Source organism: Paenibacillus sp. J22FR83 (genome assembly GCF_059691955.1).
The window spans coordinates 115,343-173,013 of record NZ_JCAUAM010000015.1 but is presented as its reverse complement, the minus strand read 5'-3'; the positions used below and the strand labels follow the sequence as shown (position 1 = coordinate 173,013).

The 57,671-nt window shown below is 41.6% G+C and carries 42 protein-coding genes and 1 riboswitch (2 of these 43 running past the window's edge); of the genes, 36 read left to right on the top strand and 6 right to left on the bottom strand.

Features of this window, described 5'->3' with window-relative positions; translation table 11 throughout:
• From AC58PV_RS25615 to AC58PV_RS25500, 24 genes are all read left to right on the top strand, one after another.
• Positions 1-743, top strand: the 3' end of a protein-coding gene (locus AC58PV_RS25615; RefSeq protein WP_497435436.1) for a cache domain-containing sensor histidine kinase. It extends 1,093 nt beyond the left edge of the window; the window shows 743 of its 1,836 coding nt (coding positions 1,094-1,836); its start codon lies beyond the left edge, outside the window; the stop codon is at positions 741-743.
• 12 nt (positions 744-755) lie between these two features.
• On the top strand, positions 756-3,044 hold the full coding sequence (locus AC58PV_RS25610) for a glycoside hydrolase family 95 protein (protein ID WP_497435435.1): 2,289 nt from the start codon (positions 756-758) through the stop codon (positions 3,042-3,044).
• Between the two features lie 177 nt (positions 3,045-3,221).
• The gene (locus AC58PV_RS25605) at positions 3,222-5,117 is read left to right on the top strand and encodes a PrkA family serine protein kinase (RefSeq protein WP_497435434.1); all 1,896 of its coding nucleotides are present in this window, start codon (positions 3,222-3,224) and stop codon (positions 5,115-5,117) included.
• Between the two features lie 146 nt (positions 5,118-5,263).
• On the top strand, positions 5,264-5,485 hold the full coding sequence (locus tag AC58PV_RS25600; protein ID WP_497435432.1) for a hypothetical protein: 222 nt from the start codon (positions 5,264-5,266) through the stop codon (positions 5,483-5,485).
• Entirely contained in the window at positions 5,457-5,780 is a 324-nt protein-coding gene (locus AC58PV_RS25595) for a hypothetical protein (RefSeq protein WP_497435431.1), read from the top strand. Before AC58PV_RS25600 ends, AC58PV_RS25595 begins: the two co-directional genes overlap by 29 nt.
• A gap of 443 nt (positions 5,781-6,223) precedes the next feature.
• Positions 6,224-6,994 carry a tyrosine-protein phosphatase gene (locus AC58PV_RS25590; RefSeq protein WP_497435430.1) on the top strand — a complete coding sequence of 257 codons (771 nt, stop codon included), beginning with the start codon at positions 6,224-6,226 and terminating at the stop codon, positions 6,992-6,994.
• Between the two features lie 36 nt (positions 6,995-7,030).
• Positions 7,031-9,445, top strand: coding sequence for an S-layer homology domain-containing protein (locus AC58PV_RS25585; protein ID WP_497435429.1), 2,415 nt, complete (start codon positions 7,031-7,033; stop codon positions 9,443-9,445).
• A gap of 60 nt (positions 9,446-9,505) precedes the next feature.
• Positions 9,506-10,327 (top strand): YveK family protein, encoded by an 822-nt coding sequence (locus AC58PV_RS25580; RefSeq protein ID WP_497435427.1) that lies wholly within the window; start codon positions 9,506-9,508, stop codon positions 10,325-10,327.
• Positions 10,308-10,997 carry a CpsD/CapB family tyrosine-protein kinase gene (locus AC58PV_RS25575; RefSeq protein WP_497435426.1) on the top strand — a complete coding sequence of 230 codons (690 nt, stop codon included), beginning with the start codon at positions 10,308-10,310 and terminating at the stop codon, positions 10,995-10,997. Before AC58PV_RS25580 ends, AC58PV_RS25575 begins: the two co-directional genes overlap by 20 nt.
• A 25-nt stretch (positions 10,998-11,022) precedes the next feature.
• Positions 11,023-12,843, top strand: a complete 1,821-nt coding sequence (locus tag AC58PV_RS25570; protein ID WP_497435425.1) for a polysaccharide biosynthesis protein — start codon at positions 11,023-11,025, stop codon at positions 12,841-12,843.
• Positions 12,844-12,901: 58 nt separating this feature from the next.
• Entirely contained in the window at positions 12,902-13,525 is a 624-nt protein-coding gene (locus AC58PV_RS25565) for a sugar transferase (protein ID WP_497435423.1), read from the top strand.
• 2 nt (positions 13,526-13,527) lie between these two features.
• Complete coding sequence (locus AC58PV_RS25560) at positions 13,528-14,382, top strand: NAD-dependent epimerase/dehydratase family protein (protein WP_497435422.1); 855 nt, start codon at positions 13,528-13,530, stop codon at positions 14,380-14,382.
• Between the two features lie 72 nt (positions 14,383-14,454).
• Complete coding sequence (locus AC58PV_RS25555; RefSeq protein WP_497435421.1) at positions 14,455-15,813, top strand: nucleotide sugar dehydrogenase; 1,359 nt, start codon at positions 14,455-14,457, stop codon at positions 15,811-15,813.
• 59 nt (positions 15,814-15,872) lie between these two features.
• The gene (locus tag AC58PV_RS25550) at positions 15,873-16,649 is read left to right on the top strand and encodes a glycosyltransferase family 2 protein (protein WP_497435419.1); all 777 of its coding nucleotides are present in this window, start codon (positions 15,873-15,875) and stop codon (positions 16,647-16,649) included.
• Between the two features lie 76 nt (positions 16,650-16,725).
• Positions 16,726-17,829 (top strand): hypothetical protein, encoded by a 1,104-nt coding sequence (locus AC58PV_RS25545; protein ID WP_497435418.1) that lies wholly within the window; start codon positions 16,726-16,728, stop codon positions 17,827-17,829.
• A 95-nt stretch (positions 17,830-17,924) separates the two neighbouring features.
• Entirely contained in the window at positions 17,925-18,941 is a 1,017-nt protein-coding gene (locus AC58PV_RS25540) for a glycosyltransferase family 4 protein (RefSeq protein ID WP_497435417.1), read from the top strand.
• Positions 18,942-18,958: 17 nt separating this feature from the next.
• Complete coding sequence (locus tag AC58PV_RS25535) at positions 18,959-19,969, top strand: glycosyltransferase family 2 protein (protein WP_497435416.1); 1,011 nt, start codon at positions 18,959-18,961, stop codon at positions 19,967-19,969.
• 13 nt (positions 19,970-19,982) lie between these two features.
• On the top strand, positions 19,983-21,134 hold the full coding sequence (locus tag AC58PV_RS25530; RefSeq protein WP_497435414.1) for a glycosyltransferase family protein: 1,152 nt from the start codon (positions 19,983-19,985) through the stop codon (positions 21,132-21,134).
• Between the two features lie 142 nt (positions 21,135-21,276).
• Complete coding sequence (locus AC58PV_RS25525) at positions 21,277-22,428, top strand: glycosyltransferase family 2 protein (RefSeq protein WP_497435413.1); 1,152 nt, start codon at positions 21,277-21,279, stop codon at positions 22,426-22,428.
• A 9-nt stretch (positions 22,429-22,437) separates the two neighbouring features.
• The gene (locus AC58PV_RS25520) at positions 22,438-23,859 is read left to right on the top strand and encodes an oligosaccharide flippase family protein (RefSeq protein WP_497435412.1); all 1,422 of its coding nucleotides are present in this window, start codon (positions 22,438-22,440) and stop codon (positions 23,857-23,859) included.
• Positions 23,860-24,125: 266 nt separating this feature from the next.
• A riboswitch (cyclic di-GMP riboswitch) is annotated at positions 24,126-24,213 on the top strand.
• A 689-nt stretch (positions 24,214-24,902) separates the two neighbouring features.
• Positions 24,903-25,604 carry a hypothetical protein gene (locus AC58PV_RS25515; RefSeq protein ID WP_497435411.1) on the top strand — a complete coding sequence of 234 codons (702 nt, stop codon included), beginning with the start codon at positions 24,903-24,905 and terminating at the stop codon, positions 25,602-25,604.
• Positions 25,605-25,641: 37 nt separating this feature from the next.
• A complete protein-coding gene (locus AC58PV_RS25510; RefSeq protein ID WP_497435409.1) occupies positions 25,642-26,205 on the top strand; it encodes a hypothetical protein in 564 nt (187 codons plus the stop codon).
• Between the two features lie 23 nt (positions 26,206-26,228).
• Positions 26,229-27,206: a copper amine oxidase N-terminal domain-containing protein gene (locus tag AC58PV_RS25505; RefSeq protein WP_497435408.1), complete on the top strand. Its 978-nt coding sequence runs from the start codon at positions 26,229-26,231 to the stop codon at positions 27,204-27,206.
• A gap of 101 nt (positions 27,207-27,307) precedes the next feature.
• Positions 27,308-27,724: a hypothetical protein gene (locus AC58PV_RS25500; protein ID WP_497435407.1), complete on the top strand. Its 417-nt coding sequence runs from the start codon at positions 27,308-27,310 to the stop codon at positions 27,722-27,724.
• Positions 27,725-27,787: 63 nt separating this feature from the next.
• Here AC58PV_RS25500 and AC58PV_RS25495 read toward each other — a convergent pair whose 3' ends face one another.
• Positions 27,788-28,570 (bottom strand): CPBP family intramembrane glutamic endopeptidase, encoded by a 783-nt coding sequence (locus AC58PV_RS25495; protein WP_497435406.1) that lies wholly within the window; start codon positions 28,568-28,570, stop codon positions 27,788-27,790.
• 250 nt (positions 28,571-28,820) lie between these two features.
• On the opposite strand from AC58PV_RS25495, the gene AC58PV_RS25490 reads away from it, so the two are divergent.
• On the top strand, positions 28,821-31,172 hold the full coding sequence (locus AC58PV_RS25490) for an AraC family transcriptional regulator (protein ID WP_497435404.1): 2,352 nt from the start codon (positions 28,821-28,823) through the stop codon (positions 31,170-31,172).
• On the opposite strand, the gene AC58PV_RS25485 is transcribed toward AC58PV_RS25490, so the two are convergent.
• The 3 genes from AC58PV_RS25485 to AC58PV_RS25475 are packed head-to-tail and all read right to left on the bottom strand — an operon-like array spanning position 31,164 to position 35,135.
• Complete coding sequence (locus AC58PV_RS25485) at positions 31,164-32,138, bottom strand: ROK family protein (RefSeq protein ID WP_497435403.1); 975 nt, start codon at positions 32,136-32,138, stop codon at positions 31,164-31,166. The two genes, AC58PV_RS25490 and AC58PV_RS25485, sit on opposite strands and share 9 nt — an antisense overlap.
• On the bottom strand, positions 32,138-32,788 hold the full coding sequence (locus tag AC58PV_RS25480; protein WP_497435402.1) for a D-sedoheptulose-7-phosphate isomerase: 651 nt from the start codon (positions 32,786-32,788) through the stop codon (positions 32,138-32,140). Before AC58PV_RS25480 ends, AC58PV_RS25485 begins: the two co-directional genes overlap by 1 nt.
• A gap of 13 nt (positions 32,789-32,801) precedes the next feature.
• Entirely contained in the window at positions 32,802-35,135 is a 2,334-nt protein-coding gene (locus AC58PV_RS25475; RefSeq protein ID WP_497435400.1) for a glycoside hydrolase family 2 protein, read from the bottom strand.
• Between the two features lie 279 nt (positions 35,136-35,414).
• On the opposite strand from AC58PV_RS25475, the gene AC58PV_RS25470 reads away from it, so the two are divergent.
• Positions 35,415-36,422 carry an SGNH/GDSL hydrolase family protein gene (locus tag AC58PV_RS25470; RefSeq protein WP_497435399.1) on the top strand — a complete coding sequence of 336 codons (1,008 nt, stop codon included), beginning with the start codon at positions 35,415-35,417 and terminating at the stop codon, positions 36,420-36,422.
• A 36-nt stretch (positions 36,423-36,458) separates the two neighbouring features.
• On the opposite strand, the gene AC58PV_RS25465 is transcribed toward AC58PV_RS25470, so the two are convergent.
• The gene (locus AC58PV_RS25465) at positions 36,459-37,310 is read right to left on the bottom strand and encodes an AraC family transcriptional regulator (protein WP_497435398.1); all 852 of its coding nucleotides are present in this window, start codon (positions 37,308-37,310) and stop codon (positions 36,459-36,461) included.
• Positions 37,311-37,581: 271 nt separating this feature from the next.
• On the opposite strand from AC58PV_RS25465, the gene AC58PV_RS25460 reads away from it, so the two are divergent.
• The 7 genes from AC58PV_RS25460 (at position 37,582) to AC58PV_RS25430 (ending at position 52,209) form a co-directional block, all read left to right on the top strand.
• Entirely contained in the window at positions 37,582-38,484 is a 903-nt protein-coding gene (locus AC58PV_RS25460; protein ID WP_497435396.1) for an ABC transporter permease, read from the top strand.
• A 12-nt stretch (positions 38,485-38,496) separates the two neighbouring features.
• A complete protein-coding gene (locus tag AC58PV_RS25455; protein ID WP_497435395.1) occupies positions 38,497-39,405 on the top strand; it encodes a carbohydrate ABC transporter permease in 909 nt (302 codons plus the stop codon).
• Positions 39,406-39,477: 72 nt separating this feature from the next.
• Positions 39,478-41,034 carry an ABC transporter substrate-binding protein gene (locus AC58PV_RS25450; RefSeq protein ID WP_497435394.1) on the top strand — a complete coding sequence of 519 codons (1,557 nt, stop codon included), beginning with the start codon at positions 39,478-39,480 and terminating at the stop codon, positions 41,032-41,034.
• Positions 41,035-41,137: 103 nt separating this feature from the next.
• A complete protein-coding gene (locus AC58PV_RS25445) occupies positions 41,138-47,410 on the top strand; it encodes an OmpL47-type beta-barrel domain-containing protein (protein WP_497435392.1) in 6,273 nt (2,090 codons plus the stop codon).
• A gap of 339 nt (positions 47,411-47,749) precedes the next feature.
• Complete coding sequence (locus tag AC58PV_RS25440) at positions 47,750-48,829, top strand: Gfo/Idh/MocA family oxidoreductase (protein ID WP_497435391.1); 1,080 nt, start codon at positions 47,750-47,752, stop codon at positions 48,827-48,829.
• A gap of 10 nt (positions 48,830-48,839) precedes the next feature.
• On the top strand, positions 48,840-51,422 hold the full coding sequence (locus AC58PV_RS25435) for a glycoside hydrolase family 2 protein (protein WP_497435390.1): 2,583 nt from the start codon (positions 48,840-48,842) through the stop codon (positions 51,420-51,422).
• A gap of 16 nt (positions 51,423-51,438) precedes the next feature.
• Positions 51,439-52,209 (top strand): sugar phosphate isomerase/epimerase family protein, encoded by a 771-nt coding sequence (locus AC58PV_RS25430; RefSeq protein WP_497435389.1) that lies wholly within the window; start codon positions 51,439-51,441, stop codon positions 52,207-52,209.
• 97 nt (positions 52,210-52,306) lie between these two features.
• Here the strand turns inward: AC58PV_RS25430 and AC58PV_RS25425 are convergent, their stop codons facing one another.
• Positions 52,307-53,176, bottom strand: coding sequence for an AraC family transcriptional regulator (locus AC58PV_RS25425; RefSeq protein ID WP_497435388.1), 870 nt, complete (start codon positions 53,174-53,176; stop codon positions 52,307-52,309).
• 117 nt (positions 53,177-53,293) lie between these two features.
• Here AC58PV_RS25425 and AC58PV_RS25420 point away from each other — a divergent pair, with 117 nt between their 5' ends.
• The 3 genes from AC58PV_RS25420 to AC58PV_RS25410 all read left to right on the top strand — a co-directional run.
• A complete protein-coding gene (locus AC58PV_RS25420; protein ID WP_497435386.1) occupies positions 53,294-54,820 on the top strand; it encodes a glycoside hydrolase family 31 protein in 1,527 nt (508 codons plus the stop codon).
• Positions 54,821-55,181: 361 nt separating this feature from the next.
• Entirely contained in the window at positions 55,182-56,840 is a 1,659-nt protein-coding gene (locus AC58PV_RS25415) for an ABC transporter substrate-binding protein (RefSeq protein WP_497435385.1), read from the top strand.
• A 32-nt stretch (positions 56,841-56,872) separates the two neighbouring features.
• Positions 56,873-57,671: the 5' portion of an ABC transporter permease gene (locus AC58PV_RS25410; protein ID WP_497435491.1), read on the top strand. The gene runs 116 nt beyond the window's last position; 799 of the gene's 915 nt are visible here — the first part of the coding sequence; the start codon lies at positions 56,873-56,875; the stop codon falls past the right edge of the window.

The following is a 57,671-nucleotide window of genomic DNA, read 5'->3' as shown; positions in this document are numbered from 1 at the left end:
TATCCGAAGCTGTTGACCGTGTAGTTCAGGTGGAAATCAGCAATTCGGAGATCCGCATGGAGCGTCAGCGAGCGGAGTTCCAATCCTTGCAGCTGCAGATCAATCCGCATTTTATGTACAACACGCTAGAGACGATTGTTTGCTATGCGACGATTCAAGAGTCAGAGGAAATATCGGAGATTGTGAAGGCATTGGCTTACATGCTGCGATACTCCGTTCAAACGAATCTCGAAGAGATTACGGTTGCTAACGAATTAAAGCATGTTTTGTATTATATTGTGGTGTTGAAGCACAGAATCGGCCGTGATTTCGAAATTGATGTGGCGATTAAACCGGAGTATCTCCTTCATGTCATGGTTCGTTTGACCCTCCAGCCATTGGTAGAAAATGTGTTTCAACATGCCTTTCCTGACGGGTTGGAAGATTATCACTTCGTTCGTATTGATGGCGGTGTAGCTGACGGGATTTTCTGGGTTAGCGTCGAGGATAATGGTTCAGGGATGACGGAGGCGAAGTTAGCGCAGCTCCAAGAGAAGCTAAGTGCCAACCGGTTAGCAGATACGGAAACCGATGAAGCGGGCAAAAAGGGCGGCATTGGTGTATTGAATGTCCATCGCCGCATCCAAATGGTTTATGGGGAAAGTTATGGCCTGAGGATTGAAAGTGTAGCTGAGCAAGGAACGAAAATGATTATGGTGATGCCAGCATCGCCTACACAGCGCAATAAGCCAAATATGGGATAGGGGGGCGTATTCTTGAATAATCGGGAGAAACTGTGGTATCTGCAACCTGCTAAGGAGTGGGTGGAGGCGCTTCCGATCGGGAACGGTCGATTAGGCGGAATGATTTTCGGCCATGTACAGGAGGAGCGAATTCAGCTCAATGAGGATTCCATCTGGTACGGAGGTCCTAAGGATGGAATTAACCCTGATGGGGCACGCAACTTGAATGAAATTAGGGAAATGTTGTTTGACGGAAAGGTGGAAGAGGCTACGCGCTTAACGCGAATGGCCCTTTTTTCCACGCCGAAATATTATAATCCGTATCAGCCTTTGGGAGACTTGAGGCTTTATTTTCATGGTCAGAAGGGTAACGTTGAAGCGTATCGGCGTGAACTGGATATCACGAATGCTGTAGCTCGGACAAGCTATCGAATAGGTGAGGTCACCTATCGTCGTACCCTGTATGCCAGCAATCCTGATCAAGTCATTGTCATCCGCCTGGAATGCGACCAACCTGGGAAGCTGAGTTTCTCGGCGAACCTCAACCGTCGCCCCTTTGAAGGGGAATCAGGCAGGTTATCGGATGACAGCATCTGGATGAGCGGCGAATGCGGCAAGCAGGGTGTCGAATATGCCTGTGTGTTGAAGGCTCAAGCTGAGGATGGTGTTGTCTCCGTGATTGGGGATTTCCTGTCTGTGGATGGAGCAAGCTCTGTGACGCTCCTCCTTGCCGCTGCGAGCACATTTCGAGAGGAGGATCCTTTAGCTGCTTGTCAGCGGCATATCGCGGCTGCAGAGCAGTATACTGCGGATGCTCTAGTGAGCAGGCATATCCATGATTATCAAGCTTTATACAATCGCGTGAGTCTGCAACTGACCGAGCATGATTCGTTAGACGCCTTGCCAACCGATCAGCGGCTAAAGCAACTGCAAGAGTCACATGCGAATGTGGACGTTGGATTGATGGAGCTGTACTTTCACTACGGACGGTATTTGCTTATCGCGAGCTCCCGTCCCGGCTGCTTGCCGGCGAACCTGCAGGGAATCTGGAATGACAGTTTTACACCGCCTTGGGAATCCAAATATACGATCAATATCAATACACAAATGAATTATTGGCCAGCTGAGGTATGCGGGCTCTCCGAGTGTCATGAGCCTTTATTTGATCATATTGAACGCATGCAAGTGAGTGGTCGGCATACCGCAAGAGAGCTTTATGGGTGCTCTGGCTTCGTCGCCCATCACAATACGAATATTTGGGGAGAAACACGACCGGAGGGCTTATTTCCGACTTGTGTCATTTGGCCAATGGGAGCGGCTTGGTTAAGTTTACATCTGTGGGAGCAGTTTCTGTTTACGGCGGATAAGGATTTCTTACAGAGCAGAGCCTATCCGATCTTGAAGGAAGCGGCAGCTTTCTTCGTAGATTATTTGGTGGAAGCGCCGAATGGACAGCTGGTGACAGGTCCTTCGGTCTCGCCTGAGAACGTATACTTATTGGCGGAAGGAACTCGAGGGGCATTGACGATGGGACCAGCTATGGATTCGCAGATAATCCATGCATTGTTCACGGCATGCATCCAAAGCTGTGAGCAGCTGCACGTGGATGAGGAGTTCCGGGATCAGCTCGCTGCGCTGCTAGCGCGGCTGCCTAAGCCTCAGATCGGCAAACACGGGCAGATTATGGAATGGTTAGAAGACTATGCGGAGGAAGATCCAGGACATCGCCATATTTCACAGTTGTTTGCGCTGCACCCTGGCACACAAATTAGCCCTCATCGCACGCCGGAACTAGCCAAGGCTGCTGCTGCGACCTTGGAGCGCAGATTGGCCAATGGAGGCGGGCATACAGGCTGGAGCAGCGCCTGGATCGTTAACATGTACGCAAGACTCGAGGATGGCGAACAGTCGCATGCGCATTTGAGTCATATGCTGCGCAAGTCCACATATTCTAACCTTTTTGACGCGCATCCTCCTTTTCAAATTGACGGCAATTTCGGAGCTACGGCTGGTATTGCCGAGATGCTGCTGCAGTCACATGCGGATGAGCTAAGTTTACTCCCTGCTCTACCTTCTGCGTGGCCTCATGGGGCTGTGAGCGGCTTGAGAGGGCGTAATGGGTATGTCATTGATCTTAGGTGGTCCGAAGGCCAATTATCGGAAGGAGTTATCCATGCTGGGTGCTCTGGCATATGCAGAGTCCGCACGCGCGAAGCCGTTCAGGTGCGTTGTTGCGGAGAAGACATACAAGTGGACAGAGATCACATGGTTATGGAATTTCGAGTTGAAGCGGGCTCCAAGTATGACATTTTCAGAAAATAGGGAACGTGGACTGGGATTCCTAGTCATTTCCATTTTCATAAATCGATCTGAGAGAATTCCGTGACAATTAAAAATTTCGGGCAAGTTATCCCTCTTGGGTGCATAGGATTGTAGTACACAATTCACCATCACGAGCTGACCTATTGCCATTAAAGGCAGCAGTGAAAGGAGGTACCCATGGACATATTCAAGAGAATTTCAGAGCATCGTACGGAGAAGGATTCATTGAGCTGGACCGGTACGTTCGCGGAGTACATAGAATTGCTTCGCAGTAATCCTGGACTCGCAAGAACTGCGCATTCGAGGGTCTATGACATGATTGCTTCGCAAGGTATCAACGATCAGAGTGGCCACAAATCCTACAAATTTTTCAACCAAGAGATTTTCGGGCTGGATCGTGCCGTTGAGAAGCTAGTGGAAGAATATTTCCACTCCGCTGCCCGTCGATTAGATGTTCGCAAACGTATTTTGTTGCTAATGGGTCCTGTAAGCGGTGGGAAATCCACAATCGTGACCATGCTGAAACGTGGGTTAGAGCAGTTTGCCAAAACAGATCTAGGGGCTGTCTACGCGATTAAAGGTTGTCCGATGCATGAGGAGCCGCTGCATTTAATTCCGATGGAGTTGCGACCAGAGATCGAGCGCGAGTTGAATGTGAAGATTGAAGGCAGCTTATGCCCATCGTGCCAAATGCGTCTGAAAACGGAGTACAACGGTTGTATTGAAGATGTGCATGTGGAGCGTGTATTTGTCTCCGAGGAAGGTCGGGTAGGGATTGGTACATTCAGTCCTTCAGACCCGAAATCGCAGGATATCGCAGACTTAACGGGAAGCATTGACTTCTCGACGATTACAGAGTTCGGTTCGGAGTCAGATCCACGGGCGTATCGCTTTGATGGCGAGCTGAATAAGGCGAACAGGGGTATCATGGAGTTCCAGGAAATGTTGAAATGTGATGAGAAATTCCTCTGGAATCTACTCTCACTTACACAAGAGGGGAATTTCAAAGCGGGTCGCTTCGCCCTAATTAGTGCGGATGAGTTGATCATCGCCCATACGAATGAAACCGAGTATAAGTCTTTTATCGCGAATAAGAAAAATGAGGCTTTACAGTCTCGTATGATTGTTATGCCGATCCCTTATAACTTGCGTGTATCCGATGAAGAGAAAATTTACTACAAGCTTATCGGACAGAGTGATATGTCACACATCCATATTGCTCCTCATGCGCTGCGTGTAGCCGCAATCTTCTCGATCCTCACGCGTTTGAAGGAAACGAAGAAGCAAGGCATGGATTTGATCAAGAAAATGCGTATGTACGACGGTGAAGTCGTTGAGGGTTACAAAGAGGCAGATCTGAAGGAAATGCAGAATGAATATCAAGAAGAAGGCATGAGCGGTATTGATCCGCGGTATGTTATTAACCGAATTTCAAGCGCCTTGATCCGCCAGGATCTTCAATGTATCAATGCCCTAGATGTGTTGCGAGCTTTGAAAGACGGGCTGGATCAGCATCCATCCATTACGAAGGATGAGCGGGAGCGATTCCTCAATTTCATCTCGGTTGCCCGTAAAGAATACGACGATATTGCCAAGAAAGAAGTGCAGAAAGCGTTCGTCTACTCCTTCGAGGAGTCGGCTAGAACTATTTTCGACAACTACTTAGATAATATTGAGGCCTACTGCAATTGGGGTAAAATTAAGGATCCGCTGACCGGCGAGGAAATGGATCCAGATGAGCGCCTCATGCGTTCTATTGAAGAGCAGATTGGCATCTCGGAGAATGCGAAGAAGGCGTTCCGCGAAGAAATATTAATCCGTATCTCCTCGTACTCACGCAAAGGCAGAAGATTCGAATATAACAGTCACGAGCGGCTGCGCGAGGCGATCGAGAAGAAACTATTCGCTGATCTGAAGGACATCGTGAAGATCACGACATCTACGAAAACACCAGACGAGAAGCAACTGAAGAAAATTAATGATGTGACGAAGCAGCTCATCGATGAGCACGGATATTGCCCAGTTTGCGCCAATGAATTACTGCGATATGTAGGAAGCTTATTGAATAGATAGGCGAAAGTCTTGAAGCCAAAGACCTGAGAGGGTGACGACCCCTTAGGTCTTTTTGCTGTGCATGGGATGCAGATTGCTGCCTAACACGAAATCTATTAATCTCTCATATACTACTTTAGCTTCATATAAGGGAGGTGTAGAAGATTATGGCAGGAAACTCAATGAAAATAACAGGCGCTTATATTTTATTCGTAGTCAGCTTACTAGCTATCATCTTGACCTTGGAGATGAAGCTATTATCACCTTTGGGGGGGATTTTCATTGCAGGTGTAAGCTTCATTGGCGCTGTTCTAATGTGGCAGGATGCAGTCGAGTCGTTACAAGGAGTTGGCACGGAAGATGTCAACCGAGCCAAAGCCGATCGCTGATAAACAAGAGGATATAGACAACACCCCCCAGAAGTCGAAGTCTGAAACAGGAAAGTGGAGTGATCTATTCGGTTTCGGCAGGATGATGGACAAACTCCCACTTCACAAGCTCTCAGCAAGAATGGCATATTGCATGTTTTTCGATTTGCTTTTATTGTTTTTTGTTCTTATTTTACGTGCGACGGATACAAAAATGAATGATTTTCCGAATGCGTGGGATTTCAGACTTATCGTACTCACAACCATTGTTGTTTTTTTCGTAGGCCTGTGCGATATGATGAAAATAAAGAAATAATCGCGATGAAATCCATATTCGATGCCTCTTTTGAAAAAAAAAATTGAAGAGGCTTATTTTTTTGTAAGCAAAATTTCGGCAAATCGTAAACTATAGTTTACAGAAAATTCAGTATTTAATATGATAGGGGATAATGTCGAAAAATAAAGGGACTTTGTAGAAGTTTGTCGAACTGTTTGGGAAAATAGGATATTTTAGTCTATTCTAGCATTTCGTAAGAGAATCCGCATAAATTGCATATAAAATTCGGAACTATTACAAAGGTGAAAATTTCATTAATATTCCATAAAATTAGTGATATTTGGTACTTGTTACCTAGTCCCTAAGGTAGGCAACACATCGTATATATGATACAATTTGTGTACGAGATATACGAGAAAAATGATTATTATTCAAATTTTTTGTCGAAATCATAATGTTTGTTTTCGTGATTGGGGTTTCCTATGATTGACATACATAGTCATATTCTGCCAGATTTAGATGATGGGGCATCTGATCTGGAACAAGCCGTTCTCATGGCAAGGGCAGCCGTGGAACAAGGAATACATACCGTAATTGCTACCCCCCATCATGAAAATGGTAGATTTACCAACGATGCAACTTTAGTTGTAGAGCAAGTGAATTTGTTGCAAGCGGAGCTCAATAGAAGGGATATTCCTCTTCATATCCATCCAGGTCAAGAGATTCGCGTCTACCGAGAGTTAATGGACGATCTAGAAGCGGGGCGCGCCATCACGTTAGATGGTTCACGCTACGTCCTTTTGGAATTCCCATCTGATCGCATCCCTTCGGGAATTGATGAGGTCGTGCACGAACTGTTGCTGCTGGATATCGTACCCATCATTGCACATCCGGAGCGCAATCGTGAGATTGCCCAAGATCCTACGAAGTTGCTTGAATTAGTGCAGCTAGGTGCGTTGAGCCAAGTGACGGCTCATTCCCTGCTCGGTCACTTCGGTAAATCCATTGAATCACTATCATTTGATTTATGTAGAAATCACTTAGCTCATTTCATTTCGTCAGACGCGCACAACACCACGAATCGTGGGTTCGCGCTTGCCGCAGGATATGAAGCTTTGCGCACTGAGTTAGGGCAAGAAATTGTGGTTTCATTTCAAAACAATGCCAACAGGATCATACATAACCTGTCGATTGAAACGCATTCCCCTGTTTGGTCGAAACCCAAGTGGTTTCAGTTTTGGAAATCTAAATAAAAGCAAGACAACTAATTTAAAGAGGTGAATTTTAGCATGACGATGAAAAAGAAATTAACGGTTACAACGTTGGCAGCAAGCATCATGTTTGCATCCATTGCTGGACTTCCATTGAGTGAGCAAGGTCTAGCTAACAAATTAGGGATTACGGCGGGTGTGGCTTCTGCATCAGAAGTCCAGGACAGACTGCAAGGTCTTCATGACGAGCTAGCTAGAGATACACAAGGTTTTGCAGATGCTAAGGCGACTAGAGATAATATCGCAGCTCATACTTTTACAGATGTAGAGATGAAAGCAATTCTTGGACCTGTATGGACGAAAGTTGCTGCGAAAGTGAACGCTAAGCACTTGACTGTCGATGTTAGCTCTGTATTTGCACTCTTCAATAGTTTGGACCTGTTCTATGACGGATCTGGTGCAGCTATAGAAGATTTGATTAATAATGCGGATGTTAAAACTGCGGTTAATACTTTATTTGCCGCAGTTGATCTTCCAGTCATTGGTCAAGTTGGTGGGTTGAGCAAGCAAAGCATAATTGAATTTCAAGATAAAGTCATTGAAGCTTTGAAAAACGAATCCAATCAAGCTACTTTGAAGTTAGGCGTACTTGATGCGTTTGCAACGAAAAGTTTAGATTCTATAGTTGCTGCTATGAACACCGTCGTTAGAAATGATGTTTTGACGAAAGATTTGCCTTTAAGTAATTTCTTGTCTTTATATGATATTGACCTTGAGGATCTTAATGAAATTCAAGAAAATGTTACTAACTATTTTGAACTAAATAATCCTGCTCAGGGTACACAAGCCAAATTAGCATCTAAAGCTGTTATTTCAGCTGGTTTGAGAAATGTACTTGCGGATAAAATCATTTATACACCTGGTACAACTACTTCGATATCTGTCGCACCTGGTTCACTATCAATTCTCGGTGTACCAGCAAGCAGTTTTATTGAATGGTCCCTTCACAGCGGAACTGGCGTGAAATACGAAGGTGATAAGCTAGTTCTTGACGGTGCAAACTTCGGATCTGGCATTATCCAAGCTCGTGATTCCGAGTTCGGACTACTTCTATATATTTCACCTACAATAACATTGTCGAAAACAGATGAAACTGTTACCACAGGTGGTGGTGGTGGTCCAGTTAATTCTGCGGATCTAGAAGCAGCCAAAGAACTAAATGATCTTAAAGCTCAGCTTGAAGGAGCATCAGAAGAAAAGAAACAAGAGATTTTCCGTAAAGCGCAAGAAGCAGTAGCCAATGCCATCAAAGAACTTGCAACATTGGATCTAAGTGCACAAATTAAGGTTGAAGGTGACACTGCTAAACCAACTCTTAACGTAACTGAACTAGCAAACAAATTGAAAGAAATTGCTACAAAAGCGAAAGCACTGAACGATCAATTGAAACAATTGAATCCAAACGCAACAGCTGAGCAAATTGAACTGAAACTTGATTTTGGTACAATCTCTGCTAAAACAACAGAAATTCCATTAGGTAAAGCATTGCTAGACGCGGCTATTGCCAATGGCGTTGAGACAGTAGCGATTTCCATGAACGGACTTACATTAGGCGTCAGTCCAACTGAGTTCGGTGCGGATACAACGCTTAAAGTAACAAGTCAAGATTCCAAGGTTGCAACTAGTGCAACACAATTGCCTGTAGTAGCTGGGGTATATGAATTTGAATTTACTTCTGGGGGAACGAACATCAGTAACTTCAATACACCTGTTGAAGTGACGATTCCAGTTCCTAACGGCAGCAAATACGATACCGAATTGTTATCCCTAGCCAAAATCGTAGATGGCAAACTAGAGTTCTACGGTGGTAGTTATGAGGATGGTGTTCTAAATGCACTTCGTACAGGTTTCTCTACGTATACAGTAGTCGAGAATAAAGTTGAATTCGGCGACACAGCTTCCGTTAAAGCATGGGCTGGCAGACAAATTCAAGTTGCTGCATCCAAAGGTATCCTAGAAGGTCGCGCTGATCAATCTTTCGTACCGAATGGTCAAGTAACACGTGCAGAATTCGCGAAAATGATCGTCAAAACGTTCTCACTAGAAAGTGCAACAGCAACAGAGAACTTTGCCGACGTGAATGATTCCGACTGGTTTAAAGTGTATGTGGCTTCCGCTGTGAAGAATGGTATCGTAAACGGGAAAGAAGAAGGTAAGTTTGATCCTAATGGCAACATTACACGTGCTGAAATGGCCGTAATGTCCGCTAGAGCACTAGCACTTAAAGGGATTACATTGAGCCCAGCTAAGGTTGACGAAGCCCTTAAAGGATTCACGGATGTGAACGCAATTAACGCATCATTGAAAGCTGGCGTTGCGCTTGCAGCAAATGAAGGCATTGTTATTGGCGAGGAAGGCAACGTATTTAATCCAAATGCGAATTCCACACGTGCTGAAGCCGCAGTTGTTATCTATCGTTTGTTGAATAAATAGAAACCGTATATTTCAGGAGGAATCCTCCTCTCTATCAGATAGAGGGGGATTCCTTATCTTTTGTATAAAATTGAAACCAACGAACAAGGTGAGACACGACATCATGTAGATGGAGGGAATGGCATGGAACTGGATTTAAAAGATTACTTGAAGATTATAAAGAAAAGGGTGTGGATGATACTTTCAATTGTTGTTCTGGCTACAGTAGCAACGGGGATTATCAGCTATTTCTTTATGCAACCCATCTATCAAGCATCTACCAAGTTAATTGTAAATAAATCAAATGATCAAGTAGGCGTATCTCAAGTTGATATCAATACAGTTAATTTGAATATCAGACTCATTGACACGTATAAAGAAATTATTCGTACGCCAAGAATCATGGATAAAGTCGTTGCCGAATACCCACATTTGAAAATGACTGCTGAGCAGCTCGTCAAAACGGTCAAAGTGAGCTCAGTTAACAATACACAAGTTATGACTCTCATTGTAGAAGATCCTTCGTATGCTCGTGCAGCGAGCATTGCCAATGCTGTGTCCATCGTATTCCAAGATGAAATCCCTAAGATTATGAAAGTCGATAATATTTCGTTGCTGAATGAGGCCAAAGATATCGAGAATCCGGTGCCAGTGAAGCCGAATAAGAAGTTAAACGTTGCTATCGCTTTCGTGGTGTCCTTAATGCTTGCACTAGGAATTGCTTTCCTATTGGAATACTTGAACGATCAACTGACAACAGAAGAAGAAGTAGAGCAGTTCCTTGGATTGCCAACACTAGCTATGATTACGAAGATGAAGCCAGAAGATTTCCAAAATCATCTTAGTAAACAAACGAACGAACAAGTCGTGGGAGGACGATCGGATGTCAAACTCAACCAATAAAAGACCTATTATCACACATCAGAATCCCAAATCTCCCATTTCAGAAGCATATAGAGCACTACGAACGAACATTCAATTTTCATCCATAGATGAGGAATTGAAAGTTATCATGGTGACATCGGCTGGACCTGGTGAAGGTAAATCAACGACTTTAATCAACCTAGCTGTAGCTTATGCACAGACAGATAAGAAAGTATTAGTCATTGATGGGGATCTTCGAAAACCAACGATGCACCACACCTTGCGTGTATCCAATCGTTGGGGACTTACCAACCTACTTACGAATCAACTTACCATTCGTGAAGTGCTTCAAGACACATTTATTCCTAATTTGCAGATTATTACTTCAGGACCTATCCCACCTAACCCTTCCGAGATCCTTGCTTCTAAGAAAATGACAAGTACGATCGAAGAGTTGAAACAACGCTTTGATGTTATTTTGATCGACGCTCCACCCGCAATTGCTGTAACAGATTCGCAGATTATTTCTTCTCGCTCAGATGGTGTTATCTTGGTCGTGAACTCGGATCGGACGAAGAGAGAGGCCGTACTTAAAGCGAAGCAGAACCTAGATAATGTACGTGCGAGGATACTTGGCGTTGTCTTGAATAACGTAGATCGCAAAAATAAAGATGCATACTATTACTATTATTATGGTGAAAGTCAATAAGATCACCTATGAGTGAGGGATTCCCGTGAAGTTAGGCAACAAACAGACAATACTTGTTATGCTCGATATGTTTCTGATTTGGCTAAGCATATTGATTGCCTATTTATTGAGGTTCGAATTGCATATTCCTGCGTCCTATATGAGACAGTGGGTGGAATATTCAGTGATATCCATTGTTGTGGGATCTGCTTGTTTAATCTACTTCAAGATGTATCGACGCGTTTGGGAATATGCAAGCATAGGCGAAGTCATTTCCATTGTCAAAGCCGTCGTCGTCACCTGCACGCTATCTTATTTCATTATGATTTTGTTACATGAGCCAAGAGTCCCGTTCGCCATATTCATCAGGGTAATGGAGAACATGATTCTTATCATTGGAGCAAGTCGTTTTGTCTGGAGAGTGGTTAGAGATAAATACTACAAGAAGAAATCTAACCAACGGAAAGCGTTAATTATTGGGGCAGGTGCCTGCGGAATCTTAATTGCTAAAGAGTTGAAATACAATGCCAATTCCCCCGTTTATCCTGTTGCCTTCGTTGATGATGATCCAGCCAAGTTCAAGCATATAATCATGGGGGTCCCAGTTCTTGGTGACCGAAATACGATTATTCAAATCGTTGAATCCAGTGAAATTGACGAAATCATTATTGCAATACCATCCGTTTCCAAACTGGAAGTTTCTGAAATCATTGCAATCTGCAAACATACCAAAGCCAAAATGAAAATCATTCCTAGGATTAATGACTTGATCGAAGGCAAAGTCACGATTAATGCAATTCGTGATGTGCAGGTAGAGGATCTACTTGGCCGTGACCCAATTAACGTTGATCTCGAGGGTATTGCGAATTATGTACAAGGTAAAGTCGTTCTCATCACAGGAGCAGGAGGGTCCATTGGCTCCGAATTGTGTCGGCAAATTGCACCTTTTCATCCCCATAAGTTAATTTTGTTAGGTCATGGTGAGAACAGTATTTATACCATCGAGAAAGAGATACATAGACTTTTCCCAACCTTACATATAGAAGCAGTGATTGCAGACGTTCAAGATATGGAACGAATGAAAGAAGTCTTCCAAACTTTTCAGCCAAAAGTTATTTTCCACGCAGCTGCTCATAAACACGTTCCCCTCATGGAACGTAATCCCGCAGAAGCTATTAAGAATAACGTTTTCGGAACTCGAAATGTTGCAGAATGTGCTCATCAATTTAACGCAGAGAGATTTGTTCTCATTTCTACAGATAAAGCTGTCAATCCCACAAGTATCATGGGAGCTACCAAACGCATTGCTGAACAAATTATTCAAAGCATGGATCTTGTCAGCCAAACTAAATTCGTAGCCGTGCGCTTCGGCAATGTACTAGGTAGTCGCGGTAGTGTAATCCCGCATTTCAAAGAACAGATCGCCTTGGGGGGGCCTGTAACCGTTACGCATCCCGAAATGGTGCGTTATTTCATGACTATTCCTGAAGCAGTTCAGCTAGTTATCGAAGCAGGTGCCTTCGCGAAAGGCGGAGAGATCTTTGTCCTAGACATGGGTGAACCGGTTAAAATCGTCGATCTAGCTATCGACCTTATTCGTTTATCCGGTTTCGAACCAGGTGTCGACATCGAAATTCAATTCTCTGGCGTTCGTCCAGGAGAGAAGCTTTATGAAGAGCTGCTGCTAAGTGAAGAAGGGCTTGGGAATACCTCGCATGACCGTATCTTCGTGGGGAGTCCTCTTAAGATAAGTCAGAGTGAATTAGCTTTGAAAATTCTAAGATTAGAAAAAGTAATTGCTGATAAACATGGAACCGTCTATGAGGCTGTGAAGCATTTGGTGCCGAGTTTTAGTAATGTGGGGTAGAGGGATATTGAAAGTAAGTTTGATATTACAGACTTATTCATAAAGGAGTAGTTCTTTTATGTATTTGAAAATTAAGAGACTAATCGATGTGATGGTATCATTTATTGGGATTATCATTTTATTTCCAGTATTCTTGCTATTAATAATAGGGATTAAATTAGATTCTAGGGGCCCAGTACTATTTAAACAAAAAAGAGTAGGAATAAATAAGAGTTACTTCTATATATTGAAATTTCGAACAATGAGAATTGATACCCCGAAAGATACGCCTACACATTTACTAGAACAGCCAGAACAATATATAACTAAAATGGGGAAGTTCTTAAGAAAAACATCATTAGATGAAATTCCTCAGATTTGGAATATATTGGTGGGCCAGATGAGTATTATCGGACCTAGACCAGCTTTATGGAATCAATATGATTTAATAATTGAACGTGATAAGTATGGAGCTAATGCTGTACTTCCGGGATTAACTGGTTGGGCTCAAGTGAATGGTAGAGATGAGATTTCAATCGAACTTAAGGCAAAGTTGGATGGTAGCTATGTGAAGAACTTGAATTTCTATATGGATGTGAAATGTTTCTTAAGAACGATTATGAGTGTTCTAAAAAGTGAAGGAATAGTAGAAGGTAGGAATGTAAGATTTAAGAATATGACTAGTAATAGGGAGAATTTATAAAGTTGAAGAAAATACTAATTACTGGTTCTAACAGCTACATTGGTTCTAGTTTAAAGAGATGGCTTAGTAATAACTCAGACTGTTACTCTATAGATACAATAAGTCTAAGAGATGAGTTATGGATGCGACAAGATTTTTCTGTGTATGATGTTGTATTTCACACGGCAGGTATTGCTCACATTAAGGAATCAAAAGAGAAAGAAATACTATATTATAAAGTAAATAGAGATTTGGCATTTGAAGTGGCAAAAAAAGCTAAAAATGATGGAGTAAGTCAATTTATTTTTCTCAGTAGTATGAGTGTTTTTGGTATACAACATGGTGTTATTACAAATGAAACTCCACTCAATCCGAAAAATGCTTATGGGAATTCAAAACTAGAAGCAGAAAAACTAATATTACAATTAATTAGTGATGAATTTAATATCGCAATTATACGTCCACCAATGGTATATGGAGAAGGCTGTAAAGGAAACTATTCCAAATTAGCAAGATTTGCACTAAAGTATCCGATTTTTCTAGATATTAGTAATAAACGCAGTATGATATATATTTATAACTTATGTGAATTTGTGAAAATACTAATAGATGAATGTAGTGTTGGATATTTTCATCCACAGAATACAGAATATGTAAAGACATCAGAGATGGTTAAATTGATAGGATTAGTACATGGAAAAAAAATTTGGTTGACAAACGTTCTTAATCCATTCAAGTTTTTGTTTAAAATAGGAAAGTTAAATAAAGTATTTGGTGATTTAGTGTATGAGAAGAAAATGTCAGAATATTTTTCAAAACAACAATTGAATTATTATGATTTTGATGAATCAATCAAGTTAACGGAAGGAAATACGTAAACTTACCTGCAATTAATATATAAAATATGATTTTGAGCAATCTAAATTAATAATAAGGAGATAATAACTAATATGGTAAACCCAATCTATCAATTACTTAAAGAAAAAATTGCAAATAAAACTGCTAGAGTAGGTGTGATTGGATTAGGATACGTTGGTTTACCTTTAGCAGTTGAATTTGCAAAGGTGGGCTACAATGTTATAGGTTTTGATTTAGATATGGATAAGGTTGAAATGTTACGTAGAAGTTCCTCGTATATAATGGATGTGAATGAAAGTGAATTGAAGAATGTCATTGAAAATGGGAACTTCAGTCCTACTACTGATTTCACTCATATGAGCAACGTAGACTGTATAAGTATTTGTGTTCCCACACCTTTAACTAAATCAAATGTACCAGATATGTCATATATTAAAGCTGCAGTTAATGAGATTATTACAAATATGCATAAAGGGATGTTAATTACTCTTGAAAGTACTACATATCCTGGAACAACAGAGGAATTAGTAGAAAAACAACTTGAGCAGTTTGGGTATAGAGTTGGTGAAGATTATTTTTTGTGTTTTTCTCCTGAAAGGGTTGACCCAGGTAATATAACTTATAACACGCAAAATACTCCCAAAGTATTGGGGGGCACAACAAATAAGTGTACAGAGATTGGAATAAATTTATATGGAAATGTAATAAAACAGATGGTTCCAGTCTCATCTACAAAAGTAGCAGAAATGAGTAAACTGTTAGAAAATACATTTAGAAGTGTTAATATCGCCTTTATTAATGAAATGGCAATGTTGTGTGATAGAATTGGTGTGAATATTTGGGAAACAATAGATGCGGCTAATACAAAACCATTTGGTTTCATGAAATTTACACCTGGTCCTGGTATTGGCGGTCATTGTATTCCTTTAGATCCTGTGTATTTATCCTGGAAAGCAAAGGAATCAAATTTTTACAGTAGGTTTATTGATTTAGCACAGGAAGTAAATAAAAATATGCCTTACTATGTATTAACTAAAGTAAGTGAGGCTTTAAATACAGTGAGTAAATCAGTTCGAGGATCTAAAATTCTAATTTTAGGTATGGCATATAAGCCAGATATAGACGATTTAAGGGAATCACCAAGTTTGGAAGTTTATGAATTGTTAAAGAAAAGTGGCGCATTAATTGCTTTCAATGACCCACATGCTAAAGTCTTTAAGGATAATGATGATACGTTAATTAGTTCAATTAGTTTTAAATATGAAGATTTAGGCTACTATGATTGTGTGTTGTTATTAACGAATCATTCTGTGTATAAATATAAAGAAATTGTAGAGTATTCTAATCTTATCGTTGATACTCGAAATGCTTTTAAAAATATGAATGATACAAAAATTGTGAGAGTAGGTTCCTCAGTTAACAATAATAACAATAAATATGAAACTGTTTAAACTTATAGAAATATTAATTATTTAAGTGGTATCTAGAAAAATAGTAAGGAGGGGATAATATGACTAGTTTTTTTTCTGAAGAAGAATTAATAAGCATTATTATGCCCACATATAATTGCGAGAAATACATCATGGATGCAATAGATTCCGTTTTAGCGCAAACATATAAAAATTGGGAATTATTAGTCGTAGACGATGCTTCGAAAGATAGAACTGAAGAAATAATTAAGTATTTGGTTAATGTTGAACAGCGTATTAAATATTATAAAAATGAAATGAATCAAGGAGTCTCCGCTACTAGAAACCGAGGGATTTCACTTGCTAAGGGAAAGTGGATTGCTTTCTTAGATAGTGATGATCTGTGGGAAGCTCATAAGTTGGAAAAGCAACTAGTTACTGCGAAAGAAACTGGAACAAACTTCATATTTACTGGATCTTCTTTCGTTAACGAGGAAGGAAATAAATATCAAGGTATATTTAATGTTCCTTCAAAAGTTACTTTTAAAACTTTAAGAAAACAGAACGTAATTTCATGTTCATCAGTACTTATCAGTAAAAGTTATTTTAATAATATTAAAATGGAAAATGATAGTTTACATGAAGATTACGCAGTTTGGTTAAAAGTTCTAAAATCAGGGGGTTACGCTTGTGGAATTAATGAGCCCTTACTTATATATAGAATTTCTCGTAATTCTAAATCTGGAAATAAGATTAAAACAATAAAAATGACATATAAAGTGTTTCGATTTATTGGAGAAAATAAGATAAGCTCATCATATTTTACATGTAGTCATATCTTCAATTCACTTATAAAGAAATATCTGAAGATTAGATGAGTGTCTTTTTAGTAGCCATAATATTAAACACAAACTAATAAATTAAATTACATTACATTGAGAAAAGGGTATTATTATGAATTCCTTAGTACTCCCCAAAAATAATATTCAAAGATTAAACCTTCGAGATTTTAGCAGAATTGTATCAATGATCTTATTTTTAACATCAACTGTTATTTTTCCAAGAGTTTTTGATATGAATGGTGAATATGCACAGTATATTAATATCCTCAAAATTATTACATCTTGCTATAATCTTCTTGCCTTTTTATTTTTATTTAAAACAAAAATCAGTATTTTATTAATACTATTTTTTGTTTTTGTTCTATCAATAGTAATTGGGGATGTTTCGTTTATTAATTTTATTATTTTTGTATTGGCATTATTTGCATATGGTGATGGTAAGAAAAATTTATCTGCTTATGTTCATACAAAAATAATTATTGTATTAATAATTATTATCTCAGGATATTTATTTGGGCTGAATAGTAACAATATAATTTATGACTATGAAAGAGGTACAAGATTTACTCTAGGCTTTACAAATCCTAATACTGCTAGCATGATGGTATTTGACATATTGATAGCATTTACATACTTGTATAATAAAAACAAAAAAATGATTATCTTTTCAATAATATTAGTGTTTTTAGTAAATTACTATACTGATTCTAGGACGTTCGTATATGCTTACTTTTTTTTCGCTTTTCTATTAATTCTCGATGCTAAACACTTCATTTTCTTAAAACGAATTGTTACTTGGTCATTTCTTTTTTTCTTCAGTTTGAGTTTAATAATTGCACTTTTACATGACAGCTCACTTAACTTATTTTTAAATGGTAGACCATATAGATATTACGAATTTTTGATGAATCACAGAATTAATTTACTAGGATATTCAAAGGGATTATCCAGGGATGGTTTAACAATTTCAGCGGATAACTCATACTTAAGAATTCTAATTCAATTTGGATTAATTTACTTTATAATACATTGTTTTTTAATTAAAAGAATGTTTGAAAGATTATTTTTAAATAATGACTTTTTAGGTATTAAAGTAGTATTATCCATATTATTTTATGATTTGTTTGAGCAATTTACAATTGCCCACGGGTCAGTAATATTAGTCATAATAGCTAATTATTTACATAGTAAAGTGCAGAACAGTAAGAACCTATAATCTAAAAAAGATATTTAGTTAATCTGGGGAACGATATCACGTATAAATGAGCAGCATTTATATTGTTTGGAAAATAAAAATAGAAGGCGATAATAATGAAAATATGCATAGTGGGACCTGTTATTAGCGATTCTCATTTTGGAGGGATAGCTACTTTTAATGACGGACTAAAAAGTGGCTTTTTAGAAAATGGTGACGATGTAGTTATTTTAACAAGTATTAATAAATCAGAAATGAATGTTTTTAGTTATAGTAAAATAGATTTTTTTCTTAAAAAGAAAAAGATTATTAAACATCTAAAGGATTATAATCCTGATATTGTTATTTCATCTATGTGGTATGGAGTTTTAAATAAATCAATAAAAAAACACTTGCCTAGCACTAAAATAGTGCATTTTATACATGGATTTCCAACATATCGTTATAATATTTATAAAAAGTGGCTACTAAATACTGCATTTAAAGTATTTCGTAAATACTCAGATTTTTATGTTAGTAATAGTGATTTTACTTCATGTATTAATACAGAAATATATGGCATTAAGTGTGATAAAACTATCCACATTGGACTTAAAGAAAAATATGTGGATTTTGAAAAAAAAAAAAGTGAATCAATTAATTTTTCATTTGTTGGTAGGATAGTAAAAGAAAAAAATATTGATAAAGTTTGTGAAATATTCAATTATATTGCACAATTTAATGAGTTTACTAGTTTAACAATTGTGGGAGAAGGACCTGAAAAAAAGCATCTTGAAAAGCAGTATGCTAGCTCTAAAATAAAATTTATTGGGAAAAAAAACAGAGAAGAGACATTAGAAGTACTAGAGAAATCAGATGTTTTTATTTCATTAAACCAGCATGAACCCTTTGGTTTAGTTTTTTTGGAAGCTCTCTTAAAAAAATGCAAAATAATTTGTCCTAATACTGGGGGGCAAACAGAATTTTTATCTGGTTTAAATGAAGTATTACGTATTGATGTTAATAATTATAAATCTGCAAAAGAAGAATTTATTAAACTGCTGGATTTGGAGGGCTTTGTAGATACTGATTTAAAAGGTTATTTTGAGTATTTTAATTATAAAAGAGTAGCAAACGATATTATTAATCTCTAAGTTGAGGGAATGTAAACATGGAAAAAATCAGTATTATTTTACCTTCTTATAATGTGGAAAAATATATTGAAAAATGCCTTTTTTCTTTATTTAAGCAATCTTATAGAAATATTGAGATTATAGTGGTTAATGATGGATCGACTGATGCAACTTTGGAAATTGCAAATAAATGCTTGGAGAAGGACAGTAGGTTGATAATAATAGACCAACATAATCAAGGGGTAAGCATTGCAAGAAATAATGCAATTGATAGAACAAGTGGAGAATATATTATATTTGTCGATCCAGATGATTATGTCCATCCTGATTTTGTGAAATGCTTATATGAAAGTCTTGTAGAAAATAATTCTGATTTAGCTATTTGTGGGCATACTAAAGTTTATGATGATTTAACTCAGTTAAAAAGTAAAGCCTCAAGAAGTATATTCACTAATAAAGATATATTCAGAGAATATTTTATAGGAAGTAGTACACTAACAGTTTTAATGTGCGATAAAATTTTCAAAGCAAAAATAATTAAAGAGAACAATATTTATTGTCCACCGGAAGTAACTAGTGGTCAAGATCAAGTGTTTTTATTGGAATATTTGTTTTATTGTAATTCTGTTTCGACCGTAGATAATAATTTTTACTTCTATTATCAAAGGTTAGGGAGTAAATCAAAGAGATATGAATATCAAATATTTGAAAGAACAATTATAAAACTTGAATATTTAAAGAGTTTACTAATAAAACATGGAAAATATGATGAATTCGAAAATTATTTTAAAATTAGATTATATATGAATCTATTCTCGCAAGGGTTACTATTATATCAGTATGATTTCAACGAAAATTTTAATATTAAGTTCAAGAGGCTACTAACTGATACTAAACGATATATTAATAAAAGTAATATATCGCAATTTTTTGATATTATTTTTTTAGCTAAATTAAATATAAAAGAAAAAATTGCATGTATTGTAATTTATTATCTACCTAGCATTTTTATTAAACAATTATATAAGAAATATTTACATAGAAAATGAAAGGATTACAATAATGGATGATTTTGATTTTATAATATTGACAAATGGTTATCCAAGTAAAGAGGCCTTATACAATAATGGTTTTATACATAGACGAGTGGTTAGCTATTTAGAGCAAGGTGTAAGAGGATTTGTAATAGTTCTAAGTTCGAAAAACAAGGTATTAAAGACGTATCAGTTTGAAAATGTAGTAGTTTACGAAGGAAACAGATCTGATATTGAAATTTTATTGTCAAAGTATTTAAATGCAAAAATATTTATTCATTTTGTTGATCATCAAATAATAAATACAATAAAATCAGTTAATAAAAATTTCGAAATATATATTTGGATTCACGGAAACGAGGCGTTATCTTGGAAAAGGCGTTTATTTAATTTAAGACTAAATATTAAGTCAATTTTAAGCTTTTTAAAATATATATATTTTAATACTAAACAAATGAGCTTTATGAGACAACTTATTTTAAATAGAGAATTAAATGTTAAATATATTTTTGTATCCAATTGGATGAAAGATATCCTAGAAGCAGATACAAATACAAAATTAGAACAATCAAAATATGTAATAATACCGAATGTTATAGACGATAAGCTATTTTATTACAAGGAAAAATCAGAAGAACATTATAATAATGTATTAAGTATTAGACCATATACTAGTAGAAAATATGCTAACGATATCTCAGTGAAAATTATATTAGAGTTATCTCGAAAACCATATTTTAATAACTTGACATTTAATTTCTACGGAGATGGATACTTATTCAATAAAACTTTAAAACCGCTAAGGAAATTTAAAAATATTAATATTTATAAGAAATTTCTTAGTCAATCGGAAATTGCTAAGTTACATTTTGAAAATGGAGTGCTTCTATCACCGACAAGGCAAGATGCTCAAGGGGTGTCAATGTGCGAAGCAGTAGCTAGTGGTTTAATTCCTATAGTATCCAATAATACTGCGATTCCAGAGTTCGTAACAAATGATTTTGGATTCTTATGTGAAGATATTAATGTTTTTGTTAAGGCTTTCGATATTCTATATAATCAGAAATTTGATTTTATGAGTAAATCGAAGTTAGGTTCAGAGAGTATGCTCAAAAAATGTGGCAGTCATCTTATTAAAGATGAATTAAGAGTAATTGGATTTCTGAAGGGTTCTATTTAACCTAAGTTTGAAGTGATTACTGAAATTAGTAGTTTCAATTAATATATATCAATGGAGTACTATCGTGTAGTGAAGAGGATTTGATTTCATCTTTTATTTTAAAATGAAAACCAAATAATTCTTTTATAGTAGGAGTAATCACATGAAAGTTTCAATAATAATGCCAACATATAATGATGAAAATTCATTGACGTATAGCATTAAATCAGTATTGAGTCAAACATATAATAATATTGAATTAGTAATTGTCAACGACGGAAGTACAGATAATACTGAAAAAGTTATTAAATCGTTCAGAGATGACCGAATTATTTACATCGCTCAAGAAAATTCTGACCAGTTGAATGCTGTGATGAATGGATTTAAATCTTCAACAGGAGATATTATTTATATTTTACATAGTGATGATTTGTTCTTTGATGATTATACAATTAGTAATGCTGTCATAGAAATTATGTCTTCTCGGTGTGAAGCTTTAAAAGGTGATCTTATTATTATTGATGAATTTGATAATATAAAAGGTACCATAAAAGTTAGAGATTTCTCAGATAAATTGGTGACTTTAGCAAGAATGTATTTAATGTATGGAGTTAACATTCTAAATGATTGTGCATTCATTAAAAGAGAAGCATTTGAAAAATATTCATTTAACAACTATTTACGTTGGAATACACCGTTTTGGATTAATTTCGATGACAATAGTTATGAATGTATAAAACTACATAAATCTACTCTCCCAATAATGAAGTACAGAATACATGAACAAAATTATATCAATAATAAAATAGGTAAGTTTAATGTTGTGAATGGTAATTTAAGAACATTAATGTATTTAATGAATATGTATAATATTCCATTTTTTTTGGTGAAAAGGTTCTTGTTGAGGGTGTTTAAAGACAAATATGTACCTAAATTTAGATTAGAACCAACTAAAAATAAATATAGAATAATAAAAAAAGCGATTAAAATTAGAGTTGGCAATGAATATAAGGATAATATTTATTTAACTAGTTTAATAAATTTTTACAAGAATCAAAGGAAAATAAGGAATTTAGAAGTAATTATTGAACTAAAAAATGCAATAACTCATAATGATATATATTATGGCAAAGATATGAGAAAATTTAACGAATTGGTAATGAGTGAGAAACTGTCTCCACTATATTATGAAATGTTTAATTATATGAATACTGGCTTTAATGCAATAAGTATTAAACCAAGCGAAAAACAAGATATTGAAAATTTATTGAAATTTTTAAACATACTTGCAGATGTAAAAATCTTAATAAAATGAGCTGATTTCGTGTTAAAGGGCATAAAATTGATTCAAGTAATTATATTAGTTCTTTCCTCTATGATAGGGATAATACTTAATTTAATTATCGGATTTATTATCCCAAAACTAATAACTGTTGGAGACTATTCATCGTATAGAATTTTTATGTTTTATATTGGTTTTTTACCCATTCTACATTTAGGAATAGCGGATGGACTGCTGTTGAAATTCAGCAAATATAAGTTAGAAGAATTGGGTGGATTTAATTTTAAGCATTTGTTAATTAAATATTCAATGTTTCAAATAGCTATTACAACAATATTATTGCTAGTGAGCTTATGCATTGAAAATCTGAGTATATATTATTTTGCTATAATATTAACAATCCCTCTTGTTAATATCTCCGGATATATAGGACAGTTGTTAATATTATGTGGAAAATATAAAGTAATATCTTTTTCTAATTTGCTAATTAAATTAACAACTGTCATTGCATTAGGTGTAATGATTTTACTAGATTATAAAGACTACCGCCTTTTAATCCTATCAATGATGATAGCTTATACATTTCAAATAGTAATTGGATACATTTGTATAAGAAAAGATATCTTTAATTCTAAGAATAAAAATAAGATAAAAGTTAATATTAGATTACTAATAAATCTTGGATTTCCAATTGTTTTATCGTATTTTATAAGTACTTTAATACTTGGAACTGATCGAATATTTATTGAACGTTCAAATAATGCTTACGAATACGCTATGTTTTCATTTGCATATAGCTTAATAACAATTTTTTTGTCTGTCTTGAACTCTCTAAATGTTGTCGTTATACCTACCATTATGAAAATGACAAAGGAATCTAGAGTGAATTACTATAATTATCTTGGTATTATACTTGATATATTATTAGGAATATGTGGAATATTAATCATTCTCTTTTCCCCGCTTATCAATATTATTATACCTAAGTATAATGATTCAATTAATTATTTTTATATACTCTTCCCAGTTGTCTTCCTTAGGCTGCAATACACACTTAGAATTTTGCCATATATGAATAGTTTACTTAAAAGTAAAACTGTGATGATAGTAAACACAAATGTACTACTTATATCGTTATTATTAAATTTTTTAGTGTTCTATTTAAAATTAGACTTTGCTTTCTATGCTATTATGACAATTATTTCATTATACTTAATGAATTATATTTTTGATTTAATAATTAGAAAAAATGAGAAGATCCCAAAAGATTTTAAAGAAGTATACCAAGTAATAATAATAATTTCTATGGTTATAACTTATTATAATTTTGACTATACAAAATATTTTATCTTTGTAATTGTTAATTTGGTATTAACAACTTCGATTTACTTTAATAATTTTAAAAAATTATTAAATGAATTTAAAATAATAAGGAAGTCTACTCCAAAAATTTTAAGAGATTAGAAAATTGTAAATTCAATCTTTTCTCGATAAAGAATACTTGATAAACAATTTCTCGTTCGCATAGTTATTAAGTCAACAAGATGGGGTAGGAACAAAAGGAAAGAACAGTTGTAATACTATACTGATGAAATTAGTCTGAAAAGTAAATTGCAAACTATAAATCCTAGTACTTCCGCCCCTCCCTCCAAATCAATAATCACGACAAACAGACCATTGCTGCAAATTATGTATTTGCTACAATAGTAGATAAGTCAATCACATAAATCGGACGATAATGGCAAAGCTGATGAAAATCAGTGACGCAAAGCTATAGGGACTAAGCTGGTTATACCAGTATGTTAGCCAGCTTCCGAATCATCGTGCCTCCCAGTGATTTATGTGAAATCGAGGAGGGATTGAGTTGGATAAGTATTGGCATTCTTTTTGGCTGAGATTTAATGAGGTTATCCTGGAGAGTTGCATTTGTGATGTGGAGCGGACGAAGATTTTTAATAAAATTAGTTATCATCGTACGAAACTGTATACATAGTGAAAGCACCCTGAGGGTGCTTTTTTGTTGTAGGCTGAATGTCGCCGCGGTATTAGTTTAAGCTGAAAATAGGACTGTTGACCATGACTTTGGTCCCTCTGCAAGTGACGACTACTCAGGTATAATGATTATAATTGGAACTTGTACAAGAACAATTATTTGGTATTATGTGTGAAACGCCTGCGTTTAAATCCCCAACATTTGATCCAAATGTCGCCTTCATCATCTTTGAAAAGCTTGATACCTAGTAGTTTCAATGGGGTCCATACTTCCGAAAAGTAATAGTTTGGCAAACGCATCGTCTCCTGTGTAAGATATATATTACTTTTTAATATAAGGGTTATGAATTAAAAAGTGTGTCGGAATTTGTCGCTAGCTTTAAGTAGCGATCATTTTTGCGTTCTAATGCACCTGGAGGTGCATTTTTTTTGCGTTCTCGCGCGACAATATGTGACTTATTGACTCATAGAGTTTATAATGTAGATATCCAATATGTGACTTGGCTGGTGAAGAAATGAAGAAAAAGAAGTGGACGAAGCGATTAATCTGGATTGGAAGTAGTGCTGCTATGCTGCTTGTTATTGGGTATTTTGGCATGAATATAGCGATGTCATATTTCCTGAATTCTATGATTCCCTCGATTCCTTCGGAGTTCAGTCAAGCGGCTGATGAAGAGTCTAGTTTGATAGCTTCTGACGTTAATAGTATGACAAATGCTATAACAGCAACGAAGGAACCTAATAATCCTGATGTGAAGAAGTTAGATGATACATCTACGTTAAAACCGCAAGGGACGACGATCCCGACGGATACGCCAACAGAGAAACAAGCTTCTAGTTCATCTAATCAGAAGTCGAACGATTCTAAGAGTGCTGAACAGGTGCCTACACCAACTCCAGCAGCAACGAAGAATGGGACAGGTTACGAGGCTCAAATTACGACGGAGAAGGCGAAAGAAGTACAGGATGCGATTACGCTTAAGGAGAAGGCTTCTGTCACTTCGGTGCTTATGAAGAAATTAAGTGCGTCTGATCTCCAACTGTTTGCGAAGATGGCTGGCAATGGCATATCTCCTGAAGAGAAGAAGAAAGCCAAGGATATTATTTTGCAGAAGCTAACGGAAGACGAGTATAACCAATTGATTGGTATTGCAGCGAAGTATGGCTTGAGCCAAGGGAAGAAATATGCAGATACGCAGCCGAAGGCTACAAAGTAATGAAATAACAACTGTTAATCGACAGTAGGGGGTTGAGATGAGAAAAAGACTCATACTGACAGTTATTGTGTTAGGTATGCTAGGAGTAGGCGGATATACGGCTTATAACTATGCCATGAATGTGATTGCTGACAAATTAGCCCAACAACTTGTTCTGGATAGTGGGACTAGCCAGGAATGGTTGGCGTCCATGGATTTGCCTGCTATTGCAGATTCGATTGAGACTCCTGCTGCTGTTACACCGAATGTTGATATATCGAAGTCTGCCACAGATGATAAGTCGAGTGAAAGCGTCATGCCTAAGGATACGGCTGGTCAGGTAAGCGACCCGAATACCGTGAATGGGCAAGAGACAACTACGGGAAATGAAGCGAAGAAGTCGACTGCAACGGAGAAGAAGGCAACTGTTCAATTTGAAAATAAACAAGAGGCAGTAAAGTTCGTGATGAGCAGGTTCTCGGCATCTGAAATAAACAAGCTGAGGCAAATGGCAAGCGGCGGATTGACGCCTGAGAAGAAGGCGGAGCTGAAGAAAATTGCCTATACGAAGTTTAGCGCAGCCGAAATTGCGGCTGTACAAAAAGTGGTTTCCTCCCAATAATACATAGAAGAGGTGTTCAGGAAGTGAAAGCAAGTCAACGATTGAAAGTAATTACAGGTTTATCATTAGCGGTTATGATGGGGATTTCGGCGCAAGCGTCAGCAGCACAAGCACCATTGGATGTGAATGTGTATCAGGTTCCGATGCATTTTACGTTTGATGGGAAGGAATATGCACCACCAGAAGGTCAGCAAGGTTTTATTTATGAAGGCACGACGTATGTTCCTATTCGATTCATTTCTTACTCGCTAGATAAAGCGGTCAACTGGGATCCGAATACTTACACGGTAACGATTGCAGAGCCTCAGGCAACAGATAAAATTAATATTAGTGAGTACAAACTGAATACACAGGTTTACTCCAAAACTAATGAGAAGTTCGATAAATCGAAGTTAGTTCCAAGCAATTTGAAGGTGTATAAAGAGAAGATTAATTATGTTTTTGATGGTGTAAAAAAGAGTCCAACCGATGAACTACCAGGGTATATTGTGGATGGCAGTTTGTTTGTTCCGATTCGTTTCTTCTCGGAGTCTGTTGGGAAAACGATTAACTGGAATCCGGAAACGTATACGGTGTCCGCTGATACGAAGGAAGAGAAGAAGCCTGATGTGAAATTGCCGGAGACGAAACCAGATACAAAGCCTGTTGTAACGCCGCCAATTGGTGGCGGGGTTGGTGGTGGAGGCGGAGGCGGTACTGTAAAGCAATCGGAAGCATCAATTAATGCTGAAGCTAAGAGTAGAATTGAAGCACTTCGGTCTGAAGTATCTGCTGTATTGTTTGATCTGTATGCTAAATATCTTGCAACACATGATGAGAGTTTAAAAGCACAAGCTAGAGAGTACATCAGAGAAACATCAGATAAGATGTTTGAACAAATCATGATTGAAACGGAAACGAAATTAACCTCGAATGGTTACGATAGGTCAATAATTGATACCCATAGAAGTGATTATGAGAAATTGAAGGCAGAACAAGAGGAAGCACTTAAAAACAAATAATCCCGCCCATTTTTTGGGCTTTCATTCACCGAGTAGGCTATCGCACACATACAGTATAGAAGATAATTCAAACTATACAGTGGATTGTGAGTGATTCCGATATGACGAAGCGTGAAGATCAAGAATTTCGTCCACCGCTCGGAGGGCATGGCGGCGGTATTGGCCATGGACCTGGAGGCATCGGGGGACCTGGCGGTATTGGACACGGCCCAGGAGGCATTGGCGGACCCGGAGGTCCCGGTCATTTCCCTGGAGGCCCAGGAGGTATTGGCGGCATTGGAGGTCCCGGTCATTTCCCTGGAGGCCCAGGCATTGGTCACGGCCCAGGTTGGTTCCCGCACGGCGGCGGCTTCAACAACGTGTTACCTTGGGTAGTGGCACCATTGTTGTACGGTGCGGCGACGCAGCCGTATTATCAGTATCCGCCTTATTATCCATACCCTTATCCATACCCGCCATACTATCCGCCATATCCACCGTATCCCCCATACCCTTATAAAAGGGACGAGGAAGTATAGTTCGCTGCATGAAAAAAAGAGCTGCCTAACAAGTAGGAAATCCCTGCTTTGTTAGGCAGCTTTTTATATGTAAGGTCTATTCTGCACTGTGTAAATTCTGCGTTTGCGTGTTAGTATAACAACTAAATAAACACCGTAGAGCAAGTAGCAGATATTGAGCATAGCAACTACAAATACTTCGTTCGCTGTTGTGGTTGCATTCGTTAACTGGGCGAGTGCATCGAACATAAAATGGAAAATGATTAATGGAAGAATACGAGCCGTCAGGACAATAAGTAAAGCTAGAATGAGTCCGATGAGAAACGCGTTAATGATTTGAAGCAAAATCGACAACCAGTCACGCCCATTTAGGGCATTAGCCATATGCAGGATACCAAAAAAGATGGAAGAGAACAGGATGTAAAACAGAGAACCTTTATCCTTCAATTTTTCCCAAATGATCCCTCGGAAGATAGACTCTTCGGTATACCCGACCGTAAGTGAAAATAGGACAATCAAGACAACCTTGCCTAAGGAAAGTTCGCTATTAAATCCACCAATGACAGGTTGAACAAAAACAATGATACCGAGCGGAACATAATACAACGCGGCCTTATTATTGGTTCCTGCCAGTCTCTTGAATCCATAGATGGCCATCGTGCTGTCTTTCCTTCGCATATACAGGGTAACAGCCAACGCCATGACGAGGAATGCGCACCCTTGCGCAACCATCATCCCTGTTTCTCCCAAACCTCGTACGGTGGCTACTGCTGATGCTACTGAAATCAATAAGGTCAGCACAATGCCAAGGAAGAGCGAGAAGAGAATGGGGCGGTTCTTGTAAGTTTTATCAGACTTAATGGGCAAGCCAATACACCTCTTTCATCCATATGTAAACGAATTCCATTATATCGGAAATTGGATAAAAAAGGAATATGTTTTTGAAAGGTGATGGACAAACATTAATAGTACCAAATTTATAGGAAAGGACTTATATTAAAGTATACATGCTAGCGTAAAACAATTACATTGAGAGGACACCCTACACAATCCTGTGGCACGGCGGGACTCCTGCATGCTAGGTTCTTTCACTTCGAATAAAGGAGAATATGAAGGCATGAACATAAGATCTTTGTTTGGAGCTAAAGCCTATTTTATAAAAATGGTACTTTGGATTAGTATAGCTATCTTGATTCTTGTTGTTGTGCTTTCAACGGTCATTTATATTAATTCGCAAAATCTGTTGGTCAAAAATGAATATGCAGCCAATCAAAAAATACTGTATCAGGTTAAGTATAATATGTCATTTATGGATCAAACCATTTCTAACCTATCCAAATTTCTTTACTTGAACAGTGATGTAACCGCCATCATGTATGCGAAAAAGGAAGATATGATTGAAGTATCAGGCCACATGTCTAAAGTCGTGAGTTCTGTCACTTCAGCTATTCCCTATATTCACTCGATGGGTATTTATAATCGGAATTTGAATCAATCCTATAGCACGGGTTTTCCTTTGTTTTTTAAAGATCAGATGCTCTACGACTTTATTAATTCGGATGGAGCACTGCCTAAGTTGAAACCGATATTCCGTGATATCAAAAAATTAGTAAACGGGGTAACTGAGTCTGAGTATGTATTCTCTTATTTCATATACGAAACGACGGTAAGTGGGGATAAGCCGGATGGCGTTGTCGTTATTAACGTTAAACCGGAATGGTTGCTGGAGAATATTAATCAAATCAATATGATCGATAAACAAAAGGGCGATAACGTATTTATTGTGGATCAGGCTGGCGAGTACTTAACTGATGGTAAAGATGACCCTGCGATCAAGAAGTGGTTGAAAACAGACTTTGTAGCGTATAAAACAGCACATCCACAGGGAGATCGAGATGGTTTTTTTCAAAGCAAGCATGACGGAACGAAATATTTAGTTACTTACACCAGTGTCGACAATACGGGGATGACGCTGTTAAAAACGCAGCCTGTGCTTGAAATTTATACCTATATCAACAGTTTAAGAAATAGTATTATCATCATCACGCTTATTTTTCTTGTCATGGCGATAGTGATTTCCATCGGTATTTCCCGGAAAATATATGGGCCAGTAGGGAAACTGGTGAATTCGATCATGTTGGATCGGATACGGAGATCGGACAAAGACGAGGTCGTCGATGAATTCTCTTATTTGAATACCGTGTACAGACAATCCATGGAAATGCTCGATCATTATGATAAGGAAAAGATGCAGTACCAAGATGTCATGAAGCACTATTGGTTAAGCAGGCTGCTTACGGAGAGTTCACCGATGGGCAGGTCAGAATTAGAAAGCATTTTTAAGGAGATGAGAATTTCTTTAGTTCTGGATAGTTCTTATGCCATATGTATATTGAAAATTGATAACTATAAGGAATTTCAGCAAGCGTTTCATGCCAAGGATAAGGATACGATTCGTTTTGCTATGATCAATATTGCTTCTGAAATTATCTCTAGAAGTTACCCTAACGAAGGTCTTGATATGAAGGACGATCATGTCGTATTGATTGTGAGCGTGCCGGAAGAAGAGGAGCAGTTTCAATTCCATATCCACTCGCTTATTCAAGAAGCGCATGAGAATGTTTCCCGATTTTTTAAGGTTTCTTTTACGGCATCTGTTAGTGAAAAGACGAGTCACATGCAAGAATTAAATGGTATGTATAATAAGGCTCTCGATCAGGCGATGTATCGTTTATTACTCGGGCATTCCTCTGTCATAACGTACGAAACGGTTAAGAGAAATGTGGAAAGCAAAAAAACAGGATACGCCAAAAATGATGAAGAACGGCTTGTTAAAGCGATGAAATCGACCAACATTGTTGCGATCGAGGAGGTTTTGGGGACCATTTTTGAAGAGGTGGGCACGCTCAATTATCACAATGCACTGGTCTCCATCATAAGACTTGTGGATGCGGTCATAGAGACGTTGGAAGAAATGAAAGTGACAGCTGCGCCATCTTTGCATATCTCTTCGATCTCTCGCAATATCATGGAGAAGGAGACGATTGCTGAGATTCATCGGATCATTGTAGGTGCCCTGCAAGATTCGTTCAAAAAAGATTTCGAGGGAAATACCACGAAACTAAACTACTTTTTGGTGGATGCCGTCACGGAATATATTCATAACCAGTATCAAGACCCTTCTTTGAGCTTGACTTCCATTTCGTCGATTATGAAAATATCCACTAGAAATTTAAGTAAAACATATAAGGAAGCAACCCATATCTCGATTCCTGATTACATCAACGAGTATAGGTTAGCCAGAGCGGCGGAACTACTTATCCATGATAACCTTAGCGTATATGAAATAGCTGAAAAGGTCGGAATCTTGAATGAGACCTACTTTTTCAGCATGTTCAAAAAGAAATATAAAGTCACACCGAAGGAATATGCGCTTCAGAGAAATATGACTAATCTGATTTCAAAGTAAGTGTATCACCTGATATTCGGCAACGGACAGACTAGCGTAATCTCCTACATGATCGCCTAATCCGGAAGGGACTACGCGGCATTCACGATGAGCATGCGGGAGCGCTTCTCTGTGAAGCTCCTCAAGTGTGATAGCTTCGAGGAGGTCGCGCTGTCTGGCATAAATGCTGCCAATGACGATCAACTCGGGGTTCAGGAGGTCTACCAGGACAGATAGTCCTCGTCCAAGCTGGACCCCTACCGTTTGAAACACGTGTAAGGCTGCAAGATCCCCTGCTTGTGCGGCCTCCGCTATTCCCTGAGCTGTAAGCGATGCCAGTTGCGCTTCGGATCGGCAATAGCTAGGAGGCTGCCCCATTGCCAAGCCCTCCTCAGCTTTCAATCGTCCTAATTGGACGATCCCGCCTCCGCTGCAGTACCCTTCGAAAGAACCGGCTTTGCCGTAACCAATGGGTCCTGTGGGCTCTAGCCTCATATGACCAATCTCACCGGCCATATCATTAGTCCCCGTGTATAATTTACCATCCAGAATAAGACCGGCGCCCATACCTGTGCCAAAAGTAAGGAATATCATATTCTGGGTTCCAACGCCAGCACCCCAACGCCATTCTGCCAATGCGCAGGCATTCGCATCGTTCTGCAAACCAACGGGGACACTGAAGTGTTCCTTCATTATGCTAACAATAGGGATGTGATCCCACCCGGGCAAATTCGGGGGTGAGTGAATGATCCCTTGTTTGCTGTCCAGCGGCCCCCCGCAGCTGATACCAACTGCTGCGAGTGTACCCCCTTGTTCAAGCAATAATTGATCTAGGACAGACATCATCTTCGTGATGGTTTCATACGGATCTCGGGGCGTAGGAAATTGAACTTTATCAATTAGGGTAATCTCAATCTGTTCAATCCGTTTCCCAATCGTAACTGCACACTTCGTTCCGCCAATATCGATACCAGCTAGAATTGTCATTATCCGAAAAACTCCTTTTCCAACAATGTACATATGAGATGATAAATCGGTAGATGGTGCTCTTGAATGTCTGGTGTATGTTCCCAAGGCACTGCTATTGTCACGTCGCATAGCTCCTTTAAGCGGCCACCTTGTTTTCCAGTTAATCCGACGGTATGCATGCCTATCGCTCTTGCGGTTTGAACGGCACGGAGGACGTTTGTGGAATTCCCGGAAGTGGAGAGGGCCAGAAGGATATCCCCCTGTTTCCCGTAGCCATACACTTGTTGGGCGAAGATCATCTCCGGTTCTACATCATTGGCAAAGGCAGTTATCAAGGCAGCGTGATTAGTTAAGGAGATAGCGGGGAGCGCTTGCTGCAGATGGTCTGCTAAATAAGCTCCCTCTTGTGCGTGCCATTCTTTGACTAACGAGTCCCGAAATGCAAAGGGAACAGGTCTTTTGGACAGAAAACCCTTCATCAGCTCACCGACAATATGATCACAATCCGAGGAACTCCCCCCATTGCCGCAAAGCAGCATTTTCCCATCGGTATGGAATGTCTCCGCACATAATTGAAATGCCGCAATAATGTCAGGCGTACATATTTCTAAGTCGGGATAACGCGCTACAAGCTGCCCCATGTGGTTTTCCACTATCACTTTCTCCATCGTGGAACTCCCCCTATCGACCGATTTCATCGGCTTGAAATTGGTTGGTAATAGCAGCAATTTGCGGCAGCCAGCCTTTATAAGTTTCCAATGAGAGGGCTGGGAAACCAAGCAGGTAGTGATTGCCATAGGTTCGTCCATTGAAGATCCATTGAATGAGAAACAATTGCTGCTTGGCATGAGAAATTGGAATTCTCCCTAGTTCGGCAGTTCCGTTAGCCTCGACCGTGAAGCTTCCCTCCATAAGCGTTTCATTCGTATCGCCATCCCAAATACGATATGTTCCAGCAGCGGATTCTCTGGAGTCATTGCCTGCAGCTACTCGAACATGCCAACTGGCAGGCTCATCGATCATAATGCAGACAGGGACTTGGCTTCTTTGGATATAATGAAAGGCCAACTTCTTACTATAGTAATAATCGACGACAGCGTCGGAGAATTGCGGCCAGCCGTCAATCATATTCCACCAGATGATGCCAGTTTTCCGCCATTTTTTGAGCCGAGCCGTCTCGATAAAAAACTTCTTCGCCTCAGCTTGGGAAATTTGCGATGCGAGTATAAAGTCTTCGATAGATTCGGGAACGGCACCGAATAACTCTTTAATTTGATTCGCCATTAATTGGATCCTTGTCGCATTATGTCCTTCATAGCCGCTAATTGCCGTTGCGTGGGCGACCCATTGCTCATCCTTACTGTTAAATGGCCATAGATGATCGGGTTCGATGAACTTCTGAATTGACGATAGATTTGGACAGCCGTGATAGCCAATTTCAGATATAAAATGGTCATTACTCGTCTTATAATAGGAACTTTTATAATAATCCCGCGGCCCCCAAAGATGCCGTTCAGGAGCCAGGTTCATGTTGCCTGATCGGATAACCTCAGGTGACAGATAGGGAGAACTTGGCAAATAAGCACGGTGAGGATCATGGAGCTGAATCACTTGCGGAAGCAGGTTACGGGTAATGGAATTCACATTAGGATCAGGCAACCCATACCACCCATAAGCCTCGTCGCATTCATTATCCCCGCACCATAGGACAAGCGAAGCGTGGTTCCGTAATTTGCGGACAACAGCGCTTGCTTCAAGTCGCATGGACTCGCTGAACTCGGGCGTCTGTGGATAGACAGCGCAGGCCATGGCAAAGTCCTGCCAGACCATCAAGCCATGACGGTCGCAGAAGTCAAAAAAAGCATGATCCTCATAGACATTGCCTCCCCAGCAGCGGACGATGTTACAGCCTGTTTTAGAGAATAGCTGGAGAGCCTTCTCGTAGCGACTGGCGTCTCGGCTATGAAAAGCATCCATCGGCACCCAATTTGAACCTTTGCACATGATCGGGGTATGGTTGACTTTAAATAGGAATTCGCCGCCCGCTTCAATCGTGGTTGTTTCTGTGCGAATTAATTGAACATGACGAATGCCGATCCGCTCTGTACGTGAGGCGAGTACGCGTCCTTGTTGAATTAGTTCGGTGGTAACCTCATAGAGAGGAGCTTCTCCGTATCCATTTGGCCACCAGAGCAGGGGATTCTCGATGGATACGGTCAGGGAGCCGACGTTGAATAAGACAGGCCTACTCAACTGAAACTCGGATGTACCTGATTTACCCCTTATCCGAATCTCCAATCCATGATAAAAATAGGCAGGATCTGTGGCCACTCGGTAATATAATCCGATTTCGGCCCTTGAGAGACTTTTATCCACAGATAGGGTATAGAAATATAGGTCGGTCAGGGCATGCTCCTCGCATGCGACCAACGATACGGATCGCCAAATGCCCGCCGACACTGCGCGGGGCATAATATCCCATCCGAAGCTATGAGCGGCCTTGCGGACGAATAGCTGCTCGCCATTGGGGATCTGTGCATAGCAAATCGCATCGGTGCTGCGCTGCCCTGCCTCGATAATTGGAGAACGCAACCGTACAAATAGCGTATTCTCACCATCGTGCAGGAGCGACTCCGTTGTTTCGAGACTCACCTCAATGAACATATTGTCGCTGGACCCAAGTTCTTCGCCGTTCAACCAGTAAGTTGCGCAGCAGTCAACCCCTTGAAACACCAGTTTGGTTCGCTTGCCCGCCATCGTCGGCGGAACGGTGAACGTTAAGCTGTACCACCACTCATAGAGCTCGTAAGGGCGGAGTTCGTTGATATTCGTTCCCAAGAAGGGCTCAGGAAGCAGGCTGCTCCTTACCAAGTCGAGCTCGACATTCCCTGGTACTTGAGCGTTAATACAAGGCAAATCTAAGCTGTTCAATTCATCTGGATGGTGGACCTGCCATTCTCCTTGCGGAAAATAAACAAGATTCCATTGACCATCCAGGCACAGTTCTTTTGTCATTTAAAAGCCTCCTTCAATTAAGTGCCAATGGACTCATTGTAAAAGGGAGGCTCGCATAAAACTTGCCGTATGTTCAGAATACTTGCACGATTATCGGATATGACTCATTTTGAAGGAAAATGCCCAATGTGTAATATACTTTGCCGTAAGTATCACCTAAAGTTGAAAGGTAATATGAATGGTCATGAGGAAGAATTAGAGCATCAATTTAATCCAATAATCTGTCTCAAGCTGACCTCAGGTGAATATGATTTTACTTATTGAAGGAGTTGCATGCCCATGAATCCAGAGAGCCGTCGGCAGACTGCGGAAGCATTTATTTTTGTCAAAGAAGAGAACACATCTATCCGGTATCGTCCTTTAGTCAACCGGGGGTTAGTATTGCGGAGTCATACGGATGAGAGTCATCAGGACAATATCATGTACACAGAAGGCATTGACTATGTCGTCGATTATGATCGCGGTGTCATTCGCCGGACGAAGCAAAGTGGGATCCCGGATTGGTCCCATCACGAATTATACGGCCAAACAGAGTTTGATCATACAGCGTTCAAAAATTGCAGCAATCGTGAATTTACCGTGTATGGGGATTATCTGTATGATAGCGTTCCCTTAACGGAAGGTTTGTTTGCCCGCGATAGCGGGAAACTAGCCGGGGTGGAGCGCTGGCTTTCCAAGTTGCGAACTGGCGAGGAGCGTTCGATTGTTGTTTTTGGGGACAGTATTAGTGCAGGTGGGGAGGCGAGCGAAGAGAAGTTTATGTACTTCAACCGAGTTCATCAACTTCTCAATGACGAGTATCCGCACAGCCGAATCCGCCTGCTGAACAAATCAGTCGGCGGTGAATCGAGCAAAGATGGAATGAATCGCCTAGAACGCGATGTCATTGCTTTGAACCCTGATCTCGTGATTATTGGTTTCGGCATGAATGATCAGAACAAATATGGTGAAGGGGTAGGCGTTTCTCCGGCGGATTTTGAAAGTAATCTACGTCAAATGATTGAAGCCGTCCAGAAGCTAGGCAACAGCGACCTTGTGCTCGTGACGCCTTGTTGGCCGAATCCGAAATGGAGGTATGCCAGTGGATGGACTGGCAGGTATGCGGAAATCATCCGCCGGCTGGGCCGGGAATACGGTGTCGGCGTAGCCGACGTCACAGCGGTGTGGGAGCAGGAACTGGCTGCTGGCAAATCACCGGGAAGTCTGCTCCTGAACAACATCAATCATCCGAACGATTACGGGCACTGGCTGTATTTCCAAGCTTTTGTTCCGTTGCTGAAAGCTTGAGAAATCAAGCTTTCTTTTTTTTGTCATTGAACCACCTCACAGAACCCGCCGCCCAGCACGCGGAGACACCCCATACTTGCTTTTAAAACAACGGATAAAATAAGGTAAAGAATTAAAGCCAGAAGCCAGCGCAATCTCCGTAACAGGTAAGGAGGAATTGTGCAGCAACCTATGGGCATATTGAAGCCGATGCTCCTGGACATATTGTTGAAACGACTGACCGATGATGCTACTGAACTTTTCGCTGAAATAGTTCGGGCTCCACGATGTATGGGCGGCTGCTTGTTTCAGTGTCAGGGGTTCACGGAAATGGAAATCAATATAGTTCAAGGCTTTGCGCAGCTTACTTCGTTCAGACACATCGCTGGACGAAGTCTCTATGGTCGTCTGGGGATCATTCGGAATCATACGCAGCAGATCGACAAGCAATCTATCCAATGTGGCGCGGATTGCTTGTTTTTGGCCGATTCTAGGGGCCATGCTTTCTGCCAACAATCGGCGGCATTCCCCTTCTATGTAAACCAATTGCTCACCCTCACAGCGAATGGACAAGCGGTTTGGCTGACTAAAGAGGAAGAGTCGCAGATCCTCATCGAGCCACGCTTCCGTAAATTTTAAATTAATTAATCGAAGCGGGTAACCCCGATCAGGAATAATGGTATGGAAATCAACAGGGGTTAAAAGATAAATGGAGCCTGGGACGAGTTGGGACGACTCACCGTTTAAGATTTGCGTTCCTTTTCCAGATAGAATAATCTCCATTTCAAAAAATTCATGGCCATGCACATCGTGAAATCGGCTTACCTCATATTCCGAGATGCTGAAATGAAAGGTTGGCGTTAGAAATTCATCGATCATATACCGATAGGGTGTTGGCACTTTGGGCATGTAAAGGCTCCTCTACCTGATTTCTATAGGTGTAGTATACAATATCAACCGCTTTCGTTGGCGATTACAAGAAGGTTTTTCTTCCATATTTACCGAGGTTAAAGGAAAACACTTGATTTGAAGGTTCCTATCCCCATGGAAAGCCAGCGAAGCTACACATTTTTGGAGGAAAATACCTAGTTTATAATATACATTCCCTGGGGCATCCCCTAAAGTTGGGGTATCGACCAAGATGGCAGTCAAAATTACAAAGCTAGGATGTGTTGGATGGATGGTAAGAATTTTCAAGAAAAATTTCGGAGTAACCCTACTGGCATTGCCAGGATTTCTCTTGATTTTACTCTTTAATTATGTGCCGCTTTACGGATTGCTCCTTCCTTTTAAGAATTATAAGTACAATCTTGGGATTTGGAATAGCCCTTGGGTAGGGCTCGACAATTTCGGCTTCTTATTTAATGGCAATGTGCTGTATAGGGTTCTACGCAATACGCTCCTGTATAACATGGTTTTCATTGTTTTGGGGACGTTCCTCTCCATCGTTATTGCCCTATTGCTATTTGAGTTGAGTCGCAGATTCGTAAAAGTGTATCAAACCATCTTGTTTATTCCTTACTTTATTTCATGGGTGGTCGCTGGTTTTGCCTTCCGGGCACTGTTTGATATGGAACATGGTGTCATTAATAGCCTCTTGATTAACGTGGGCAAAGAACCCATTCTCTGGTACAGTGAGCCGCAATATTGGCCATACATATTAGTGGCTGCTGCAGTTTGGAAGGGGCTTGGGTATGGATCTGTCATCTATTACGCCGCTCTGATGGGCATTGATGCCGAGTATTATGATGCAGCCAAAATTGATGGCGCAAGCAAATTAAGGCAGGCGTTCTCCATCTCAATTCCAATGATTAAGCCGATGATTACGATGTTAGTTATCCTGCAGATCGGAAGTATTTGCTATAGCGATTTCGGTTTATTCTACAATGTCACATTGAATTCATCCTTGATCTATGAGACGACGGACGTCATTGATACGTTTGTGTACCGCTCATTAATTGATATGGGCGATATCGGAATGGCATCAGCAGCAGGCTTCTTTCAATCGATCGTCGGGTTTTGCCTGGTTCTGTTAACCAATACGATCGTAAGACGGATTAATCCTGAAAATTCACTTTTCTAAGGAGCATCGACTATGAATTCTTACAAAGAAATTCGGTTAAGACCTACACTGACCATAGGGAAATTAGTAATTCATATCTCATTTATTTTGTTGTGTGCGGTGTGTGTGTTTCCTTTCCTTGTCATTATCGGCACCTCATTTCAAACGGAAAATGACATTATCAAGTTTGGCTACTCCATGATCCCCAAGAATTTTACGTTGGATGCCTATAAGGTAATCCTGCGTGAGCCAACTGTTTTGTTAAATTCGTATCTAGTTACTATTGGTACGACGATCGTGGGGTCATTAATTGGGATGTGGGTGACCACCACCTACGCATACGCTATTTCGCGCAAAGATTATTCCTACCGTACGTTCCTTGCCTTTTTCATCTTCTTCACGATGCTCTTCCACGGGGGAATGGTTCCTTCTTATATTCTGATGGTGAAATGGTTGGGACTACGCAACAATATCTTGGCACTCATTTTGCCCTATCTGATTAGCGGTTGGTTCGTGTTGTTGATGAAAGGTTTCCTACAAACGATACCGGATGCGATTATTGAGTCAGCTAAAATGGACGGTGCAGGCGAGCTGCGCATATTTACGCAAATTGTTCTGCAAATATCCAAACCAGCATTAGCCACGTTAGGCCTGTTCTTTGCACTCCAATACTGGAATGACTGGTGGCTGACCTTGCTCTACATGGATCAGACCAATTTAATGAAGCTGCAATATTTACTTATTCGTGTTCTAAAAAATATGGAGTATCTGAATTCTGCTGAGGCTATTCAATATGGACTTGTGAAACCAGGTATGCAAGTACCTTCATTAACTGCTCGCATGGCGATGTGTATTTTGGCTGCAGGACCGATGCTGCTTGTTTTCCCGCTTTTCCAAAAGTACTTCGTACAGGGGCTAACGGTAGGTTCGGTAAAAGGTTGATAGTTTCTAGATGCAGGAAAACCACGCTGCATCTGTAAATTATATAAAGACAATATAAGGGAGGCAATCCACGTGAAAGGTCAAAAAACGAAAGCTTCAACATGGATCGTACCAGGAACATCCGTCTTGCTTGCAACTACGATTGTGATTAGCGGCTGCTCTACAACTGAAAAAACAAGTGAAAGCGCTAGCCCGGCTGCCAGTACAGCTGCAAGTACGGCTGCAAGTACGAGTGCGACGAAAGATTATGTGGAGATTAGCTGGTTCATGCCCAAACCGATTGACAATATGAAAGATCAGGAAGCGGTTGAAGCGGCAGCGAACAAACTCATTAAGGAAAAAATAAATGCTAATGTAAAATTTAACTTAATTGATAATGCGGGTTGGGAAGATAAAATTAAGTTGAAATCAGCTGCTGGTGAGCCTTACGATCTCGTATTTACTTCCAATTCATCTAATAACTTAAATGGGAATGTGCAAAAGGGCGCCTTTATGCCTCTTGATGACTTATTGCAGAAGTATGGTCAAAATATTTTGAAGAAAGTAGATCCTCGCGCTTGGAAAGCCGTTACTTACAAAGGGAAGATCATGGCGATTCCTGCACAGACCCCGTACAGTCCGGCATCTGCTTATGTATTTAAGAAAGATTTAGTTGAAAAGTATAAATTTGATTATAAGAGTGTTAAGAGTCTTAGCGACTTAGAGCCATTCCTGAAAACGATTAAAGAAAATGAGCCGAACATGATTCCAGTTATTGCAACGGCCAATGGAGCCACCTCTGGCGTAGGATTACCCGATTATACTACAGTTGTAGGTGGGATATCTTACAGTGAGAAGGAAGGTAAATTCGTCAAGACTCTTGATATTCCCCAGAATTATGAAAATTACCGAGTTATGAATGATTTCTATAAAAAAGGCTATATTGCCAAAGATGCAGCGATCAAGACAGATTATCTAGCAGAAGCGAAATCTGGCAAATATGCCGTGCTTCGCGATTCAGGTGGTTATACGGAGGATGGGTCGAAATCGACAAGCACCTACGGATTCCCAACGGTTGAAACGTTTAGCTCACAACCGACGATTTCAACTGCATCCATGACTGCAGCTGCGACAGCGATAAGTGCAACTTCGAAGAATCCAGAAAGAGCCATGATGCTGCTCGATTATATTTGGAGTGATAAGTACTTATTGAATACACTTGCTTATGGCGTTGAAGGTAAGAATTACACCGTTAAATCGGGAACGGTTAAAGATGCTAATCCAACGATCGAAGCTAAGAGTGGTGCTGAACAAACATGGGCGATTTGGCACAACTGGCTTGGACCGCTTTGGGATCAATGGGATTCCAACTGGAATTCAACCAAAGCCTTAGAAGCGATGAAGAAAACAAACGACAACGGTAAGGCATCGGGTCTTCTCGGATTTGTGTTTAATAACGAGCCGGTCAAAACGGAGATCGCACAAATCAATGCCGTGAATAAAGAAGCGAATCCGATCTTTACGACGGGATCTATGCCGGATTATCCGAAGTATGTTGAGGACACGAAGAAGAAATTGGTTGACGCTGGCATAGATAAAATAATGGCCGAGATCCAGAAGCAATATGATGCTTGGAAAGCAGGGAAGTAACTAGCTAACGACATGTTCTTGTGACAACAATGACACTGCTGCACCTAGGCAGGGTCATTGTTGACAAGAGACCAATAAATCCAATCGGAAAGGGCGTTTAATAATGATTAAAAAGCTCTTAAGCATGATCGTTACAGCCTTAATTGTATGCGCTTTCATAACTATATTTGAGCCATCGCATGCTCGTGCGGAAGGAGCAACTCCGGAAGTTGGGTATGTCATGGATGAGGATTTCTCGTTCTTATCAGCCTTGACGCCAGGGAATAGTCAACCATCCGGGTGGGATGTTCGCGCTGCAGGAGGGGCGTTGGTCTCCCTTTACAATACGAATTTCAAAATCAGCGATACGAGCACGGTGCTGCCCGTTTCTATGAATAAGAAATTTGTTTCCCAAAGCGCAGGCAGTTTGACTATGGAATTTCGAATTAAGCCATTGTCCATCATAGACGGTTTGAAATGGCAGTTGCTCAGCAATGAGGTCGTAGGCGTCAGTTTAATTACGCAAAACAATACGCTTAGTCTGGAGACAGGTGCAAACACCATAGTTCCTCTGCAGTCTTATGCGGCAAACATCGAATATGGCATCAAGGTTGTTATCAACCTGAACACGCACACAACAGATGTGTATATCAATGGCGTGATGAAGGCGAACGGTGCATCCTTCAAAAATGCCGTAGCGAATTTGAACCAGTTTCAAGTGAAAACAGGCGATGCCTCCATGGGGGAATTCTTCTTTGGGCCTTTGAAAATTTATAAAGGGTACGCCGTTAATGAGAGGCTGATTTCGGTCATTAACGGTGGCGCGATTCCACAGGATTGGACTGCAGTTACGTCAGGGGGCGCAATCACCGTCGGCAGTATGCTTAGTTCCCCGCAGCCGGATATTAACAGCATGAAGCTGAACGCGGCTAGTAGCACCGGCAGTATGAGTCTGTCTAAAGCGATATCACCAATGGCGGATAATTTTACTTACGACTTCAAGGTTTTTTACAAGCAGAAAGCGGATGGGTTGGAAGCTGAGTTAAGGAGTGGCACGACGAGCGTCATTAAATTAACGACAGCGGGCGGTAAATTGGCTTATGTCAACGGAAGCGGGCAAACTGTTCCGTTGGAATACGCGTATCTAGCAAATCTGTGGACGCACATTCAGATCAAGGTGAACTGGGCGACGGCTACAGCGGATATCTATATCAATGATAAGCTTGATACGCAAGGTGTGGCTCTCGCTTCAGGCGCGACCGCTGTTGACAGCATCAAATTTACAACCGCCGCTTCATATCGGGGAGAGATGTGGCTCGACGATATTCTCTTGTATAAAACGTTGCCCCTCCCGGCTGACTATGTACCGGCTCCCGTTGCGGTCAGTAAGATCGAGGGCGCACCGAAAGTGGGCGTTCAAAGCTGCCCGATGTGGCGAGAAGGCCATCATCTCGGTTGGGATATGATTCAACCGTACCCGGATCGGACACCTCTTCTTGGTTTTTATGATGAAGGCAACCCGGAAACGGCGGATTGGGAGTCCAAATGGCTGGAAGAGCACGGGATCGATTTCCAGATGTCCTGCTGGTTCAGACCGCTTGGCGGAGATACGGATCGGATGCCGATTAAAGATTCTTATTTATCCCATGCTTTGGATAACGGTTATTATAATGGCGCGTATAGCGATACAACCCAATTCGCCATTATGTTCGAAAACCTCAATTCCAAGGTCAAGGATGCTGAAGATTTCCGGACGAATCTGATTCCGTACTGGATTGAATATTATTTTAAAGATCCGCGTTATATGAAGATCGACGGAAAACCTGTTTTCACGATCTACAATTATGAGGAGTTAGTAAATGCTTTTAAACGCAACGACGGCAGCGATGACAATGTTAATGTGAAGAAGGAACTGGATAACTTACGGGAAGAAGTGAGCAAAGCGGGGATTCCAGGTATTATCCTGCTGAACGTGTATAACGGGACCGACGCTTCGCAGTTGGCGAAACGCAAAGCTGCTGGCTTTGATGGCGTGTATGCGTATTCCTGGGGCTCTTTTGGAGGACATCCGGAATTTCAGAAATTGAAAATGACGCAGGAGAGGGATGCCGGCGCCATTGATATTATCCCCGGTTTGAGTATGGGCAGAGATGATACGGCTTGGGGCCTGAACTTCGGTTATTATGCGACGCCGTCGGAATTCGAGTCTTTGGCGCAGTGGACGAAGGATAGCTTCATGCCATCGCTTCCTACGGGCAGTCTTGGTAAGAAGCTGGTAATGCTGGATAACTGGAATGAGTTTGGAGAAGGTCACTTCATCATGCCTGCGGGGCTAGCAGGTTTCGGTTATGTGGATGGGATTCGCAATGTGTTTGGAAGCAGTGAACCGCATACGGACAGCGTGCCAACGCAGACTCAGAAGGATCGGATCAATACCCTCTATCCTGCGGGGAGAGTGGTTCCTAATTTAAACCAACCTCAGCCTGTGATGACCAATGTGTACGGGAACATGTGGGAATTCAATACGCCGGGCGATGCGGAGGGCTGGACCGTTGAGAAGCAGATCGTGGGCGTGACCCTGCAGGATGGCAGTTTTTCGGGGGTAACGAATAATACCGATCCCGGCATTCGTTCCGCTGATCACCTTGGGATTAAGGCAGAGGACATTCCTTATATTGTCATTCGAATGAAGAACAGTGCGAATGATATTGACGGCCGCTTCTTCTTTACGACGGAGACAGATGGAACCTGGAATGAGGCTAAAGCTGTCGGCTACTTTGTAAATCCGTTGGATAGTGGTTATACGGAATACATTATTGAGGCGTGGAGGAACAAGAACTGGACGGGGACAATCCGGCAAATGCGGATCGATCCAATTTCCGCTGTAGGACCGATCAGTATTGATTATATTCGAACCATTTATTCTCCGCAGCCGGGTATTCGAACTTATGTGGACGGTACGTATAAACCGTTCAGCCAACCAGCACTCTTACAGGATGGCATCGTCATGGTTCCTATGAAAGAGTTGTATCTGCAAATAGGCGCAAAGCCGGAATGGGACCCTTCGACGGGAACTCTGTTTGCTGTGAAGGATAACGTCGTCTATAAAGTAAAGGTCGGTGATCTTACAGCTTATAAGGGAAATCAGGCAATTTCATTGGAACATGCGGCTGTTAAGCTTGCGAACGGAACGGTGATGGTGCCGCTTAGCTATCTTCGCCAAGCATTTGGTGCAGTTGCGAAGTGGGATGCCACTGCGCAAACAGTGAGCGTGTATCCAACGGCGATCACATGGGATTTTGCGACGAGCAGCGGCTGGACGGCTAACAGCCAAATCACGAATCCCGTCGTGGCGAATGGTGTATTCAGCGGGACATCTAATGGGATTTCCGGAAGTGTGCAGCCTGCTATTCTTTCACCGGACGCTTTGGATATTGCGGCTTCTGATATTAGACGGATTCGAGTCAAAATGAACAATATGACGGGCGGCGAAGAGGCGAAGATTTATTTTACGACGACCGGGGATACCAGTTGGAATGAGGCGAAAATGATCTCTTCCTATATGCTCCCAAATGATTCCGTTTATCGCGAGTATGTGTTTGATACGTCAAGCTTAGCTGCTTGGACGGGAACTATCAAACAGCTCCAAGTGGTGCCAACGACGGCTTCCGGAGCGTTCAGTCTGGATTCCGTTCAATTGGAAATTACCCCAACTGTTGCACTAAAAGGAGATAATCTCATTGAAGATCCGGGATTTGAAGGAAGTACCACTTCACAATATAGGCTGCAGAATGCGACTGCTGCAAAGGATACAACACAATCACATAGCGGCCATCAGTCCGTCAAGATCACGAAATCGACACGTTATGGCAGTATTAGTTTTCCAGTGAATGTGGAAAAAGGCAAGCCGTATACGTACTCAGCTTGGGCCAAGTTGGCAGCAGGCACGACGACCAATGAATTTTTAAGGGTAGGAATCCAATATAACTTGGACGGGGGTCCTCCCAAGCAACTCATTATTTTCACAAGCCCTGGTCTGAAAGCGGGAGAGTGGACACAGATCGAAGGTACTTACACGATCCAGGAATCGGGAGTCGTAACGAATGTTCTGATGTATCTCTATACGGAGATTAACAATCCAGGCGGTGTTTACTATGTCGATGACGTTGCGGTTAAGCCAGTAACAGATTCGGGAAGCTCGGTTTGGGTTCATCCATCGAATTTAAGTTTTGTTGCGACTTCAATGACGGTAGGTGTTGGTAAAACCAAAGCATTGGTTCCTGGGTTCACACCAGTGAATGTAAGCAATAAAGAATTAATCTGGCGTTCGAGCAATCCAAGTGTAGCGACTGTGGATATGAACGGCATGGTGTATGGTGCAAGCTTGGGTACGGCAACCATAACGGCAATGACGGTAGATGGCGGTAAAGTTGCATCTGTGCTCATCAACGTAGATGCTACGGTTGCGGTTACGGGGGTGTCGCTAACACCAACTTCACTCAGCTTGCCGCTCGGCAATCAGCAAACGCTTGTCGCGACGGTAACACCGGCCAATGCAACGAACAAGGTGATCAAATGGGAATCCGCTAATCCGGTTGTGGCGGTCGTCGATGCCAATGGGAAGGTAACAGGCGTGGGTACGGGCATAACTCAAATTAAAGGAACCTCGGAAGATTCGGGCATTGCGGCCATTGCAACGGTTACGGTAACAGCACCGACGAACGTGGTAAAAGGAACAAACCTGATTGTAGATCCTGGCATGGAAGGCAGTACGTTAGCCGCTCCTAATTACGCTTATCAGGCCTTGCCTTCGCTGACTTCGACGGAACATCATTCGGGCCAGCAGTCCTTACTGTTGACGAAGACAGACCGATACGGAGGTGTTAAATTTCCAGTCCCACTTGTAAAGGGCAAACCCTATTACTATTCAACTTGGGCGAAACTAGCATCTGGTTCTACCACAACTGAGACGATTAGGATCGGTTTGCAATATAAGGTAGACGGTAATCCTGTGATTACACAGTATATTATGTTCATCAGTCCAGCCCTAAGTGCTACAGAATGGAAGCAAGTTCAAGGGAGTCTCATTATTAATGAAACGGGTGTTGTAACCGATACGACCATGTTTTTATACACGGAAATCCCCGGTACCGGCAATCCTTTTTATGTCGATGATGTTGAAATCAGACCTTTGACTGTCGATGATGTGCCTCCCGTTACGGTCAGTGATGCGCCGTCCGGTTGGCAGACAACGGCTCAGGTTGTTCACTTGACGGCGAGTGACTCGGGAAGTGGCGTCGCAAGCACGTTCTACAGCTTGGATCACAGCGCTTACGTGGTAGGGAACACGATCTCCATCGCTGGCGAAGGTGTGCACACGCTGGATTATTACAGCAAGGATTTGGCTGGTAATCAGGAAGCGACCCAAACCGTCACTGTCCGAATCGACGGAACGGCTCCAACAACAACATCCGTCTTATCCCCATCTGCGCCTGATGGACCAAGCAGTACCTACGTCAGCCCTGTTACAGTCACATTAAGCGCTACTGACAACGTGTCTAGCGTTGGGCAGGTCGTCTACAGCGTGAATAACGGCGCGACATGGACGCCTTATACAGCTTCGCTCACTTTTGATAAGCAGGGGGCTTATACGGTCCTCTACCGAGCAACCGACGTAGCGGGCAACAGCGAGACAGCCAAGAGCACAAGCTTCAATCTTGCCGCTTCAACGGTGAAGGTTCAACTCAAGGACAGTACCGGCAATCCCTTAAACGGCGGAGTGGTTAAATACTACGACGGCGGATGGAAAGATTTTGGCGTAACGGATGCCTTGGGAAATGCGAGCAAATCTTTACAGGATAAGAGCTATACCTTTGGCATCACGTATGAGGGAACGTATAAGGAGTTTGTACAACATACAGGAACGGACGCTGTCGTCGTATTTCAGACCGTTAAAGCCAAGGTACAGTTAAAGGACAGTCTGGGGAATCCGCTCGATAGTGGTACGGTGAAGTATTATGCAGGAAGCTGGCGGACCATCGGCAATACAAGCGGAGGCGAGATCAGCAAGGAGGTACTGCCTAGCTCCTATACCTTTGGCATGACGTATGGGGGAAGATATAAGGAAATCGTACAACATATAGGAACAGACCCCGTCGTCGTATTTCAGACGGTCAAGGTCACTATACAGTTGAAGGACAGCCAAGGGAATCTGTTAGACGGTGGTGTGGCAACCTACTATGCGGGAAGTTGGCAGACGATTGGCGCTACAACAAGCGGAGGCGTTAGCAAGGAATTATTGCCTGGTTCTTATACCTTTGGCATGACTTACAATGGCATTTACAGAGAGATCGTCAGAGACATCTCCACAGATCCAACGGTTGTATTTCAATTGTAAAAGGAACAGGGAAAGAGGCTGTCCCACTGCCGCATCACATTTAGATATAAAAACTACAGCTAATGTGATCGGATTTGAGGTGTTTTCGTGATTAGATGGAAAAAGTACAGGTAAATTCTATGAAATTTTAATAATCGAGACAATTGAAGAAAATTAACTACAGAAATTACAGTTAATCATCCGAATTTGCTAAATCCGTCTCAAATAGATGGGAAAAATCCATTTAAATTATGGGAAGTCGTTTTATTATGTATGGGTCAATAACGAAAAAAGAGGCGTTTCAATAAGTCTGCATAGACTTTTGAAACTGCCTCACTTCATACCAACAAAGGAGATAGCATGGTGACTAAGATAAAAGTAGGTATTATCGGTTTAGGAGAAGTCGCGCAAATGGTTCATTTGCCAATTCTGGAGTCTCTGTCTGAGCTTTATGAGATCGAGGCCATATGTGATATCTCACCCAAGTTGTTAGCCAAGATCGGTGAGAAATATCGCGTGAAGCATGTATTTTTGAACATGTCTGACATGTTGGAACAGTCTGATCTTGATGCTGTTTTTGTACTGAACAATATGGAATATCATACGGAATGTACCGTGGCGGCATTGAAGAAGAATGTTCATGTATTCGTTGAGAAACCAATGTGTGTGACGCCTGCGGAGGTTCAAGAGATTATCCAAGCGCGCGATGCTTCTAGCGCTCAGGTCATGGTAGGCTACATGAGACGGTTTGCTCCCGCCTATCTTCAGGCGCTCGAAGAGGTAAAGACGCTAGGACCGATTATATATGCCCGCGTGCGGGATATCATTGGCCCTAATCCATTTTTCACTCGTCAATCGAGTCCGGTTTATCGTTTCAACGATATCCCATCTTCAGCTGTGCAGGATCGCAAGGATCGGAATGCTAGTCTAATGAGAGAGGCGATTGGCAGCGATTTGCCAGATGAGATGTATGGCGCCTATGGCTTGTTGCTTGGACTCAATAGTCATGACATTTCGGCGATGCGAGAGTTAATTGGCATGCCTGTCCGGGTTAAAGCAGCATCCTCATGGCTTGGGGGAAGATTCAAGAATGCGATCTTTGAATACGAAGGTTTTAACGTGACCTTTGAGACAGGGGTAGATCAACAAGGTAGATTTGATGGGCATATTGAAGTGTTTGGCGAGAATAAGTCTATTCTTGTCCAATACGATACGCCATATATTAGACAGTTGCCCACAACGCTGCATATTAGTGAGACCATTGGAGACAGCTTCGATCAATCGACTGTCCGACCGACCTACAAGGATGCCTATGTGGTTGAATTGGAATATTTCCACGAAGTCGTTTCGAAGGGGATCACGCCTAAGACGACACCAGAGGATTACCTGCAGGATCTCCTAATATTCCAAATGATAATGGAAGCTATTCAGCATGAATAGGAGGTCGAACATGGAGATGAATAAACTGGTGGAAACCGGTAGTAAAATGAAACTCCAACTAAACGAAGATTGGCAACTCACGTGGGAGCCGCTTTATCGTCAGGCTGCCGATTACTTTCAAGTTAAGCATAAAGGGCAGAATTGGCTGCAGTCCGATTTGCCTTGTGATGTGCATATGCCGCTCATCGCGCAAGGAATCATTGCGGAGCCGCTAGTAGCAGATCAGTGCTTTGCGAGTGAGTGGATTGAGGAACGCTCATGGTGGTTTAAGAAGACTTTGATGCTGACGGACGATCAGCTCCATGCTGAGCAAATCATTCTTCGATTTGAATCTTTGGATGTAGAAGCCGATATCTGGTTGAATGATATTCATCTGGGCCATCATCGCAGCGCTTTTTATCCATTTACGTGTGATGTGAAGGGGAAGTTGCAGCAAGGCGTTAATCAACTCTTTGTGCGCGTGACTTCGGGATTGGAGCTCTATTCGGAAAGCGATCTTGCGTTAATCCGTGAAGCCAAGGTGGTGTATAAGAACGAGCAGATTGGGCATAGGGGCGACCATCGTCGTGGCATGCTGAGAAAACCGCAATACGTATTTGGCTGGGATTGGGGTCCGCGAGTTGTGACGTGCGGGATCATGGGTGAGGTGAGCATTGAATTTACCCAAGGGTTTCGAATTCGCGACATTCATGTCACGACAACAAGCTTGGATGCTGTCAGCAAAGCTGCACACTTACAATTTCAAGTAGAGCTAGAGAATTTGCATCCTTTTCAAACCTTAGAAACGGAGCTCAAGCTGGAACTGCTTTATCATGGCAAGGTCGTGCAGCTTATTCACAAAGATTGTTGTCTTCGTTCCGGTCTAAACTATATAGCAATGCCGATGGAGGTACCTGACGCTAAGCTTTGGTGGCCCAATGGGATGGGCGATCAGCCGTTGTATACGATTCAGGCGACACTTCGGACGGCAACGCAGGCAGTTGAATATCCCTCCTTTTCGTATGGGATACGCACCTTGCACTTGAATATGGATAAAATCCCGGAGCATGAGGATGAGCGTTCGTTCACTTTTGAAATCAACGGTGTGCCTGTCTTTAGTAAAGGTGGAAACTGGGTTCCTGCGGATGCTATTTATGCGCGGGTCACTGATGCCAAATATGAAGCTCTGCTGAGGGAAGCGAAGGAAGCCAACTTTAATATGCTGCGCGTGTGGGGTGGGGGTATCTATGAGAAGGATATTTTTTACGAGACATGTGACCGGTACGGAATTCTGATTTGGCACGATTTCATGTTCACTTGTGGGAAATATCCAGATCACTTGGCTTGGTTTCGCGACGAAGTAGAGCGGGAGATCGATTATCAGACTCAGCGGCTCCGTAATCACTGTTCGCTCGTACTTTGGTGCGGCAATAATGAGAATCATTGGGGTTTTGAGGAATGGTGGAATGAAACGGAAGCAGCCGATTATTACGGGGGAGCGGTTTGTTACAATGACATCGCTCCGCGCCTTGTCCAGCGGAACTGCCCGACTATTCCCTATTGGAATAGCTCGCCTTATGGCGGTGCTCACCCTAATGGCGACCAAGCTGGCGACACGCATCATTGGAATGATTGCATGATGCATACCGATATGAATAAGCGCATTACTCCTGAGGAATATGACAAGGTGAGTGCTAAATTTGTCTCGGAGTATGGGTATATCGGTCCCTGCCGGAAAAGTTCCACGGAGTTGTATCACAAGGGTCTACCGCTTGATCACAAGAGCAAGTTATGGCAGCTTCATACGAATTTTTTCGAAAGAGATGCGGTACTCGCCGGTATTAACAAGCATTATTTGGCGACCGAACCATTGACAATCGACGATTATTTGCTATACGCGGGCCTATGTCAGGGTGTCATGCTTGGGTATTCACTTGAGGCTATACGGTCTAAGTTGTTTTGTTCCGGTGCCTTGTTCTGGATGTACAATGATTGCTGGGGGGAGGTTGGCTGGTCGATTATCGATTACTACCTAACCCGCAAGATTTCTTATTATTTTGTGAAACGGGCATTAGCACCAGTCAAACTCATTCTACGCGAACAAAATGGGATGATACAGCTTACGGCGATCAATGAAACTAGCTCAGCTATTCGTGAAAAACTAGAATACGGTGTTCTCTGCTATGATGGGAGCGGGAAACAAGCGATGGAGGTCGAAATTGAACTCCCTCCGTTCTCGCGAGAAGTCGTGTTGCAGTGGGTAACACCGACGTATTCTCCGAGCGATGCGTGCATTTTCGTCAGAGCGTTGAGTGAATCTAGTGAAATGAAGCCAGCTGTGATACGCAACGAAGTGTTTCGCGATCTCATTGTACCTGACCCGCAAGTAAAAGTGTTCAACATTCATGCTTATGGTGATGGGCAAATTCGCTGCACGGTTTCAAGTGAAACCTATGCGCATGGTGTACATTTTGGATTGGACGAAACGATTCAGTTAAGTGACGAGTATTTCGACTTGCTCCCAGGTGAGAAGCGGGATATTACGATACGACACGGGGAGTTTGCCCTCACCATAGATCAGATAGTAGCTCAAGGGATCACACTTAACAATTGAGAAGGCGGCGTACTAAATGAAACAGAAATTTGCGGTACAACTGTATACCTTGCGTAACGAGTGCGAGCAAGATTTTCCAGGGGTGCTAAGACAATTGAAACAGATGGGCTGGGCAGGCGTCGAACTCGCGGGTCTGCACAGTTACTCGGCAGAAGAGATTTCCGATGTCCTGCAAGAAACAGGTTTGCAAACGGCGGGCCTGCATGTTTCTTTTCAACGGCTAAGCAGTGAGATAGACAGTGTGCTTAAGGAAGCAAGACTTTTCGATACGACCGTGTTAATCTGTCCTTCCGTCCCCCATGAGCTTCGAAACGAGGAAGGTTACCAACAATTTCGAAACGGGCTAAATGCTATTGCGAAGGAAATAAGCCAGGATGGCTTTACCCTCAGCTTTCACAACCATGCTTTTGAGTTTGAAACAAGTGTGAATGGTACGAATGCTCTGGAATACCTGCTTGATCCATCTGAGGATAATGCCATACTAGCTGAAATTGACGTCTATTGGGTGAAGAAAGCTGGGAAAGACCCGGCTTCATTCATTCGTCCATATAGCAATCGGATGCCAACGATGCATGTAAAGGATATGACCAACGATGAGAAGATGACGTATGCTGAAATTGGCACGGGAGTAATCGATTTCGATCCTATACTGTTGTGGGGAGAGCAGAATGGCGTTGAATGGTACGTAGTGGAGCAGGACATATGCCAAGGCAATCCCATGGATTGTGTGAAACTTAGCTTAATGAACTTACACCGAATCGCGGATAGACTAGTTGAAATCAGATAGCCTCACTAGAGGCTTTCCCATATCTTAGAATAAAAACAAAACGAAAGCCCTCATGCTTGAAATGACAAGGTGGGGGCTTTTTGACGTTATGCAGAGGTTACTCATAATAAACGGCATCAAAAGGAAACTCTAACTTCTTCATCCTGTACTCCTTTGGTGACATATGCATATAGGTTTGAAATATTTTACCGAAGTAGCTGGGACTCTCAAAGCCGCAAAGTTTACCAACATCGTGTATGGGCAAGTCGGTTGTTCTAAGTAGGGATATCGCCGCTTCCATCCTGCGATCACGCAAATAGTTGAGCGGTGTGCTTCGTTCGGAGCGCTGGAACAACCTGCACAAGTAGTGTTTATTAATTCCGCAATGGTCGGCGATCATGTCTAGCGTAACCATTTCGGCATAATGTTCTTTCATGTATCTCTTGGCGATCTGAATCATATTGCTTGAATTTGTACTCATATCACTGCTCACTTCTTTACTTGTCTGAATTAAAGAGAGCAGCCATTCATATGCACCGAGGGACAATTGATATTTATCCGTCATTTTATCTTCAGCTACCATGCTCAGCAGTTTCCAAAACCCCTGGATGAGTGGTGACTTGGCATCTCGTTGAATAACAGGACCTTCTTGCTCAATGATCATATCCCAAATCCGATTAGCCTCCGTTCCTTGTAAATTCAGCCAAATAACCTCCCAGGGTTCTTCATTTTCTACATAATAATATCTGTGATTGCTTGGGACTTTAGCTAGAAATCCTGTTCCTTTCGGTAGCTGTGAAGTTTGCTGCTCGTATTCAAAGTAACCTTGTCCATTCAGTGTATATTGGAAAATAACATTTCCGCAGTCGGGTCGATGTTCCCCTGAGAAGCAGTAGGAGGGACTGTTTATGATCTGCCAACCAATTGAATTTAAGGTCAGAATGGATGTATCGTCGCTTCGAAATCCGTAAGAAGATGGTTTTAACATAAGTAGAAATCTCCAATAGAAAAAGTCAATTTTGTTATAGTATAAGGCAATACTTTAAGATTGTCCCGATAGGATAGTTGAATGTACAATCATTCCTAAAGAAGGAGTGAATGTTGCATGTTTAATAATGAACTAGTAATTGCATTATTGCCTAATGAATTATGGTGGGGAGGGAGAGTGGCAGATGGCAAAAGCATGCCGTTTGGTAAAACACATTGGAGCGTAAACTTAGCGGAATCAAGCGGTGCTAATCAATCCTCCCCGCTTTTAATTTCCAATAAGGGCAGATATGTATGGAGTGAGGAGCCGTTTGCTTTTCAAATTGACCAAGAATGTGTAAAGATTCAGAATGCGACGGCTCTCATTACGTTCGAAGAAGGGCATGAAAGCTTAAGAGGTGCGTACAAACATGCCTCCCGTTCTTTCTTTTCACCCACGCCTACCATCCCTGAAAAACTACTGTTCACAGCTCCGCAATATAATCTATGGATCGAGCTGTTATATGAACCGACGCAAGATAAAGTGCTTCAGTACGCCAAAGATGTGCTAGCAAACGGAATGCCGCCAGGGGTCATTATGATAGACGACAATTGGCATGAGCCTTACGGAACTTGGACGTTCCATCCAGGACGATTCCCGGATCCAAAGGGGATGGTGGAAGAACTTCACGCGATGGGGTTTAAAGTGATGCTGTGGGTATGCCCGTTTATTAGCCCGGACTCTATCACATTCCGCAAGCTTGAACCGACAGGCATACTGCTGAAAGATGGGGAAGGGAAGACGGCCATTCGCAAATGGTGGAACGGGTATAGTGCGGTATTGGACTGTACCAATCCTCAGGCAGTGAACTGGATACATCAGCAGCTTGACGCTCTTCAGTCGGAGTATGGCATTGACGGCTTTAAACTTGATGCTGGTGATTTAGAATTTTATGCAAATGAGGATATGAGCTTTCGTAAGACAACGCCAAATGGGCAAAGTGAAGCATGGGCACGCGTAGGTTTAAACTATCCGCTTAATGAATACCGGGCGTGTTGGAAGCTTGCTGGGCAGCCCTTGGTTCAGAGACTAAAAGACAAACAGCATGAGTGGGAAGGCAACGGGCTTGACTGTTTAATTCCAGATGGGCTTGCCCAGGGGCTTCTCGGCTATGCGTACACCTGTCCTGATATGATCGGGGGAGGCGAATTTACGAGCTTTTTATCATCAGATAAATTGGATGCAGAGCTTGTCGTGCGTTCCGCTCAATGTTCGGCGTTGTTCCCGATGATGCAGTTCTCCGCTGCACCTTGGCGGATACTGGACGATGAGCATTTGCACTATTGCATAGAAGCGGCCAAGCTTCATAGTTCATTCGGAGAGGAAATTTTGGAGCTTGCTGAAGCGTCAGCATGGAATGGGGAACCGATCTTAAGGCATATGGCGTATGAGTTCCCCAACGAAGGATTGGAAATGATTCAAGATCAGTTTATGTTGGGGAGTACGTTGTTAGTTGCTCCAGTCATCACTAAAGGTGCACGCTCGAGGGAGGTAAGCTTTCCGGAAGGTACATGGGTAGGAGATGATGGCACCACTGTATCGGGGCCTTTAAGAGTAGCAATTGAAGTTCCGCTTGGACGATTGCCGTACTATAGGAAGAGGTAGATATTGAAGCACCGGAGGGAATCAAGGTCTTGACTCTTTAGGTGTGAGCTATAACGAAATAAACCTAAGAGATGGGATACCATCTCTTTTTTTTATGCCAGAATTAGTAAGTTTCCGTTACTCGGAAATGTTACTTCTAGAGCTAACTTTTTATTTTAGCAAATTTTTCAATTACGTAACATACATGAATTAAGTTAAATCAACGGTTATTTCGATAGATACAATTATTAACGTAGTTTTTTCCTTAAGAATCGTATGTACTACTAGGAAAAGTGAGTGATAAGATTGCATGGTAAATTCCTATTAAATCAATAGGATAAGTACCAATTAGATTGACGATAGCGAGAAGGAGAGAAGAAATTTGAACAAATTAATCATTTCATCCTGGGGACGATCCATCATCTTGTCTGTTGCATTTACAACGATGCTAGTTGGATGCACCTCTGACAAGGGAAATTCCACAACAACCGTTACAAAGTCGACCGTCGTGAACAGAAGCGAGTCTCAGCGCGCTCAAGGGGGAAATTTAACGTATGCACTCGCAAGTTCGCCAGATACGTTGGACCCAGTTGCCAGTGGATATGCCGTTTCGCACCGCGTGCTTCGAAACATCTTCGATTCCCTAGTGTTCCAGAAGGAAGACGGATCGTACCAGCCATGGTTGGCAACGAGTTGGACACAATCGAATGATGGCAAGTCTTATACGTTCAAGCTTCGTCAGGACGTGAAATTCCATGACGGTACGCTGTTCAATGCGGAAGCGGTTAAGGCAAACTTTGATCATCTCGATAAAACGACCGGTCTCGGCCAAGCTCGTCCACTACTGGGACCTTTAGCATCTACCGAAGTCGTAGACGAGTACACGATTAAAGTGAATCTATCCAAAAAATTCGAGCCGTTTCTGAGTGGTCTTAGCTCCGCATTTTTTGGTATTTCGTCACCGAAGGCGCTCCGGGAGCAGGGGGACCAGTTTGGCAAGCATCCGGTAGGCACTGGACCATTCAAGTTCGTGAAGTGGGAGGAGAACAGCGAGATTGTGTTGGAGAGATTCCCTTCTTATAACTCCGCGCCTAAGATAGCCGAGAATCAGGGAGCGCCCTATTTAGATAAATTGACATTCAAGATTATTGCCGAAGAGGCAACTCGCATCGGAAGCGTACAGAGTGGGCAAATTCTAGCTGCAGAAACGGTGCCGCCACAAAACATCGCCGCGTTCAAGAGTAATGCGAAGTTCAAGTTTCATCAGGCCATCACGAACGGAACGCCGTTTTCCTTGTACCTGAATACGCACAATGAACCGTGGAATGACCGGAGGGCAAGGCAGGCGATCCAATTGACCATTGATCCGGAAGTTATCGTCAATACACTGTATTTGGGTACTTACTCGCGGGCTTGGAGTGCACTGACGCCGGGCATACTCGGATATAACGAGTCATTGGAAAACAAAATTAAACCAGATCTGAACAAGGCTAACAGCCTACTGGATGAGCTGGGTTGGAAAAAAAATACGAATGGAATACGTGAAAAGGATGGTAAAAAGCTGACACTGAACTATCTTGAGCCAGCGGCAAGTCGGGAAAAGCGTAAGGACATTGCAGTTATTGTGCAGCAGCAGCTGAAAGAGATTGGTGTAGCCGTCGAACTCAATATGACAACGAACGCAAGTGATTTATTAAAAAAGCGGGAATTTGATATCTCTGGCATTTCACAAGTAAAGGCTGATCCTGACATTCTGGCCAATTTATTTCGTTCGGATCGTCTGCATGCTCAGGGTGGCAACAACTTCTCAGGTCTTAATGACGCTACCATCGACAAGCTGCTCGATGAAGGAGCTATCGAATCGGATACGAAAAAACGGAAGGATATCTATCGCCAGATCCAACAATATTTAAGTGATCAAGCCCTTATTCTTCCAATATATGTGTATCCGTACACTGTCGTGCAATCAAGCAGTGTTCAGGGTTTGAAGTTTGATCTTCTTGGCTATCCGCTGTTCTATGACGTGAGCATTAGCCAATAAAGGAAGGATGGAAAGATATTGTGAGAGGAACTATGGCAACCCGCCTTTTGACCTCCTTTTTAGTGGTAATCGGCTCGTCAATGCTTGTTTTTTTTATCATGTATGTTCTCCCAGGAGATCCCGTTTTGCAAATGTTGAACGGCAACACAACAACACCAGAGGCCCTTGCAGCGCTTAGGCATGAACTGGGATTGGACCGATCGTTCTATCAGCAATTTTTGGATTATTATTCTCACTTACTTCATGGGGATTTCGGATATTCGCGAGTGAATAAAGACCCTGTTCTCCCTAAAATTATAAAGCATGCGCCAGCGACGTTGATGTTGACGTTGGTCAGTACGTTATTCTCCGTTGTCATTGGCATTCTTCTTGGCGTGCTGGCAGCCGTTCACCGCAACGGCATCATCGACTTTCTAGCCAGGTTGGTCGGACTGTTTGGCATTTCCATGCCAGCCTACTGGACAGGTATTTTATTACTGCTAGCCTTCTCCATCCAGTTAGGCTGGTTTCCTGCGATGGGATCTGACGGATGGAAGACGCTCGTTCTTCCCGGGTTTGCACTCGGACTGATTGGGGCTGGATTTATCGTCCGGCTTGTCCGCAACACGATGCTGGAGGTGCTCGGCCAGCCCTTCATCCTGACACTGCGCGCGAAGGGGATGAGGGAACGTTCGGTGATGTACCGTCATGCGCTGCGCAATTCTCTAATCCCCGCGTTAACATTGGTCGGCGTCACGATTGGAGAGTTGCTGAGCGGCACTGTGGTGGTTGAGACGGTATTTTCTAGACAGGGTATCGGGCGAATACTGGCAGAAGCGATTATGGCCAAGG

Bases quoted from the DNA above. Each gene is read 5' to 3' on its own strand.
- AC58PV_RS25605 (WP_497435434.1), top strand. From the start codon at position 3,222: ATGGACATATTCAAGAGAATTTCAGAGCATCGTACGGAGAAGGATTCA.
- AC58PV_RS25600 (WP_497435432.1), top strand. From the start codon at position 5,264: ATGGCAGGAAACTCAATGAAAATAACAGGCGCTTATATTTTATTCGTA.
- AC58PV_RS25595 (WP_497435431.1), top strand. From the start codon at position 5,457: ATGTCAACCGAGCCAAAGCCGATCGCTGATAAACAAGAGGATATAGAC.
- AC58PV_RS25590 (WP_497435430.1), top strand. From the start codon at position 6,224: ATGATTGACATACATAGTCATATTCTGCCAGATTTAGATGATGGGGCA.
- AC58PV_RS25585 (WP_497435429.1), top strand. From the start codon at position 7,031: ATGACGATGAAAAAGAAATTAACGGTTACAACGTTGGCAGCAAGCATC.
- AC58PV_RS25575 (WP_497435426.1), top strand. From the start codon at position 10,308: ATGTCAAACTCAACCAATAAAAGACCTATTATCACACATCAGAATCCC.
- AC58PV_RS25565 (WP_497435423.1), top strand. From the start codon at position 12,902: ATGTATTTGAAAATTAAGAGACTAATCGATGTGATGGTATCATTTATT.
- AC58PV_RS25555 (WP_497435421.1), top strand. From the start codon at position 14,455: ATGGTAAACCCAATCTATCAATTACTTAAAGAAAAAATTGCAAATAAA.
- AC58PV_RS25550 (WP_497435419.1), top strand. From the start codon at position 15,873: ATGACTAGTTTTTTTTCTGAAGAAGAATTAATAAGCATTATTATGCCC.
- AC58PV_RS25545 (WP_497435418.1), top strand. From the start codon at position 16,726: ATGAATTCCTTAGTACTCCCCAAAAATAATATTCAAAGATTAAACCTT.
- AC58PV_RS25540 (WP_497435417.1), top strand. From the start codon at position 17,925: ATGAAAATATGCATAGTGGGACCTGTTATTAGCGATTCTCATTTTGGA.
- AC58PV_RS25535 (WP_497435416.1), top strand. From the start codon at position 18,959: ATGGAAAAAATCAGTATTATTTTACCTTCTTATAATGTGGAAAAATAT.
- AC58PV_RS25530 (WP_497435414.1), top strand. From the start codon at position 19,983: ATGGATGATTTTGATTTTATAATATTGACAAATGGTTATCCAAGTAAA.
- AC58PV_RS25525 (WP_497435413.1), top strand. From the start codon at position 21,277: ATGAAAGTTTCAATAATAATGCCAACATATAATGATGAAAATTCATTG.
- AC58PV_RS25515 (WP_497435411.1), top strand. From the start codon at position 24,903: ATGAAGAAAAAGAAGTGGACGAAGCGATTAATCTGGATTGGAAGTAGT.
- AC58PV_RS25510 (WP_497435409.1), top strand. From the start codon at position 25,642: ATGAGAAAAAGACTCATACTGACAGTTATTGTGTTAGGTATGCTAGGA.
- AC58PV_RS25500 (WP_497435407.1), top strand. From the start codon at position 27,308: ATGACGAAGCGTGAAGATCAAGAATTTCGTCCACCGCTCGGAGGGCAT.
- AC58PV_RS25490 (WP_497435404.1), top strand. From the start codon at position 28,821: ATGAACATAAGATCTTTGTTTGGAGCTAAAGCCTATTTTATAAAAATG.
- AC58PV_RS25485 (WP_497435403.1), bottom strand. From the start codon at position 32,138: ATGACAATTCTAGCTGGTATCGATATTGGCGGAACGAAGTGTGCAGTT.
- AC58PV_RS25480 (WP_497435402.1), bottom strand. From the start codon at position 32,788: ATGGAGAAAGTGATAGTGGAAAACCACATGGGGCAGCTTGTAGCGCGT.
- AC58PV_RS25475 (WP_497435400.1), bottom strand. From the start codon at position 35,135: ATGACAAAAGAACTGTGCCTGGATGGTCAATGGAATCTTGTTTATTTT.
- AC58PV_RS25470 (WP_497435399.1), top strand. From the start codon at position 35,415: ATGAATCCAGAGAGCCGTCGGCAGACTGCGGAAGCATTTATTTTTGTC.
- AC58PV_RS25465 (WP_497435398.1), bottom strand. From the start codon at position 37,310: ATGCCCAAAGTGCCAACACCCTATCGGTATATGATCGATGAATTTCTA.
- AC58PV_RS25460 (WP_497435396.1), top strand. From the start codon at position 37,582: ATGGTAAGAATTTTCAAGAAAAATTTCGGAGTAACCCTACTGGCATTG.
- AC58PV_RS25455 (WP_497435395.1), top strand. From the start codon at position 38,497: ATGAATTCTTACAAAGAAATTCGGTTAAGACCTACACTGACCATAGGG.
- AC58PV_RS25445 (WP_497435392.1), top strand. From the start codon at position 41,138: ATGATTAAAAAGCTCTTAAGCATGATCGTTACAGCCTTAATTGTATGC.
- AC58PV_RS25440 (WP_497435391.1), top strand. From the start codon at position 47,750: ATGGTGACTAAGATAAAAGTAGGTATTATCGGTTTAGGAGAAGTCGCG.
- AC58PV_RS25435 (WP_497435390.1), top strand. From the start codon at position 48,840: ATGGAGATGAATAAACTGGTGGAAACCGGTAGTAAAATGAAACTCCAA.
- AC58PV_RS25430 (WP_497435389.1), top strand. From the start codon at position 51,439: ATGAAACAGAAATTTGCGGTACAACTGTATACCTTGCGTAACGAGTGC.
- AC58PV_RS25425 (WP_497435388.1), bottom strand. From the start codon at position 53,176: ATGTTAAAACCATCTTCTTACGGATTTCGAAGCGACGATACATCCATT.
- AC58PV_RS25420 (WP_497435386.1), top strand. From the start codon at position 53,294: ATGTTTAATAATGAACTAGTAATTGCATTATTGCCTAATGAATTATGG.